The organism is Shewanella sp. UCD-KL12, assembly GCF_001957125.1.
GTDB lineage: Bacteria > Pseudomonadota > Gammaproteobacteria > Enterobacterales > Shewanellaceae > Shewanella.
This window is the reverse complement of the sequence record NZ_MPHJ01000017.1, coordinates 57,672-111,650: the sequence shown is the minus strand read 5'-3', so window position 1 is coordinate 111,650 and position 53,979 is coordinate 57,672. Positions and strand designations below refer to the sequence as shown.

Annotated in this window: 59 protein-coding genes and 1 pseudogene (1 of these 60 cut by a window edge); 39 read left to right on the top strand and 21 right to left on the bottom strand. The window is 43.7% G+C overall.

Going from position 1 to position 53,979, the window contains the following annotated elements:
* Positions 1–277 (top strand): annotated as a pseudogene (locus tag BM736_RS21215) (IS4 family transposase); the annotation flags it as partial.
* A 224-nt stretch (positions 278–501) separates the two neighbouring features.
* Positions 502–1,293 (top strand): molybdate ABC transporter substrate-binding protein, encoded by a 792-nt coding sequence (locus BM736_RS21210; protein WP_076415903.1) that lies wholly within the window; start codon positions 502–504, stop codon positions 1,291–1,293.
* Positions 1,294–1,368: 75 nt separating this feature from the next.
* Here the strand turns inward: BM736_RS21210 and BM736_RS21205 are convergent, their stop codons facing one another.
* The 13 genes from BM736_RS21205 to BM736_RS21145 form a co-directional block, all read right to left on the bottom strand.
* Positions 1,369–2,211 (bottom strand): hypothetical protein, encoded by an 843-nt coding sequence (locus tag BM736_RS21205; protein WP_076415902.1) that lies wholly within the window; start codon positions 2,209–2,211, stop codon positions 1,369–1,371.
* Positions 2,212–2,279: 68 nt separating this feature from the next.
* Complete coding sequence (gene mgtE, locus BM736_RS21200) at positions 2,280–3,641, bottom strand: magnesium transporter (RefSeq protein ID WP_076415900.1); 1,362 nt, start codon at positions 3,639–3,641, stop codon at positions 2,280–2,282.
* Between the two features lie 108 nt (positions 3,642–3,749).
* Positions 3,750–4,025 carry an HPr family phosphocarrier protein gene (locus BM736_RS21195; protein ID WP_076415898.1) on the bottom strand — a complete coding sequence of 92 codons (276 nt, stop codon included), beginning with the start codon at positions 4,023–4,025 and terminating at the stop codon, positions 3,750–3,752.
* Entirely contained in the window at positions 4,018–4,866 is an 849-nt protein-coding gene (gene rapZ, locus BM736_RS21190) for an RNase adapter RapZ (protein ID WP_076415895.1), read from the bottom strand. The genes BM736_RS21195 and rapZ overlap by 8 nt, the downstream gene beginning before the upstream one ends.
* On the bottom strand, positions 4,863–5,306 hold the full coding sequence (gene ptsN / locus BM736_RS21185; RefSeq protein WP_076415893.1) for a PTS IIA-like nitrogen regulatory protein PtsN: 444 nt from the start codon (positions 5,304–5,306) through the stop codon (positions 4,863–4,865). Before ptsN ends, rapZ begins: the two co-directional genes overlap by 4 nt.
* A gap of 2 nt (positions 5,307–5,308) precedes the next feature.
* Positions 5,309–5,596 carry a ribosome hibernation promoting factor gene (gene hpf / locus BM736_RS21180; protein WP_076415891.1) on the bottom strand — a complete coding sequence of 96 codons (288 nt, stop codon included), beginning with the start codon at positions 5,594–5,596 and terminating at the stop codon, positions 5,309–5,311.
* Positions 5,597–5,819: 223 nt separating this feature from the next.
* Positions 5,820–7,316 carry an RNA polymerase factor sigma-54 gene (locus BM736_RS21175; protein ID WP_076415889.1) on the bottom strand — a complete coding sequence of 499 codons (1,497 nt, stop codon included), beginning with the start codon at positions 7,314–7,316 and terminating at the stop codon, positions 5,820–5,822.
* Between the two features lie 155 nt (positions 7,317–7,471).
* Positions 7,472–8,203 carry an LPS export ABC transporter ATP-binding protein gene (lptB, locus tag BM736_RS21170; RefSeq protein WP_076415888.1) on the bottom strand — a complete coding sequence of 244 codons (732 nt, stop codon included), beginning with the start codon at positions 8,201–8,203 and terminating at the stop codon, positions 7,472–7,474.
* Complete coding sequence (gene lptA, locus BM736_RS21165) at positions 8,200–8,769, bottom strand: lipopolysaccharide transport periplasmic protein LptA (RefSeq protein ID WP_076415886.1); 570 nt, start codon at positions 8,767–8,769, stop codon at positions 8,200–8,202. The genes lptB and lptA overlap by 4 nt, the downstream gene beginning before the upstream one ends.
* Before the next feature lie 127 nt (positions 8,770–8,896).
* Positions 8,897–9,454, bottom strand: coding sequence for an LPS export ABC transporter periplasmic protein LptC (lptC, locus tag BM736_RS21160; RefSeq protein ID WP_076415884.1), 558 nt, complete (start codon positions 9,452–9,454; stop codon positions 8,897–8,899).
* On the bottom strand, positions 9,451–10,008 hold the full coding sequence (gene kdsC, locus BM736_RS21155; RefSeq protein ID WP_076415882.1) for a 3-deoxy-manno-octulosonate-8-phosphatase KdsC: 558 nt from the start codon (positions 10,006–10,008) through the stop codon (positions 9,451–9,453). Before kdsC ends, lptC begins: the two co-directional genes overlap by 4 nt.
* Before the next feature lies 1 nt (position 10,009).
* Entirely contained in the window at positions 10,010–10,987 is a 978-nt protein-coding gene (locus BM736_RS21150; RefSeq protein ID WP_076415880.1) for a KpsF/GutQ family sugar-phosphate isomerase, read from the bottom strand.
* Positions 10,988–11,024: 37 nt separating this feature from the next.
* Positions 11,025–11,984 carry a calcium/sodium antiporter gene (locus BM736_RS21145; protein WP_076415879.1) on the bottom strand — a complete coding sequence of 320 codons (960 nt, stop codon included), beginning with the start codon at positions 11,982–11,984 and terminating at the stop codon, positions 11,025–11,027.
* A gap of 218 nt (positions 11,985–12,202) precedes the next feature.
* Between BM736_RS21145 and BM736_RS21140 the strand changes: the two genes are divergently transcribed.
* The 12 genes from BM736_RS21140 (at position 12,203) to BM736_RS21085 (ending at position 22,512) form a co-directional block, all read left to right on the top strand.
* Positions 12,203–13,018 (top strand): ATP-binding cassette domain-containing protein, encoded by an 816-nt coding sequence (locus tag BM736_RS21140; RefSeq protein WP_076415877.1) that lies wholly within the window; start codon positions 12,203–12,205, stop codon positions 13,016–13,018.
* 64 nt (positions 13,019–13,082) lie between these two features.
* The gene (mlaE, locus tag BM736_RS21135) at positions 13,083–13,865 is read left to right on the top strand and encodes a lipid asymmetry maintenance ABC transporter permease subunit MlaE (RefSeq protein WP_076415875.1); all 783 of its coding nucleotides are present in this window, start codon (positions 13,083–13,085) and stop codon (positions 13,863–13,865) included.
* A gap of 53 nt (positions 13,866–13,918) precedes the next feature.
* Entirely contained in the window at positions 13,919–14,383 is a 465-nt protein-coding gene (gene mlaD, locus BM736_RS21130; protein WP_076415873.1) for an outer membrane lipid asymmetry maintenance protein MlaD, read from the top strand.
* Positions 14,384–14,473: 90 nt separating this feature from the next.
* Entirely contained in the window at positions 14,474–15,130 is a 657-nt protein-coding gene (locus BM736_RS21125) for a phospholipid-binding protein MlaC (RefSeq protein ID WP_076415917.1), read from the top strand.
* Positions 15,131–15,433, top strand: coding sequence for a lipid asymmetry maintenance protein MlaB (locus tag BM736_RS21120; RefSeq protein ID WP_076415871.1), 303 nt, complete (start codon positions 15,131–15,133; stop codon positions 15,431–15,433).
* Between the two features lie 4 nt (positions 15,434–15,437).
* Complete coding sequence (locus BM736_RS21115; protein ID WP_076415869.1) at positions 15,438–15,743, top strand: BolA family protein; 306 nt, start codon at positions 15,438–15,440, stop codon at positions 15,741–15,743.
* 13 nt (positions 15,744–15,756) lie between these two features.
* A complete protein-coding gene (gene murA, locus BM736_RS21110; RefSeq protein WP_076415868.1) occupies positions 15,757–17,016 on the top strand; it encodes a UDP-N-acetylglucosamine 1-carboxyvinyltransferase in 1,260 nt (419 codons plus the stop codon).
* Positions 17,017–17,190: 174 nt separating this feature from the next.
* Entirely contained in the window at positions 17,191–18,066 is an 876-nt protein-coding gene (locus BM736_RS21105) for a DMT family transporter (RefSeq protein WP_179079092.1), read from the top strand.
* A gap of 169 nt (positions 18,067–18,235) precedes the next feature.
* Positions 18,236–19,630, top strand: a complete 1,395-nt coding sequence (locus tag BM736_RS21100; RefSeq protein ID WP_076415865.1) for a sensor histidine kinase — start codon at positions 18,236–18,238, stop codon at positions 19,628–19,630.
* Positions 19,631–20,263 (top strand): response regulator, encoded by a 633-nt coding sequence (locus BM736_RS21095; RefSeq protein ID WP_076415862.1) that lies wholly within the window; start codon positions 19,631–19,633, stop codon positions 20,261–20,263.
* A 196-nt stretch (positions 20,264–20,459) separates the two neighbouring features.
* Positions 20,460–22,118 carry an Ig-like domain-containing protein gene (locus BM736_RS21090; protein WP_076415860.1) on the top strand — a complete coding sequence of 553 codons (1,659 nt, stop codon included), beginning with the start codon at positions 20,460–20,462 and terminating at the stop codon, positions 22,116–22,118.
* Between the two features lie 202 nt (positions 22,119–22,320).
* Positions 22,321–22,512: a hypothetical protein gene (locus BM736_RS21085; protein WP_076415858.1), complete on the top strand. Its 192-nt coding sequence runs from the start codon at positions 22,321–22,323 to the stop codon at positions 22,510–22,512.
* Positions 22,513–22,830: 318 nt separating this feature from the next.
* On the opposite strand, the gene degS is transcribed toward BM736_RS21085, so the two are convergent.
* From degS to BM736_RS21070, 3 genes are all read right to left on the bottom strand, one after another.
* Positions 22,831–23,913 carry an outer membrane-stress sensor serine endopeptidase DegS gene (gene degS / locus BM736_RS21080; protein ID WP_076415855.1) on the bottom strand — a complete coding sequence of 361 codons (1,083 nt, stop codon included), beginning with the start codon at positions 23,911–23,913 and terminating at the stop codon, positions 22,831–22,833.
* Positions 23,914–24,056: 143 nt separating this feature from the next.
* Positions 24,057–25,409: a Do family serine endopeptidase DegQ gene (gene degQ / locus BM736_RS21075; protein ID WP_076415852.1), complete on the bottom strand. Its 1,353-nt coding sequence runs from the start codon at positions 25,407–25,409 to the stop codon at positions 24,057–24,059.
* A gap of 159 nt (positions 25,410–25,568) precedes the next feature.
* Positions 25,569–25,946, bottom strand: a complete 378-nt coding sequence (locus tag BM736_RS21070) for a ZapG family protein (protein WP_076415850.1) — start codon at positions 25,944–25,946, stop codon at positions 25,569–25,571.
* A 109-nt stretch (positions 25,947–26,055) separates the two neighbouring features.
* Between BM736_RS21070 and zapE the strand changes: the two genes are divergently transcribed.
* The 9 genes from zapE (at position 26,056) to BM736_RS21020 (ending at position 35,108) form a co-directional block, all read left to right on the top strand.
* Positions 26,056–27,162: a cell division protein ZapE gene (gene zapE / locus BM736_RS21065; RefSeq protein WP_076415848.1), complete on the top strand. Its 1,107-nt coding sequence runs from the start codon at positions 26,056–26,058 to the stop codon at positions 27,160–27,162.
* 254 nt (positions 27,163–27,416) lie between these two features.
* Positions 27,417–27,848: a 50S ribosomal protein L13 gene (gene rplM, locus BM736_RS21060; RefSeq protein ID WP_076415913.1), complete on the top strand. Its 432-nt coding sequence runs from the start codon at positions 27,417–27,419 to the stop codon at positions 27,846–27,848.
* A gap of 14 nt (positions 27,849–27,862) precedes the next feature.
* Positions 27,863–28,255, top strand: a complete 393-nt coding sequence (gene rpsI / locus BM736_RS21055) for a 30S ribosomal protein S9 (RefSeq protein WP_076415846.1) — start codon at positions 27,863–27,865, stop codon at positions 28,253–28,255.
* Between the two features lie 157 nt (positions 28,256–28,412).
* Entirely contained in the window at positions 28,413–28,601 is a 189-nt protein-coding gene (locus tag BM736_RS21050) for a DUF2065 domain-containing protein (RefSeq protein WP_076415844.1), read from the top strand.
* A gap of 66 nt (positions 28,602–28,667) precedes the next feature.
* Positions 28,668–29,963: an adenylosuccinate synthase gene (locus BM736_RS21045; RefSeq protein WP_076415842.1), complete on the top strand. Its 1,296-nt coding sequence runs from the start codon at positions 28,668–28,670 to the stop codon at positions 29,961–29,963.
* A gap of 250 nt (positions 29,964–30,213) precedes the next feature.
* Positions 30,214–30,834 carry a tetratricopeptide repeat protein gene (locus BM736_RS21040; RefSeq protein WP_076415911.1) on the top strand — a complete coding sequence of 207 codons (621 nt, stop codon included), beginning with the start codon at positions 30,214–30,216 and terminating at the stop codon, positions 30,832–30,834.
* A gap of 68 nt (positions 30,835–30,902) precedes the next feature.
* Entirely contained in the window at positions 30,903–33,389 is a 2,487-nt protein-coding gene (rnr, locus tag BM736_RS21035; protein ID WP_076415839.1) for a ribonuclease R, read from the top strand.
* Positions 33,390–33,404: 15 nt separating this feature from the next.
* The gene (rlmB, locus tag BM736_RS21030) at positions 33,405–34,145 is read left to right on the top strand and encodes a 23S rRNA (guanosine(2251)-2'-O)-methyltransferase RlmB (RefSeq protein WP_076415836.1); all 741 of its coding nucleotides are present in this window, start codon (positions 33,405–33,407) and stop codon (positions 34,143–34,145) included.
* Positions 34,146–34,892: 747 nt separating this feature from the next.
* Positions 34,893–35,108, top strand: coding sequence for a hypothetical protein (locus BM736_RS21020; RefSeq protein WP_076415832.1), 216 nt, complete (start codon positions 34,893–34,895; stop codon positions 35,106–35,108).
* A gap of 574 nt (positions 35,109–35,682) precedes the next feature.
* Here the strand turns inward: BM736_RS21020 and BM736_RS21015 are convergent.
* The gene (locus BM736_RS21015; protein ID WP_076415830.1) at positions 35,683–36,444 is read right to left on the bottom strand and encodes a YdiY family protein; all 762 of its coding nucleotides are present in this window, start codon (positions 36,442–36,444) and stop codon (positions 35,683–35,685) included.
* Between the two features lie 219 nt (positions 36,445–36,663).
* On the opposite strand from BM736_RS21015, the gene rpsF reads away from it, so the two are divergent.
* Genes rpsF through rplI form a run of 4 tightly spaced genes read left to right on the top strand, consistent with a single transcriptional unit; the run spans position 36,664 to position 38,125 of the window.
* Positions 36,664–37,092 (top strand): 30S ribosomal protein S6, encoded by a 429-nt coding sequence (gene rpsF / locus BM736_RS21010; protein WP_076415828.1) that lies wholly within the window; start codon positions 36,664–36,666, stop codon positions 37,090–37,092.
* An 8-nt stretch (positions 37,093–37,100) separates the two neighbouring features.
* The gene (gene priB, locus BM736_RS21005) at positions 37,101–37,406 is read left to right on the top strand and encodes a primosomal replication protein N (RefSeq protein ID WP_076415825.1); all 306 of its coding nucleotides are present in this window, start codon (positions 37,101–37,103) and stop codon (positions 37,404–37,406) included.
* 11 nt (positions 37,407–37,417) lie between these two features.
* Positions 37,418–37,645 carry a 30S ribosomal protein S18 gene (gene rpsR / locus BM736_RS21000; RefSeq protein WP_076415822.1) on the top strand — a complete coding sequence of 76 codons (228 nt, stop codon included), beginning with the start codon at positions 37,418–37,420 and terminating at the stop codon, positions 37,643–37,645.
* Between the two features lie 27 nt (positions 37,646–37,672).
* Entirely contained in the window at positions 37,673–38,125 is a 453-nt protein-coding gene (rplI, locus tag BM736_RS20995) for a 50S ribosomal protein L9 (protein ID WP_076415820.1), read from the top strand.
* 239 nt (positions 38,126–38,364) lie between these two features.
* On the opposite strand, the gene BM736_RS20990 is transcribed toward rplI, so the two are convergent.
* Positions 38,365–40,584: a S46 family peptidase gene (locus BM736_RS20990; RefSeq protein WP_076415818.1), complete on the bottom strand. Its 2,220-nt coding sequence runs from the start codon at positions 40,582–40,584 to the stop codon at positions 38,365–38,367.
* Positions 40,585–40,695: 111 nt separating this feature from the next.
* Here BM736_RS20990 and dnaB point away from each other — a divergent pair, with 111 nt between their 5' ends.
* The 3 genes from dnaB to BM736_RS20975 all read left to right on the top strand — a co-directional run bounded on the left by dnaB (position 40,696) and on the right by BM736_RS20975 (position 44,779).
* Positions 40,696–42,102, top strand: coding sequence for a replicative DNA helicase (dnaB, locus tag BM736_RS20985; RefSeq protein ID WP_076415816.1), 1,407 nt, complete (start codon positions 40,696–40,698; stop codon positions 42,100–42,102).
* 186 nt (positions 42,103–42,288) lie between these two features.
* Positions 42,289–43,365: an alanine racemase gene (alr, locus tag BM736_RS20980; protein WP_076415814.1), complete on the top strand. Its 1,077-nt coding sequence runs from the start codon at positions 42,289–42,291 to the stop codon at positions 43,363–43,365.
* Positions 43,366–43,435: 70 nt separating this feature from the next.
* Positions 43,436–44,779, top strand: a complete 1,344-nt coding sequence (locus BM736_RS20975) for a hypothetical protein (RefSeq protein ID WP_076415812.1) — start codon at positions 43,436–43,438, stop codon at positions 44,777–44,779.
* A gap of 61 nt (positions 44,780–44,840) precedes the next feature.
* Here the strand turns inward: BM736_RS20975 and BM736_RS20970 are convergent, their stop codons facing one another.
* On the bottom strand, positions 44,841–45,305 hold the full coding sequence (locus BM736_RS20970; protein ID WP_076415908.1) for a chemotaxis protein CheX: 465 nt from the start codon (positions 45,303–45,305) through the stop codon (positions 44,841–44,843).
* 264 nt (positions 45,306–45,569) lie between these two features.
* Here BM736_RS20970 and dusA point away from each other — a divergent pair, with 264 nt between their 5' ends.
* The 4 genes from dusA (at position 45,570) to BM736_RS20950 (ending at position 47,893) form a co-directional block, all read left to right on the top strand.
* On the top strand, positions 45,570–46,571 hold the full coding sequence (gene dusA / locus BM736_RS20965) for a tRNA dihydrouridine(20/20a) synthase DusA (protein ID WP_076415810.1): 1,002 nt from the start codon (positions 45,570–45,572) through the stop codon (positions 46,569–46,571).
* Positions 46,572–46,844: 273 nt separating this feature from the next.
* The gene (locus BM736_RS20960) at positions 46,845–47,144 is read left to right on the top strand and encodes a hypothetical protein (protein ID WP_076415807.1); all 300 of its coding nucleotides are present in this window, start codon (positions 46,845–46,847) and stop codon (positions 47,142–47,144) included.
* A 144-nt stretch (positions 47,145–47,288) separates the two neighbouring features.
* Positions 47,289–47,507 (top strand): PspC domain-containing protein, encoded by a 219-nt coding sequence (locus BM736_RS20955; RefSeq protein WP_076415805.1) that lies wholly within the window; start codon positions 47,289–47,291, stop codon positions 47,505–47,507.
* The gene (locus BM736_RS20950; protein ID WP_083700420.1) at positions 47,504–47,893 is read left to right on the top strand and encodes a hypothetical protein; all 390 of its coding nucleotides are present in this window, start codon (positions 47,504–47,506) and stop codon (positions 47,891–47,893) included. The genes BM736_RS20955 and BM736_RS20950 overlap by 4 nt, the downstream gene beginning before the upstream one ends.
* A 62-nt stretch (positions 47,894–47,955) precedes the next feature.
* Here BM736_RS20950 and BM736_RS20945 read toward each other — a convergent pair whose 3' ends face one another.
* Positions 47,956–48,696, bottom strand: coding sequence for an enoyl-CoA hydratase-related protein (locus BM736_RS20945; protein ID WP_076415803.1), 741 nt, complete (start codon positions 48,694–48,696; stop codon positions 47,956–47,958).
* 33 nt (positions 48,697–48,729) lie between these two features.
* Between BM736_RS20945 and BM736_RS20940 the strand changes: the two genes are divergently transcribed.
* From BM736_RS20940 to BM736_RS20930, 3 genes are read left to right on the top strand one after another with little or no spacing between them, the layout of a single operon-like run.
* Positions 48,730–49,209: a copper chaperone PCu(A)C gene (locus BM736_RS20940; RefSeq protein WP_076415801.1), complete on the top strand. Its 480-nt coding sequence runs from the start codon at positions 48,730–48,732 to the stop codon at positions 49,207–49,209.
* 31 nt (positions 49,210–49,240) lie between these two features.
* Positions 49,241–50,212, top strand: a complete 972-nt coding sequence (locus tag BM736_RS20935; RefSeq protein ID WP_076415799.1) for a DUF2333 family protein — start codon at positions 49,241–49,243, stop codon at positions 50,210–50,212.
* 7 nt (positions 50,213–50,219) lie between these two features.
* Positions 50,220–50,969, top strand: a complete 750-nt coding sequence (locus tag BM736_RS20930; RefSeq protein ID WP_076415796.1) for a TIGR04219 family outer membrane beta-barrel protein — start codon at positions 50,220–50,222, stop codon at positions 50,967–50,969.
* A gap of 181 nt (positions 50,970–51,150) precedes the next feature.
* Here the strand turns inward: BM736_RS20930 and tolC are convergent, their stop codons facing one another.
* Positions 51,151–52,476, bottom strand: a complete 1,326-nt coding sequence (tolC, locus tag BM736_RS20925; RefSeq protein WP_076415794.1) for an outer membrane channel protein TolC — start codon at positions 52,474–52,476, stop codon at positions 51,151–51,153.
* Between the two features lie 336 nt (positions 52,477–52,812).
* Between tolC and nudF the strand changes: the two genes are divergently transcribed.
* Together nudF and BM736_RS20915 are read left to right on the top strand one after the other, a co-directional pair.
* Complete coding sequence (nudF, locus tag BM736_RS20920; protein ID WP_076415792.1) at positions 52,813–53,421, top strand: ADP-ribose diphosphatase; 609 nt, start codon at positions 52,813–52,815, stop codon at positions 53,419–53,421.
* Between the two features lie 393 nt (positions 53,422–53,814).
* A protein-coding gene (locus tag BM736_RS20915) for a DUF1249 domain-containing protein (RefSeq protein ID WP_076415791.1) crosses the window boundary here: on the top strand, positions 53,815–53,979 show its beginning. The gene runs 282 nt beyond the window's last position; the window shows 165 of its 447 coding nt (coding positions 1–165); it begins with the start codon at positions 53,815–53,817; its stop codon lies off the right edge, out of view.

The window sequence follows — 53,979 nt, the reverse complement described above, 5'->3', positions numbered from 1 at the left end:
GCTTATCGCTTATAATCTGGTTCGCTTAGAAATGGTAGCGATAGCAAAAGAAGCCAAAGTTGCACCCACCCGTATTAGCTTTACCGCAGCGATAAGCTTGATAGACACTCAATTAAGATGGCTTGCTTTATCACCTGATGGGAAGTTGCCAGCTAAGCTGAAGCAAATGCGGGCCGATATAAAACACTTTATCCTTCCAGATAAAAGAAAGCACCGAACATATCCACGTTCAGTGCTCTATATACCCAGCCGCTATCCACTTAAATATAAGCAGTAGTGCTTATCCGAATAGCATTACTTCCTTATGGAGGCCATTTTTTTACCTTTCATTTTGAGAATAACATTGAGACAAAATGTCTGCCTAGTGTCGATTGTCCGCGACTTTGATCCCATGAATACCAAGCAATTGCATAGTGCTATTGAGACTCATATTAGCTTGTGGCCTTATACGTTCCTATAGGTAATTTGTACCGATTACTCGTTCGTTATAGGAATAATAAGATGAAAAAGTGGGTTGCAGTTTTTGCGTTAGCTTTGCCTTTTATGGCGAGTGCATCGCCGTTAGAGTTTAGAGCAGCTGGTAGTTTGAAAGCAGCTATGGGTGAACTAGTGGCTGAATATCAGCAAGCGGGTTCGGCAGAGGTTCACGCAGATTTTGCTCCTTCAGGCTTACTGCGTAAGCGTATCGAGCAAGGCGAAAAAGTCGATGTTTATGCCTCTGCCAACATGAAGCATCCATTGAAGCTAGAGTCCGCAGGACTGAGCGGCTCAGTGGTTATGTTTGCACGTAATAAACTTTGTGCAATCGCGCAGCCTGAGGTTAAGGTTAGTAGTCAAACCTTATTAGAAACTATGTTAGATAGCGCTACTAAGGTGGGAATCTCGACGCCTAAAGCCGATCCTGCGGGAGATTATGCATGGGCACTTTTTGGTAAAGCGGATAAATTAAATCTGGGAGCGACTGAGCGACTTGAGCAAAAGGCACTACAACTGACAGGTGGCCCTCACAGTGAAAAAGCACCAAAAGGAAGAAATCCCTATGCCTGGGTTATGGACAATAAGCGTGCTGATATATTTCTAACTTATTGCACTAACGCTGTACTTGCTCAAAAAGAGCTGCCTAAGTTGCAGATTGTGCAAATTCCAGAGGCATTATCGGTAGGTGCAAACTATGGGTTGACTGTGCTTGATGGTGCTAAAGCAAATTCATCTGAACTTGCTATGTATATTCTCTCAACTGAGGGGCAAAAAATACTGGCATCATATGGTTTCGATGCTCCGTTATTGCCTTAGAGCCTATAAGGCTTAGCCTTTCTCTGCTAAGTTGAAGCCTGTATCACTATGCTGGCTTTGTTCGTCGTTTTGATGTCACTCTTTGATATAGGTTCGCCTAATGATACGAAGAGTGGCAAAAACAGATACTAAAATAATGAGGTAAAGCAGCCATCTAACCTTATGGTGATTATCAATTTTCTGCTCTATGATCTGCGCCAATGCAGGGATTATCTCTTCTAACTTATGTATGTTTGAGCGCATGGCGCCCATTGTGCCAGCTTCGTGAGAATACTGATGACTCTCGACAAACTGCTTGAGTATGCTTATCTGCTTTAGGTAGCTATCAAGCTCAATTTTCAGTTTACTGCTTATTCCTTCCCACTGATTCAGCTCGTATACATTTGTGCTCAGCAGCTCTAGGGAGATAGCTTGCTCAGAGGTGATATATTCAAACAGGTGTTGGCGTATCGCTAAGGTTTGAGCATAGATATTGGTATCTTCAATCTTAGTGGTTTTTTCTAGTACTTCCTGCTGGGACATTAAGTTATTGAGCATGCTTAATGACTGCTTATCTTCCTTATCAAGCTCGGAAACTAACACCATAAAGTTAGTTTGATAACCGTTTAATCTCTGCTCCCCTTCTGCAATCAAGTCTGCTGACTGAGTGCCTTCGTTAAAACATTGACTGACTGAGGAGAAGTTTTGTTTTAGTTGGCTTAAGCGCTGTCGCCATTGGCTTAGGTATTTCTGCTGCTTTCTGAAGAAATAATCTTTTTCATGGCGTCTTAAGCTGAGTTGGTTGATCGATAATTGAGTCGTTAAACTATGACATAGGTTTAGCTGATTATAGCGATATAGGTAAGCTTCATTTAAGCCCAAGCTTATAATGATACTTAGATATATAGGGATAAGTGCCAGCGGGGAAAGCGTTTTCAAGCTATAACCTTGAGTGTTTTACACAAGTATAGAAGAAAACGCTCGAAGCAGTTTTATACCAATTGTAATTAGAGTAAAAAGAAGGTGGCCAAGCCGAGAAACGCAAATAGGCCGATGACATCAGTCACTGTGGTTAACACCATACCGCCAGCAAGAGCTGGGTCAATATTCATCTTTTTAAGCAGTAATGGGATACTAGCACCAGCAAACCCTGCAACTGTCATATTGATAAGCATTGCTCCGCCAATGAGCCCACCTAAGGTAATATCATCTTTCCACAACCATACAGCCAGAAAGACCAACATCGACCATAAAATACCATTGAGGAAGCCAATGGCTAACTCTTTGCCTATCAGCCATCGGGAGTTACTTTGGCCTATCTGGCCAAGGGCAATACCACGGATGACGAGGGCTAAGGTTTGATTACCCGCCACGCCTCCCATACTTGGGACAATTGTCATCAAGATAGCAATGGTTGCAAATTGCTCTAGTGTGCCTTCAAACATATTACTGACAGAGGCTGCGAGTAGGGCGGCAAACAGATTGATGGTGAGCCATAAAGAGCGCTGGAATGTACTCTTTAAGACAGGGCCAAAGGTATCGGTATCATCATCCATACCCGCCATACCCATCATTGAGTGCTCTGCATCTTCACGGATAATATCAACGACATCATCAATGGTGATACGGCCTAAAAGCTGATTGTCTTCCCCGATAACAGGCGCTGATACCCAGTCATGGCGCTCAAACAGCTGAGCGACTTCACTGTCATTCATGCCAACCGGGATACCTTCAAGATCTGAAGCCATAATATCTCTGACTGAAGAATCTGGATTACAGGTCAGTAGATCTGAGATCCGGACACCGCCGAGTAGACTGTCTCGTTTATCGACGACATAAAGGGTATCAGTGGCTTCTGGAAGCTCGCCTCGTATGCGTAAGTAACGGAGTATCACGTCAATATTGACATCTGGGCGTAGGGTTACCGTATCGGTATTCATGATACTGCCAGCTGTATCATCTGGATAAGACAAAGCTTGTTCAACCCGAGCTCTGTCTTGGCTGCTCATGGACTGTAGCACTTGGTTGAAGACGCTATCTGGCAGGCTACGCAGTATGTACGCGAGATCATCGGTATCCATCCCCTCAGCAGCTTTAGCGACGCGTTGTGGCGTCATCTGCTTGATGAGGCTATCTTTTAGCTCTTCACCTAGCTCATCTAAGATTTCACCTGTGTGGTCAAGATCGATGAGTTGCCAAAGTACTTGTCGAGTGCGTGGTGGGGAGGATTCTAAAATAAAAGCAACGTCAGTCGCCGCCATATCATGGAGCATGTTTCTGACATGGACAAACATACCACTGCCAAGGGCTTGGGTAAGCTGATTGAGACGCTGATCTGTGGTTTCATTGTCTAACACTTCTATCGGCATCGCTGACCCTCCCTTAGATCTGAGATGATATGTAGCTTAAGATTAGATTTAACTGATTAATTTGTAAAAGAAAGGAAGAGTATACTCTGAATTTATTACAGCGCTAGGTTAACTTGCTTCATCAAATTTCGCTTCAACCAATGCACAAATAGCATCGAGAGCGGCATCTGCATCGGGACCTTCACCCAGTAAGGTGATTGTTTTCCCCATTCCCGTTTCAAGCATAAGCAGCCCTAACACACTGGCTGCTGAAGCTCTTCTTTCACCTTGGATAATGGTGACTTCTGCATCGAACTCTGAAGCGAGTATGGCCAGCTTAGTAGCCGCTCTTGCGTGCAGTCCAAGCTTATTGCAAATGGTGATTTGGCGTTCTAATTTAATCATTACTCATCTCTCGATGACGGGCGAGCACCTTATGCTTACTATTACTAAAGAGTTTAGCAAGTTGATCGGTGACGTATACCGATCTGTGCTGTCCACCCGTACAGCCAATAGCAATAGTGAGGTAGCTACGGTTATTTCTTTCTAAGTGAGGCAACCAAGTTTCAAGTAAGTTTTCTATCTGCCAGATAAACTTGTTCACCATTGGCTGCTGGCTTAAAAAGAGTTGAACTGGTTCATCTAAGCCTGTCATTGGTCTGAGCTCAGGCTCCCAATGGGGGTTAGGCAGAAAGCGAACATCAAACATAAAATCAGCTTCAGCAGGCATGCCGTATTTAAAGCCGAAGGACTCGAAGTTAATGACTAACTCTTTATCGACACTGCCGAGCAATATTTCACGGATCTGGTTACTGAGATCATAGATATTGAGTTCAGAGGTATCTATGTAATGGTCGACTAATTTTGAAACGGGTTCAAGCAACAATCTCTCGTGCTCAACAGCTTCTTTTAGGGAGCTTTTGGTACGAGACAATGGATGTAAGCGGCGAGTCTCACTGTAACGCTTTAGCAAGACTTCATCTGAAGAGTTTAAAAAGAAACTGAGTAGTTCAGTTCCTTCAGGTAAGTTAGCTAATTGTTTCTCTAGCTCTTTATCTTGCTCCGGCATGTTACGAACATCAACGCTAATTGCGACCTGCTCGGTACTACCTTTTAGCTGTTCCAGTAGGGTATCCATCATAGGGAGTGGAAGGTTGTCGACACAATAGTAGCCCAGATCTTCTAAGACCCTAAGTACGACAGATTTTCCTGAACCGGAACGACCGGATACCATCACCAGTTTCATTGCGTTATCACCTGATAAAGTTCGGACTCATCTTGAGTTTTTCGTAACTGCTTTACTATGTGCTTATTGTTGAGCTTTTCTGCCATAGAGGACAAGGTACTCAAGTGTTGTTCACATTGTTCTGCAGGAACTAAGAGTGCAAAAAGAATATCAACCGGTTGCTTATCAATTGAGTCGAAGGAGATAGGTTCCTCACACTTAATTAAAACCGCGACGGGTTGACTTATATTGGTCAGCCTTCCATGAGGAATTGCAATACCATTACCTATACCTGTGCTTCCCATTTTCTCTCTCGCCAGAAGACTTTCAAAAATCTCTTGTGAGGATAGGGTTGGGTATTGGACAGCGGCAAGATCGCTGATAAGTTCCAATACCTTTTTCTTACTGCCCGGAGTGGCGCAAGTAGTACACTCCGGCTGCAGGATGGTGCTTAATTCCATCGTTAATGTTTTGTTAGCTTCTCTTTATGTTTAATTACCTGACGGTCTAGCTTGTCTATCAGGGAGTCGATTGCGGCATACATGTCTGCATTTTGCGACGTTGCAAAGACTTCACCACCTGCTAAGTGGAGTTTGGCCTCGGCTTTTTGCTGCATTTTCTGAACATTTAAAATAACGTGCACATTATTGATCTGATCGAAATGTCGTTCAAGCTTAGTAAACTTCTCTTCAACATAATGTCTCAACGATGTTGTGATCTCAATATGGTGTCCAGTTAGGTTTATTTGCATAGAAATACTCCTCCAGTTCGCTGTTGTTTAACAATTAGGTTAATTCGAGTTAAGCCATTTAGCTTATTTCTCAACCATTTTCCCTGTCTACCAGAGTTAGGCCCTAAAATTTCGACTACAGACCTGTGCTGGTTATAGATCTCATTATGAGAACTTTTTAAGCCTTAAGTAAAATAGCTTTACGTTCTAAGCTTACAATTTCAACTCAAGGCTTCAATTGAATCTACAAACTTTTGCGCTGATTCGAAGGTGGAATCAACATGGCTTCACGGTATTTAGCTATGGTACGCCTCGCAACCTTAATGCCTTGCTCTGCCAATAAAAGTGCCATTTTACTATCACTAAGTGGTTTCTTTTGGTTTTCTGCGGCAACTAGCTTCTTAATAAAGGCTCGGATTGCCGTTGAAGAGCACTCGCCGCCATCGTCTGTACCGACATGGCTAGAGAAGAAATATTTAAGCTCGAAAATACCTCTCGGGGTGTGCATATATTTTTGCGTCGTGACCCGTGAGATCGTTGATTCGTGCATCTCAACGGCTTCTGCAATATCGTTAAGTACCATAGGTTTCATCGCTTCTTCACCGTACTCAAAGAAGCCTTGTTGAAACTTGACGATACAGTTAGCGACTTTTAACAAGGTGTCGTTACGACTTTCTAAACTCTTAATAAACCATTTAGCTTCTTGCAAGTGTCCACGTATAAACTGGCCATCAGCTTGACTCTTAGTACTCTTGGCCATTGAAGCATAATGCTGATTTACATTGATTTTTGGCATGTAATCTGGATTTAGCTCGACAACCCAGCGACCCTTTTTCTTGGTCACTGTGACATCGGGGATCACATACTCATCACGGCCAGGCGTGATGGCGAGACCTGGACGTGGGTTTAGCGTCTGTATTAATTCAATCGCTTCTCTTAGCTCGTCTTCTTTAAGCTTAGTTTTGCGCATTAAGAGGCGGAAGTCTCGCCCTGCGATCAGACTAAGGTGTTCAGCTATCAGGATGCGAGCATTATCGATATGTGGGGTGCTATCAGCGTATTGCGCGAGTTGAATCATTAAACATTCACTGAGATCTCTGGCCGCAATACCAATCGGGTCGAAATGTTGAACACGCTTTAGTACTGCTTCAACTTCATCAAGCTCTATCTCAGGGTCACCCATGGCCTCGAGAATATCCTCAACACTTTGGGTGAGGTAGCCACGCTCATCGATGGCATCAATAATCGCCGTAGCAATGGCGAGATCATTATCAGAAAAAGGCGTTAAGTTTTTTTGCCACTCAAGATGCTCGTACAAACCTTCACTGGTTTCGCCTTGAAAAGGCATATCGTCATCACGCATTGCACCAGAACTTGAATTCGGGGTCGCTGTATATACCTCGTCCCAAGTGGTATCCATCGGCAACTCTTCAGGCATTGAATCCTGTGTTAAGGCGTCTGATGTTTCTACTGCTGAGTTATCAAGTTGACCTTCAGTATCTGTATCAGAGTCTGCCTTGGCGCTATATTCAGACTCGGCATTTTCAATGGTTTTGTCTTCACCATTGTCTGTAGTGTCAACTTGCTCTTCATCAAGTTCGAGAAGGGGGTTGGAGTCTAAGGCTTGTTGGATTTCTTGTTGCAGTTCCAGCGACGATAGCTGCAATAGACGTATTGCCTGTTGCAGTTGTGGTGTCATGGTTAACTGCTGACCCATTTTAAGCTGGAGTGACGCTTTCATTTACCGCTATTCCCTTCATTGTAAGTATAAAATGAGAAAGCTTGCTTTAACTAGTTGTGGGGTTTCTCTGAGCCCCTAGACCCACTGATTGTTCAGTGAGTTGAAATGGACATATCATCAGTTATTTGAATTAGAAGACTGAGTCCTTTGATTAACTATAGCTTGAATTGTTCACCTAAGTACACTGCTCGCACTTGCTGATTGTCCAAGATTTCAGCAGGTGTACCTTCTGCTATTAAGTTTCCGTGACTTACTATGTATGCACGCTCACAAACATCTAAGGTTTCACGAACATTATGGTCTGTAATTAGCACACCTAGGCCGCGACTCTTTAATTGTTCAATGATCTTTTTGATGTCGATCACGGAAATAGGATCGACACCGGCAAATGGCTCATCGAGTAAAATAAATTTAGGATTAGCGGCTAATGCTCTGGCTATTTCTACTCGTCGGCGTTCACCGCCCGAAAGTGCCATGCCTTGGCTGTCACGAATATGAGTGATATGAAACTCTTCAAGTAAGCTCTCGAGGTGCTCATCGCGACCATTGCTATCGAGATCAGAGCGAGTTTGCAGTACAGCCATGATGTTATCTCTAACCGATAACTTTCTAAAAATGCTGGCTTCCTGTGGTAGGTAACCGATCCCTTTTCTGGCTCTTAGATGCATAGGATCTAACGTGAGATCATCATCGTCAATTAAGATCCGACCCTTGTCACTCTGAACTAATCCCACAACCATATAGAATGTCGTAGTTTTACCGGCACCATTAGGGCCAAGCAATCCGACAATCTGTCCTGTTTTTACAGTAATACTGACATCTTGTACAACGGCTCTGCTTTTGTAGCTCTTGGCAAGGTTAACCGCCTTCAGTGTCATTTGGCTCATTGGTTTTTTTGCTCTAATTCAGGTAATTGGGTAGGAATAGGCGCTTGCTCTTTTGGCGGTTGAACCTTGTCTTCCTCTTGATAGTTTTCAGGCTGAATAATAGTAATGACTCTATCATTGCCCTTACTTTCTGCTATCAACTGCTGCTGTTCGATATTGTAGCGGATCATATTACCTGTTACTTGGCTACCATCTTGCTCTAAGCTTGCATTGCCCACTAACGTCAATGTTCGATTTGAAAGCTCGTAGCGGATCTCTTGAGCACTTGCCGTTGCCGGGCGGCCATCTTCCATTATCTGGGTGTAGGTTGCGGGATCACCTACAGCGATTAGGATCTTTCCGCCTCCATCCTCTTTTGAAGATGCTCTTAGTTCATCGGCTAAAATTTTAATTGAGCCTTGCGTGACTTCAACGGGTCCATTGAAGATCATCTGATTATTCTTAATATCAGCTTCCTGGCTCGCCGCTGAGATCTTAACCTCTTGCATGAGGTCATCTTGCTTCGCTACACCACTAAAACTTGTGATGCACAGCAGGGCTGCGATGATTAAGTTATGTCTGTTCATATTGTCCTTCAAATGGCGTAGCGAGTGTTAATCACAAGGTTAATATACGCTGGAATTTTAAATCAATTTACTGTGCTAATTTTGGCTTTAGCTAATATATCTTAATATTATACGGGTCAAATGCTTATCAATTTGTCGCATAGGTGCCGCGCACCTTACTGATAAGCTCTACTTTTTGAGCGTTAAGATCGCCGAAAAGTCCTAAACCTTCAATGATAAAGTCATTGCCAGTAATATAAATTTCACGATCGGAAGTCATGATCATGGTATTAAGGTCTAGCTCTAGATAACTGGTTTTTATCGTTTGAATGGGCTCTTCTGGGCTGATGGCATCAATAATAACATTGTTCTCGAGAATGACTTTGCCTGATTTTTTATTGAGCGTCCCCATGGTGGATTGCAGCCGCCATTGCGCCTGACCTTCATCTGGATAGACTAAGTATATGGGCTGAGTGAAGTAAGTCATATTTGCTTCGTCAAAGTGCTCCATATGAGTCGCAGTCACGCGGCTGTTAACCAGCCCTTGCTCGTTGTAATCGACACTCCGTAAATTATCGGCAATGTAATCAGGTTTTAAACTGGCATCAATCGCGATCTCCTCATTGCCACGCTTAGATTGTACTTGCCAGTACAAGATTAGCGCAGTGCCGAAAAAAGCGGTAATAGCCAGCGTCACTCTATTCATATACTCATTCCATGAGCGGTATCGAATTTATCTTGAGCAAGGAGTAATAGGTCTGTTAATTCACGCAGGGCACCATGGCCGCCTCTGATAGTCGTGACAAAGTCAGCATGCTGTTTTACATAGGGGTGCCCATCAGCCACACATACCGCTAAGCCAACCTCTTTCATTACTGGTAAGTCGACAATATCGTCACCTATGTAAGCCACCTCTTCTGGAGTGACGTTATAAAGCTTAAGTAATTCTTGGTAAGGCACTAGCTTATTATCAACACCCTGATAGATATGGGTGATCCCAAGTGCCGTCATGCGATCTTCGACAATTTGAGACTTTCGTCCTGTGATAATAGCAACGGGTAGATCACTGGTGAGTAGCGAGCGAACCCCATAGCCATCTCTAGTATGGAAAGTTTTTAACTCTTCACCGGCATTGCTCATATAGACAAGGCCATCAGAAAAAACACCATCAACGTCGCAGATGAGTAACTTTATCTGCTTGGCTTTTTGCCATACGGTATCTGCAACTGGGCCATAAAAGCTTTGATGTGTAGTACTCATATTAGATCACTCCTGCCTTGACCATATCAAGCATATTCAGTGCGCCAATCGGCGAGTTGTTTTCATCAATGACAATGAGTCCATTGATATCTTTTTCATCCATTACTTTTAATGCTTCTGCCGCCAAAACGCCATCAGAGATAGTGACACAGCCTTTTGACATGACATCGGCTATCGGCGTTTTACTTAAGTCTACTTGGGCATCGATGACTCTTCGTAAGTCGCCATCGGTGAAGATACCAACTAAGGTGGCCTTATCATCGATAACGGCTGTCATGCCCAAGCCTTTTTTGGAGATTTCATAAAGGGCATCTGTGATACAGATATTATGGCTGACTAAAGGTAATTCACTGCCTTTATGCATAACATCACTGACTTTTAATAGTAATTTACGCCCTAAACTACCACCTGGGTGTGACAAGGCAAAATCATCCTTGGTAAAGCCTCTCGCTTGTAACAGCGCAACGGCTAGCGCATCTCCCATCACAAGTGTTGCCGTGGTACTTGAAGTCGGTGCTAACCCTAATGGGCAGGCTTCTTCTGGGACTTCAATACAAAGATGAACCACTGAGTGCTTCGCCATTGTAGACTCAGGCTTACCTGTGACAGCGATAATAGGTAGCCCCATACGCTTTATCACTGGCATTAAGGTTAAAATTTCGCCAGCTTCTCCAGAGTTAGAGATAGCAAGAATGATATCGTTCTCGCTGAGTACACCAAGGTCGCCATGGCTAGCTTCACCAGGGTGAACGAAGAATGCCGGTGTGCCGGTACTAGCTAACGTTGCAGAGATTTTATTACCAATATGGCCTGACTTTCCCATGCCCATAACAATGACCTTGCCTGTACATTCAAGGATCAAGTTACAAGCCGATGCAAACTCACTTGAGTCGACATATTGATATAGGTTATCGAGTGCGTTGCGCTCTACATCGATAACGTTTGTGCCCCACTGACGTAATTTTTTTTCATCTACCATCTTGAACTCTCTGTCTATTCAGGTCGGTCTAGTGCAGTTATGCAAGAAAAAGGAATGCTTGGTACGCAATAAAAGTGAACAATAACACGACACCATGCCAAGGCTTTAGTGCTCTTGCACGGCCACTTAGTAAAATGAACACAGCTAATGCGCTACTTGTTGCCAGAACCATATAAAAATCACGTGTGCTGGCTGCTGCATCTACTTCACCAGGCGCAATAATGCCTGGTAGCGCTAGAACAGCAAGAATATTGAACAAGTTGGACCCTACAATATTACCGATTGCGAGGTCATCTTCTTTTTTCAGTACACCAGCAACACAAGCTGCAAGCTCTGGCAAGCTAGTGCCAATGGCGATAATGGTTAAACCTATGACCAGATCAGACAAGTGATAAGCTTTTGCGATACCTACCGCGCCTTGCACCATCCAGTCTGCAGAAAGAGGCAATAGTACAATGCCGACCACCAACCACATAATTGCTTTGCTGGTAGGTACACCTGTTGGTATCTCTTCATCGGACTCATCAGCTAATGGGTCCTGCTTTTTATTCGTTAAACCATGCCAAATGAGATAGCCCATGAGCATAAAAAACAGTCCCATAAGCATAAAGCCTTCCATGCGGCTCAGGAAACCATCATGGAGAAAGTAACCTGCGATTGCAGTTGCTGCCAGCATTAAAGGTATTTCGCGTAGTAAGGTTTGTGAGCTTACTGCAATAGCACCAAGTAAGGCAGTTAAGCCTAAGATTAATGTGATGTTGGCAATATTTGAGCCTAATACATTACCAATGGCGGTATCTGTCATCCCATCCATGGATGCTGTTGCTGCAACAAACATCTCTGGTGCTGAGCTACCCATTGCGACTATGGTTAAGCCGATTAGCATAGGAGGAAGACCTAGGTTTCTGGCAAAAGCGGCTGCACCATAAACAAATTTATCGGCACTCCATACCAAGGCACCTAATCCAGCAATGAGTAAAAAAATATTAAATAACATCAAATTCATTTCAAAAGTTAGTCTGCCGCGCATTTTCGCTGGAATTGAGCAAAATTGAAAGTATTGAGATGAGATAGTGTTGATTCTGTTGTACCTATTTGCCCAATTACGTACAATTTGCCTCCTTTCTGTGGCTTAACTTTCTTCTCCAGGAGAGCAAAGGGGGCTGACGGGACAACTTACCCTTGATAATCTTTCTATTATTGAATGGATGCGATATGAAGCCCAAAGAGTCATACATGACAGAGTCACTGGTCGAGATCCATAACCTGGGTTTTAGCCGAGGTGAGCATCTGATTTTTGATGATATAACACTCTCTATTCCTAAGGGGAAAGTCACCGCGATTATGGGGCCAAGTGGAATAGGAAAAACCACGCTACTGAAATTAATCGGTGGCCAGTTAACACCTGACAGTGGCAAAGTGTTATTTGATGGTCATGATATGCACCGATGTAATAGGGAGCAGTTATTTAGCCTGCGTAAACGCATGAGCATGCTATTTCAAAGCGGTGCGCTTTTTACTGACATGAATGTATTCGATAATGTGGCATTTGCGCTTCGTGAGCATTCAGGTCTAGCAGAGGAGCTCATCAAGCGTATCGTATTGATGAAGCTTGAGGCGGTTGGGCTACGCGGCACTGCTAAGATGATGCCCAGTGAGTTAAGTGGTGGTATGCAGCGCAGAGTTGCGCTTGCTAGGGCAATAGCCCTTGAACCTGACATGGTGATGTATGATGAGCCATTTGCTGGCCAAGACCCTATATCAATGGGGGTGCTGGTTAAACTCATCAGAGAGTTATCTGACGCGCTACAACTTACCTCTGTTGTGATCTCTCATGATGTTCAAGAGGTGCTAGGCATTGCAGATTATGTGTATGTGATGGCGGATAAACGTGTGATAGCTCAAGGCACTCCAGAGGAGCTCAAGCTGTCGAGTAACGAGCAATTAAAACAGTTTATGCTGGGCAATCCAGATGGCCCAGTGCCATTTCATTACCCTGCTAATGATTACCGCATGGAGCTGCTCGATTAGTGATTAATTTTGAAAATATATCCTCACAGTTTTCCAGTTGCTGCAGTTGCTTTGGGGTGACAGTATGAGCATTTTGAACTCAGTTGCAGCGCTAGGGCGTAGTGGTATTGAGCTGATCATAGGGTTAGGTCGAGCAGGCTTAATGCTTTGGGGGGCTATCGTACAAAAACCTCAAAAGAAAGGTTTTCCGCTGTTTGTTAAGCAACTCTATGTCATAGGTGTGCAGTCAATGCTGCTCATTATGGTATCGGGCCTGTTTATTGGCATGGTATTAGCGTTGCAAGGGTACAATATTCTTGTGGGCTTCGGTACTGAAGAGAGCTTAGGCCCTATGGTTGCTCTCAGTTTATTGAGAGAGCTTGGGCCTGTAGTGACTGCGCTGCTGTTCGCTGGTCGAGCGGGTTCAGCTTTGACTGCTGAAATAGGCCTGATGAAAAGTACTGAACAACTTTCTAGCCTTGAGATGATGGCAATCGACCCTCTTAGACAGATAATCGCCCCTCGCTTTTGGGCGGGAGTGGTGAGCTTACCGCTCCTTGCCTTGATGTTTACTGCTATCGGTATTTATGGTGGTCACTTGGTAGGTGTTGAGTGGAAAGGGATAGATAGCGGCAGTTTTTGGTCGATCTTACAGGCATCGGTTGAGTGGCGTCAGGACATAGTAAACTGTTTAATTAAGAGTGTTGTCTTTGCCGTTGTGGTGACCTGGATTGCTTTGTACCGAGGTTACCAAGTTATTCCGAACCCAGAAGGGATCAGTAAGGCAACGACACAGACAGTCGTTCAGTCGAGCCTTGCTGTGTTGGCGTTAGACTTTTTACTTACAGCGCTGATGTTTGGTAGCTAAAAAATGTTGGGCAAGCTTCATTGCTGCTTACTAAGTTGAATGGAAATCTGAGTATGTTGACACGTAAAATAGAAGTATTGGTCGGTTTTTTTATCTTGTCAGGACTCGCTGCATTTTTAGTGCTGGTCTTTAATGTGGCAAACGTTGAAGTTAAATCAGGCGCAAGTAGCTACACCTTGTATGCTAAATTTAGCAATATAGGGGGTCTGAAGGTTCGCTCTCCAGTGAAGGTTGGAGGTGTTGTAGTGGGCCGTGTTAGTGCAATCACACTCGACCCAGTAGAGCTAGTCCCCCTTGTTGAACTGTCGATGGAGAAGCAGTTTAACCAGTTCCCTGAGACCAGTAGTTTGTCTATCTTGACCTCTGGTTTATTAGGTGAGCAATTTTTAGGGCTTACACCAGGGTTTATGGATGATGATATTGCCATGCTAGTCGATGGTGACAGAATTGATGACACCCATTCAGCACTGGTGCTCGAAGAGTTAATTGGTCAGTTTCTTTATAGTGTGAAGGATTAAGCTTTGTTTAATTTTGCTTACCAGCAGTAGAGAAGTTTGTCACAGTTACAGTTATAGATATATTTGATGCCTCAAGGATTATAGATGAGCATGTTTAATCGAATTAGCCAGTTTACCGCCTACGTTATGCTGGTCTTAGCCAGTACAACCGCTCATAGTGAAGCGTCTGAAGTGAACACCATGGATCCCTATGCTATGGTCGAGACTGTTGCAAATAACACTTTTGCCAGATTTCATCATGATATTGACATAATTAAGGCCGATCCAGACCACCTTAAGGTGATAGTCTCAGACGAGTTGATGCCTTATATCGATTATAAGTATGCTTCATACAAAGTGATGGGCAAACACCTTAAGTCGACGAGTAAAGAGCAGAGAGAGCGCTTTGTTAATGCGTTTCAAGGATACTTAATCTCTACTTATGCCCAGGCGTTTACTGAGTATACTGACCAAAAGGTGCAATTTGCCCCTGCTAGAGACTTTAGCGGTGAGAAGATGGTTAACGTCAATGTTGAAATCATTGAAGCTGGGCGTCCAGCAATTAAATTAATATTCAAAGTTCGTCGTCTGAAAGATGATAGTTGGAAAGCGTTTGATCTTGTCGCTGAAGGCGTTAGTCTACTGGCCTCGAAAAGTTCTGAGATTTCTAATTTAATCCGCCAGAAGGGGATCGATTCAGTTATTTTAGAGTTAGAGCAGCGTACCAAGGGCCATATTAGCCAGAAGCCTACAGGGACTAAGCTTTAAGTGATAGATTTTATCTGTGATGGCATGGAGTGCCGAATTACTGGCCACCTCTCTCAAGATGAGGTTGTTAGGCTTTGGGAGCAGAGACAGACGCTGCTTCCTGATAATGTTAACGTGATTAACTTATCTGAACTTATTTATAGTGATAGTGCTGGCATTGCCTTTATTTTAGCGCTGATATCACAAGCGAAACGCGATAACAGAGAATTAGTCGTCACTTCGCCTTCGGCTCAGCTATCTAAGCTGATCGCTTTATACGATTTAGAACTCTTCTTCGGTGAAGAAACCACACAAGGTAAATAGATCCATGGAAACCAACGAAACAGAACAAGTAAACCCAGCGGCTAATGCGGAAGATGCTGCAAAGTTAAAAGAGATTGAGCAGCTGCTTCTTGATGCATTGTCACTTGATGAAGTGACAGTTACCCAAGCGGGAACACATTATAAGATAGTTGCAGTCGGTGAGTGCTTCGAAGGCATGGGGCGTGTGAAGCAGCAGCAAACCATTTACGGCCCGTTAATGGACCGTATTACGAGTGGTGAGTTGCATGCGCTAACCATCAATGCCTTCACGCCGACACAGTGGAAGCGTGAAAAAGTTTTTAACATGTAAGCAGAGATCTAAATTGGATAAATTAAAAATTCAGGCGAGCAAAGCGCTTGCCGGTGAAGTTGTGATCTCTGGTGCTAAAAATGCGGCACTGCCAATTTTAATGGCGGGCGTATTAGCTGAAACAGATTTTGTTGTTAGCAATGTACCGAACTTAAGAGATGTAAATACAAGTTGCGAACTGCTGCGTTGTCTTGGGGCTGAAGTGACGCGTAGCGATAACAGTGAAGTGCGCATTTCAACCGCATCACTGGATCATTTTTGTGCGCCATATGACTTAGTGAAAACTATGCGCGCCTCGATCTTAATATTAGGGCCATTACTCGCACGTTTCGGTACTGCCGATGTGTCACTGCCGGGTGGCTGTGCTATTGGCGCGCGTCCTGTCAACCTTCACCTTCATGGTTTAGAGCAGATGGGCGCAAAAATTGAGGTTGAAGAGGGTTACATTAAGGCTAGAGTTGATGGTCGTCTTAAGGGCGCTCATATCTTTATGGATATGGTGAGTGTTGGTGCTACCGAAAACTTATTAATGGCAGCTTCGCTTGCTGATGGCGAGACTGTGATTGAGAACGCCGCGCGTGAGCCTGAGGTGATCGATCTTGCTAATTGCTTGATTGCCATGGGTGCCCAAATTGAGGGTGCTGGTACTGATTCAATACGCATTCAGGGGGTTGAGTCACTTAAGGGCTGTAACTACCGTGTGATGCCAGATCGAATCGAAACGGGGAGCTTTTTGGTTGCTGCAGCAGTCACTCGCGGTAAGATCCGTTGTGTCGATGCCGATCCATCTACGCTTGAGGCCGTTCTTGCTAAGCTAGAAGATGCCGGCGCTAATGTGACCACAGGTAATGATTGGATTGAGCTTGATATGCAGGGGCAACGTCCAAAGGCGGTTAACATTAAGACTGTGCCATACCCAGGCTTTCCAACGGATATGCAAGCGCAGTTTTGTTTGTTAAACGTATTAGCTGAAGGCACTTCAACCATTACAGAAACGATTTTTGAAAATCGCTTTATGCATGTGCCTGAGCTTATTCGTATGGGCGCTAACATGGAGCTTGAAGGCAATACCTGTATTATCCAAGGTATCGAGCGACTCAATGGTGCTCAGGTGATGGCGACGGACTTAAGAGCCTCAGCCAGTTTAGTTATCGCAGGCTTAGTGGCCGATGGTACAACAATTGTCGATCGCATCTACCATCTAGATCGTGGTTATGAACATATCGAAGATAAGTTCAAAGGACTAGGCGGTCAGGTTGTTCGCGTAAGCTAGCCAAGCCAAGCTTATCGACCAAGTTCGACTCTCATTACTGAAAACCACTTCCGAAAAACTCAGAAGTGGTTTTTTGTTACGTGAGATATTCATCAGGCTAAACTTCAATATAGTGACCTTAAACAGACTGGTTTGAGGTATGATTGCCCTCCTTTTATTTGCCAAGTCCTGTTAATGAACCCAGCTATCTTCTCTAAAGTCCCTTTGAGTGTCCGTTTTATGCTGCTGTCGGCGCTGGCTTTCTCTTTAATGTCTGCTTGTGTCAAGCTCGTGAGCGCTCATGGTATTCCTGTATTAGAGATTATTGCTGCAAGGGCGTTGATCTCATTGGCGCTTAGCTACGTCGATGTTAAGCGCAAAGGGATCTCTATGTGGGGCAAAAATAGAAAGCTACTTTTGGCTCGAGGCGCTGTTGGGACGTTAGCACTATTTTGTGTTTACTACTCTGTGATCACTCTGCCTTTAGCTGAGGCAACCTTGCTGCAGTATCTCCATCCAATGTTTACTGCGGTATTAGCACTTATTTTTCTGGGGGAGCGGGTGCTTCACTCAACTAAGGTCTGTATTGCACTCAGTATTTTAGGGCTGTTAGTGATGGTGATGCCAGGGCTAGGCGTTGATCAACAAGCTGCACTTCCCTGGCTAAGTATCGGCATCGCTTTACTCGGAGCCTTAGGCAGCTCTATCGCCTATGTCATTGTGCGTAGACTGAGTAATGAAGAAGATACCTCGGTCATTATTCTCTACTTTCCACTCATCGCCTTGCCTTTGTCAGTTTTTCTGTTGGGCAGTAACTTTGTGATGCCAAATTTTGAAGGCTTATTATTACTGGTGTTTGTGGGCGTGTTTACTCAGATAGGCCAGGTGGGGCTGACTAAAGCTATGCAGTCTGAGTCTGCAGGGAAAGCAGCTGGGTATGCCTATGTGCAGGTGATTTTTGCTATGTTGCTTGGTTGGTTAATATTCAGTGAACTTCCCTCAATATGGAGCTGGATAGGTGGCAGTATTATCATCTTAGGTGCACTAGTTAATGTGCTGTGGAAGCGCTAGAACGTGCTGAAAAAAATAGCCTGGATGAGCTAAGCTGCAAGGATAACGCCAGCATCAGTCGACAACGAGTGAATGATAATTTTTATATCTGTGACATATGCATTTCATCAGTAACTCATATGTTGTCTAGATCAATAAGCGATTAACTCAAAAGTGGTAGTTTTCGCTCATGCCGACTTTTATCACATTTAATATTTACCTCTTTTACGGCCTCGTTTTTTTCTCGATTGGCTGTGTCGTGGTATTTCGTAATTTTAAATACAGTCAGCTATCAATATCCCCAACATTATGGGCCTTAGCGCTTTTTGGCTTTTCACATGCATTTCATGAATGGTCAGAGCTATATGTCATCTTATTTAATGATGAGATCTACTCAGGCTATGAAACCATTATTGAATGGCTAAGGTTGATCAAGTTATCACTTTCCTTTGCTGGGTTAACAGTTTTCGCTTGGCTACTTTTTGGTATTAGCGACAGGCTCAGTGCGAAATTCGGACAATTAGCGATCGCCGTGATAGTCGCTAGTTACACCTTGGGGATGTTCTTTTTCTCCAGTGGATATTACCTTCCTGCAGACACCTTCGGTGAGGCCGCTATGTATACACGTTGGTTATTGGGGTTTGGAAGCGCCTCTTTGGCAGGCATTGGTATAGCGCTTTACGGCTATGAGTTGAAACAAGGAAATCATAACTATGGGCATTACTTTATCGCGACTGGCTTAGGCTTGTTTATCTATGGTGTGCTAGCAGGACTAGTACCAACTGATTTTCACCATAGTGTGCCTGTATTAAGAACCTTAGCTGGCGGATTAATCTTAATTACCCTCTATAGGGCATTGAAAATTTTTGATATCGAAAAAGAGTTAGCGACTGAAGCAAAATTAAAGCGGGCTATTGAAGCGGATAAGTATAAGGCGATTGGTCACTTAGCCATGGGGGTTGCCCACGAGATTAATAACCCTTTGGCATCATCAACACTTGCACTGGATCTACTTGAGAGGCAATTAACTTTGCCCCATGGACAGCAGGAGGAGTACTTATCAAGAGCGCGTTTAGGCATAGGACGTGCATCCATTATTAGTAAAGAGCTACTTGCGTATGCTAGACCCGATTCAGGCCTGTTTGAGTTCGTTGATGGCAAGGAGCTAGTGAGTGGTGCTATGCAGCTTCTTAGTCATAAGGCTCACCAATATCAAGTAAAGATAAGCTGTGAGTCTGGGCTAAAGATATATGGTCAGAAAGTTAAGCTCGAAGAGCTACTAATTAACTTACTCAATAATGCGATGGATGCAAGTGAGCAGGGGGGGCTAATCGAACTCACACTCAGGAGTGATGAGGACAAGGTATACCTTCAGGTGGAAGATAGCGGTGAGGGGATGGATAAGCAGACCTTAGGGCGTGCTACTGAGCTGTTCTACTCGACAAAGCCGATTGGAAAGGGAACTGGACTCGGTTTAGCCATTTGTGAACAAATATTGAGTGCTCACCATGGAGAGATGGTGATTGATAGCAATAAAGGTAGTGGTACTCGCGTTTCAATAATAATTAGAAAAGAGGTGAGTTAAATGGTTAAGGTGCTTATTGCTGAGGACGATAACGATCTGCGGCAAAATATGGTGGATATCCTGCAGTTGGAGGGATATGAGGTGATCGGTGTCGTAAGCGCTGAGGATGCTATCTCAGCTTGTGAAAAGCAGACTTTCGACATTGCATTGTTAGATTTGGTTATGCCTGGGATGACAGGGGTTGAAGCCATATCTAACCTGAGGCAGTTAAATCCATTTTTGGCTATCATCATAGTGACTGCTTATGCCACTGTGGAGACTGCGGTAGATGCGATGAAGAAGGGCGCCGATAGCGTTATCACTAAGCCTTTTAATAGTGGCGAGCTTATCGTGAACCTCAGACGGACCCTACAGGAGAAGGAGTTACTGAAATCCAGTGGCGATATTGACCCTGATAGCGTTTATTCCGCCTTAGCAAATTCACTGAGAAGGGAAACGCTTAAACAACTCGGCAGTCATAAGAAGCTTAAGTTTATGGACCTCTGCCGCCTTGTCGGTGTTGAAGACCATACAAAGTTTAACTTCCATCTGCGACAGCTTAAAAAAGCAGGACTTGTAATGCAGAATGAGAGCAAGATCTACATTCTGACAAATACAGGTCAATTTGTTTTACAAAACCACAACCTGTCTTAGTAGTGTAAATTTAAGTAAATTAAAGGGTTAATAATATTTTGATAATAATAGTTCACAGTTTTTGACTAGCTGTGAAATCTACTTATCTATATCTTTAGAGGTAACAAGCGAATACTAAGTTCATGTCCAAAGAGACATATCAATCGCCTCCTTGCAAAGTTTGGTGATTGGAATAGCCACGATGAGGATGAACTTAATGAACGTACAAATTCCAGCTAAAAAACTACTACTCGCCAGTATGATCACTATGCTTGTCGCATGTGGTAGCGACAACGATAATGATGTTACTCCCCCACCTGCAGAAAATACGCCCCCAGTTGCTAACCCAACTGATGCAGAAGTAAAAATGGGTGGCTCGATATTAATTGATGCTCTAGCCAATGACACTGATGCAGATGGCGATACGTTATCAATTACTGAGGCAACACTTGTTAGCGGAAGTGGCACAGTATCTATTGAAGACAATAAAGTACTGTTTGAACCTACTGAGGTTGGCAATTCGATAATAAACTACGCTATCTCAGACGGAAACGGCGGGGAAGCAAGCTCAACTATCACAGTTATAGTACTTAGCAATGAGCTTGCTTATGTAGGCACTCAGACCTGCCTTGGCTGTCACAGCAATAAAGAGTCATTCCTAAAAACAGGTCACAACTTTAAGATCCAAAAAATTAATAATGGTGAGCAGCCAAGCTTCCCATATACACCTGAAGAAACGATTACGGGATCTATTGACCTACTTCAGTTTGCAGGACCCGATGGTGACGGTACGACCAATAACACTTTAGGGGCACCGACAACCTATGATGATGTAACTTATGTGGTAGGTGGTTACCATTGGAAGATGCGTTGGTTGGATGCCGATGGCTACATAGTGACTGGCACTAATGTGCAGTACAACATTCGAAATAGTGATGGTGAGCTAAATATTCCCGACAATCACCTTAACGATCCTGATGTGATGGGTAACTATAAAACGGGGGATTTTGATTACCAGTACAAGTGCGGAAATTGCCATACTACTGGCTGGAAACGTACAACGACAGATGAGGGAGATGATCGAAATCTAGATCGCCAAGATGATTTAGCGGGTATGGGCGGTACATTTGTAGCTGGTGGTGTTCAATGTGAGGCGTGTCATGGCGCTGGTAGTCAGCATGTAGAGACAATGTCTGCCGGTGATATCACCAAAGTTGCATCAGCGAGAGTGACTGAGGATTTTCTTGCCGATAACATGGGGTTCGGTAAGGCTGTGACTTGTGCTGAATGCCATACTCGTGATGGTGAGAAAGACTATCCGACTTATGTCAGTGCTTATAATCTTGCTTTCCCTGCCGGTAGCAAAGTGGGTGGACGTATTATATCCAGTGGCGGTTTATCTAAGCATCACCAAACTGGTGATGAGATCTTAGGTGTTGTCCCTGAAGATCACGGAAGCTATAAAGCTGGTGATGAAATTGGTCCTAAGAAAAATATGAGTTGTACCACCTGCCATGACTCCCACAAGTCGACCAAAAATGTTGATAGTGCCGATGGTCTACATACTGGCGCCGTGAAGGAGTGTTCTACTTGTCACGACAAAGGGTTTGAGGCTCCAGTACATGAGTTTATGGCAGAATGTACCGATTGTCATATGCCTAAACTTGCTAAAAGTGCAGTGACAAAAGAGAAAAATGGTGTGGTGTTTGGTGATGTGAAATCCCACCTGTTTACCATTGACCTCTCTGCCGATGCTAAGCAGTTCAGTGAAGATGGTAAGTTCCAAATGCCATGGTCAACAGCACAATTCTCGTGTGGTTCATGCCACAGTGATTATACAGAGAGGGCTGCTGCAATTAGCAAAATTCATAATTAATACAATCTCTCATTAACATCTCCGCTCGCCGCCCTGTTTCATCGTCAGGGCGGCTTTTTTATTATGGTTACTCCATCCCACTAGCCATACCCCTAGGTTAAAATAGTGAACGATAATTCATCTCTCTAACCAAGACATAAACAATTAGCTCTGTTAGTTTCGGTATCAGTAGGTGAGAGCTTTATGAGGTGTAGGGATACAGATGAAACGTTTAGGGTTAATGCTATTTTTTATGGCTGCAGCGATCGCTTGTTATGCTCAGGGCGCGGCAACGGGGATCGCAGTTTTTATCGGGCTTGGCGTGGTGCTAGAGCTGGGGTTTTGGTTCGGGCTTTATGATTATACCAATCAGTATAAGAAATTGATCTACTCAGAGCTATTTTGGGTAAACTAATTCAAGGCGAATAAGTGATGTAATGGTGATCCCTTATGAGGTTATTCAACGAAGAAGTAGGCAGCCCAAAAAGCTCCTATAAGGCGAGTTTTAGCGCTTCTGAATGCTGCGTTAACGAGCTTAAACGTAGAATAACTATGCTCTTTACTCGTTGCCTTGCCTCAGAAGCGCTAAACTCTCGCTGAGCGATCAAGTCTTTATACTGATTGGTATTATATGCCCAAGACAGATAAGAGAAGTAAATGACTTTTCAGCTGCAGAAAGCTGAATAAAGTCGATATAAAAAAGCCAGCGAATGCTGGCTTTTTTAATTATGTTTTACTCTTGGTTATTACTATTCTCACCAATTATGACAGGGACATCATAAGGTGTGCCCTTGCGGATAATCCGCATGCTTACCTGTTTGCCTGGAGGTGTTTCAGCGATTCTATCCATTAGCATCTCGACACCTGGAATATCTTCACCTTCATACTGAGTGATGACATCTCTTGGTTGAAGTTGAGCTTGCGCTGCAGGGCCATTAGGGTCTACATCGGTTATCACAACACCAGTAAGATCCGGCAGGTTTAATATTTGTGCCATGACAGGGCTGATAGGTTCGCCACTGATCCCGAGTGCACCACGAATGACTCGTCCATCTTTAATCAACTTACTCATAATGCTATGGGCAAGTTTGATGGGAATAGCGAAGTTTATGCCGTGGCCGCCGCCTTCACCGCCAACCTGAAATGCAGCTGTGTTTATGCCGATGAGTTGGCCACTGGTATCAATCAGTGCGCCACCAGAGTTACCAGCATTAATTGCTGCATCGGTTTGTAAGAAATCAAGATATCCAGAACTCAGCCCATTACGACCGGTTGCACTAATAATGCCTTGAGTGATGGTTTGGCCCAAGTTATAAGGATTACCAATGGCTAAGACAACATCACCAACTTGTGCTGGTACGCCTAAATTAATCGGTACGATCGGAAGGCCGTCACCTTCAATTTTCAATACGGCGAGATCGGTAACTGGATCTGAGCCTACGACTTCTGAGGTGAACTTTCTACCATCTTGCAGAGCTACCACAATCTCATCGGCTTTCTTTATCACATGGTAGTTTGTCAGGATATAGCCTTCACTACTCATGATAACCCCAGAACCAAGACCCTGGAGGGAGCCTGAGTTTAGCGGTTGATTGCGATTGACACTTAAACTGTAGATATTGACGACTGCTGGCGCTGCTCGCCTTACCGCTTTAGAAAACGACAATTCAAAGCCATTATCCCCACGTTTTTGAAAGAAGAGATCACCGTTAGTGTTATTGGTGAAAAATGGCGTAACCACCAAAAAGACGGCGGCCATGATCAGGCCAAACGTAATAGCCTTGCCGAGATATATAAATGTGTCTTTTAGTGCCATGTCAAAGAATATAAATAGAAAAGTTACGTTAGATTAACATGATTTAGTGTGAATAATCTTACAACTCACAAAGAAGAGAGAAAAACCATGAAAGTCGTTAAGGCTTTCATGGCTTCGTAATTAAAAGATGTGTGATATTCTCGTTATCTTAAGACGAGGTAAAGGCTGCTTTTACCGCGCTTGATTTTTAATGCAACAGCGCCTTGCTGATCTTCAAGTGTCAATTTTAGTGATTTAAGATCGTTTATCGAAGTGCGGTTCACGCCAACAATCAGATCGTCTTTTTGCAAACCACTGGCTGCAGCAGGAGAGTTCTGCGCGATATCGCTAATCTCAACGCCGCCTTTTTTATTCTCCAAGGCAGCGCCTGCAAGCATAGGGTGAATAGCACCCGCAGCTGTTTCAGTCGTTTGACTTGCTTCACCAAGTACTGCTGTGACTGTCTCTTTGTCGCCATCTCGGATTAAGCCAAACTCAACCTTAGCCCCAGCGCCCATCGTTGCAACTTTGGCCCGTAACTCTTGGAAGCTCTTAATACTGCGGCCATTAACGCTTGTGATGATATCGCCTGCCTGAATACCTGCTTTATCTGCTGCACTGTCAGCCATTACTTGATCGACAAAACCACCATGCTGAGTATCTAAGCCAAAGCCTTGGGCCAGTTCATTGGTAAGGTCTCGGCCTGATACACCGAGAACGCCGCGTCGAACTTCACCATGCTCGATAATCTGATCAACAAGATTGTTAACCATATTTGCAGGAATAGCGAAACCAATGCCAACATTGCCGCCGCCAGGAGCGACAATTGCAGTATTGATACCGATGAGATCGCCATTGAGGTTAACCAAGGCGCCACCTGAGTTACCGCTGTTGATGGCGGCGTCAGTCTGAATAAAGTTTTCTAGCATCTCAATGCCTAGACCACTACGGCCCATGGCACTGACAATACCTGAGGTTACTGTTTGGCCTAGGCCGAATGGGTTACCGATAGCAACAGCAAAGTCACCGACTCTTAACTCATCTGAGTCTGCACGCTTGACGGCCACAAGTTTGTCGGCTTTTATCTGCAGTAGGGCGATATCTGACTCGGCATCGGTACCAATTAGCTTAGCTTCAACTTCTCGACCATCGTGCAAGCCAATCAGAATTTCATCTGCACCATCAATCACATGGTTATTGGTGACGATATAGCCCTCATCAGCATCAATAATAACGCCCGAACCTAAGCCTCTAAAAGGGCGCTCCTGGACCTGCTCTTGTGGAGCATTGGGGCCAAAGAAGTAACGAAAGGCATCGGGTAATTTCTGTTTTGATACATGCGTACCTGAAACCGCTACGGCGACAACTGCGGGTGTTGTGCGCTCAAGCATAGGTGCAAGGCTTGGCACAGATTGTCCATCAACAGCAATAGGTATCGCTGCATGTGACAGATTCGGTGCCAAGGATAGTGAAGCTGTAAGTAGGGCTGCAGAAAGTAGGCTTAATTTGGTTTTCATCTATTTAACGCTCCAAAATCGGATTCATTGGGACCACTAACTAGATATAGGGATATATTCGTCTATATCAAGGCTATCACCAATAGGTATAGCAAGTGAGCTTTTGTTATTGAATCCGACAAGGCGCTAAAGATGAAAGTTCATCTTTATTAACAAAGGTTAATTCTTTTGGTCAACAATGATGACACTTTCACTCTCGAGGGTATCAATTGCAATAGAAGGGGTAACCTCTGTATCAGTGTCAGAAGCATTTAGTGTCGCTAGCGGCTTAACTTTACTTTTTGGGGCGAGTGTAGATGCTGCATCATTCCACTGCTTATTCATCTTGCTGAGCTGCTCAGTGACCTCGGTAAGTTGCTTATGGTGAACTTCAAAATGATCGGTCACCTCCTGCTTGTGCTGGCTTAGCTCAAGTTTTGTCTGCTCAAGCGCTTTCCCTTTGTGAGAAGCATCTTGATTTCGAGAGATAACAGTTCTCCCCACATAGCCTAAAACAATACCTAGAATAAACGTCGCAAAAACTAACGGCCATCCCATAAAAACTCCTTAAACCTCGAAAACGTAAAAAATAGAACAAAGATTCATAGCTGATCTTCGGCATGATACCATCAAGCTGTGATTTTAAGGATAAAAGAGATAATTTTACGTGTCCCAGCTAACACCATGGCAGCATTATCAGCAAGATTTGACTCGAGATGAGTTTTCACATGACCCAGCCCAAGAGCAAGCTGTAAAAAGTTTACAGCGGGTATTTGACGAAATTCAGCTTATAAATAGTAACCCAAGTACCATCAAGAAGTTGTTTTCTTTGTTAGGCGCAAAGCAGCAGTCGGTACAGGGCTTATACCTGTGGGGAGGAGTCGGTCGTGGAAAAACCTATCTTATGGATACCTTCTATGATGCCCTGCCAGGTGATAAGAAGCTTAGAGCTCACTTTCACCGTTTTATGCATCAGGTGCACCTCGACCTTGATAAGCTAAAAGGCCAAAGGGATCCATTAGAGATCATTGCTAAACAGATGGCTGAAAAGTACCAAGTGATCTGCTTTGATGAGTTCTTTGTTTCTGATATTACCGATGCGATGCTGTTAGGCACTCTATTCCAATCTCTATTTAAAGAGGGGGTAGCGCTGGTTGCGACTTCAAATATCATTCCCGATGAACTGTATCGGAATGGTTTACAGCGTGCGCGTTTTTTACCTGCAATTGCCCTTATAAATAAGCACTGTCAGATTTTGAATGTTGATTCAGGCATCGATTACCGCCTACGAACTCTTGAGCAAGCTGAGATTTATCACTTTCCTCTCGATGCCCAAGCCGACACGAATTTACTCAGCTATTTTGATAAGTTGGCCCCTGAGTCAGAAGTCAGCACTGGTGCAATAGACATAGATGGGCGAGACATTGATATCAGAAAGCAGGCACAAGGTGTCTTGCTCGTGGATTTTCTGGCCCTATGCGACGGCCCAAGAAGCCAACGGGACTATATGGAGTTAGCTTGCTTGTACCACACTGTATTACTCAGTGGTGTGAAGCAGATGGGCGACAGTCAAACCGGTGATGATATTGCGAGGCGCTTTTTGGCCATGGTTGACGAATTTTATGAGCGCAATGTCAAACTGATTATTTCGGCAGAAGTATCCCTTGAAGATATCTATACCCAAGGGCTACTTAGTTTTGAGTTTAGACGTTGCCGCTCAAGGCTTACAGAGATGCAGTCTCATGATTATTTAGCCCTAGAGCACTTGCCATAGTCAGTGCGATAAAGCGGATTATAGCTACGGATAGTGAGATAATTGAAAACTCTCTTTATTTAGATCAAAAATTAGGTGATTTTTAGCTCAGCTTTGTCTATAATCCGCCACCTGCCCTCGTTACTCCATCAATTAGATGGAAGTTGTAAAGCCTAATTCTTTGCTCGAAGGGGCGGGGAACGGCACTATTTGTGTTTTTACCAATAATGGTAATGACATGTGAGACAGAATTTTTAACATTGGGTTTTTGTAAAATGAAGACTACTTTTACTGCTACACCAGAGACAGTCACTCGCGAGTGGTTTGTCGTCGATGCCGAAGGTAAAACTTTGGGTCGTATCGCTACTGAAATTGCTTCACGTCTACGTGGTAAGCACAAGCCAGAGTATACGCCTCATGTCGATACTGGCGACTACATCATCGTTATCAACGCTGAGAAAGTTGCTGTGACTGGTAATAAAGCAAAAGGCAAAGTGTACTACTCGCATTCGGGTTTCATCGGTGGCATCAAGCAGATCACCTTTGAAAAGCTGCAAGATCATAAGCCTGAAATGATTATCGAGAAAGCAGTTAAGGGAATGTTACCTAAAGGACCTTTAGGTCGTGCCATGTTCCGTAAGCTTAAAGTTTACGCTGGTACAGAACATAACCACGCTGCACAACAACCTCAAGTTCTTGATATCTAAACGGGATTAAGCTAATGGCTGCAACTCAGTACTACGGCACAGGCCGTCGAAAAACATCTACTGCACGCGTATTCGCGAAAGCAGGATCTGGCAACATCGTTGTTAATCAACTTCCACTAGATCAGTATTTTGGTCGTGAAACTGCTCGTATGGTTGTTCGTCAACCTCTAGAGCTAGTTGAAATGACTGAAAAACTAGACATCTATGTAACTGTAAAGGGCGGTGGTATCACTGGCCAAGCAGGTGCAATCCGTCACGGTATTACCCGTGCACTGATGGAGCTTGATGAAGCTCTACGTCCATCTCTACGTGCTGCTGGTTTCGTTACCCGTGATGCTCGTAAAGTTGAGCGTAAGAAAGTTGGTCTACGTAAAGCACGTCGTAAGCCACAATTCTCAAAGCGTTAATTTTTCGCTTCCGAGAGTTCAAAAAACCCAGCTTTTGCTGGGTTTTTTATTGCCTAAAATTCATGTCAACATTGAGAAGTTACCCATCGAAGCTGCTATTTGTTAATCTAAACTTAATCGCTGGCGCTTCACTGTACGTTATTCGGAATTCTAAATTATGTCTCTACAGCTAATCATGCTTGCCTTGGGAATAGTGCTCATTATTGAAGGAATTGGTCCACTTTTATTTCCTAATCGTTGGAGAGCATACTTAAAAGAAATTTCGAATCAAAATCAGCAACTTCTGCAACGTTTAGGTGGTGCTTTAGTAACCGCTGGCATCGTTTTATTGATTATTTTTTCATAAAATACTTGCCTAAAGCCCCTATAGATCTGCTAAAATCCCGTTTTAACCACTACCGTGCAGCAAATAATGGGCAAAAACGTCGTAGTTCTCGGCACCCAATGGGGTGACGAAGGAAAGGGTAAGATAGTCGATCTACTTACCGAACAGGCAAAATATGTCGTTCGATATCAAGGTGGCCACAATGCGGGTCATACTTTAGTTATCGATGGTGACAAAACCGTTCTTCATCTTATTCCATCAGGGATCTTACGTGATAATGTAAAATGCATTATCGGTAATGGCGTGGTGCTAGCACCTGACGCTCTGATGACTGAGATCAACATGCTTAAAGAGCGTGGAGTTCCTGTAGAGGAGCGTCTACTTATCTCTGAAGCGTGTCCACTCATCCTACCATTCCATTGTGCTCTAGATGTTGCCCGTGAAAAAGCGCGCGGTAATAATGCTATCGGTACGACGGGTCGTGGTATTGGTCCAGCGTATGAAGACAAGGTTTCGCGCCGTGGTCTTCGTGTTGGTGACCTGTTTGATGCAGAGCTATTCGCAGAGAAGCTTAAAGAAGTGATGGCTTATCACAACTTTATGCTAACTGAGTATTACAAGTGTGAAGCAGTGTCTTATGAAGAGACATTGAAAGATGCACTTGCAATCGCTGACTACCTAAAGAGCATGTGTACTGATGTTACTGAGATGCTTGATGCAGCTCGTAAAGCTGGTGAGCCTATTCTGTTTGAAGGTGCTCAGGGTACATTGCTTGATATTGACCATGGTACTTATCCATTCGTAACTTCGTCTAACACTACTGCAGGTGGTGTTGCTACGGGTTCTGGATTTGGTCCTCGTCATCTTGACTATGTGTTAGGAATTATGAAGGCGTACACGACTCGTGTAGGAGCTGGACCATTCCCAACTGAACTGAACGATGAAATTGGTGACTACTTAGGTACTAAAGGTCATGAATTTGGAGCGACTACTGGTCGTAAACGTCGTCCAGGTTGGTTAGACGTAGTTGCAATGAAGCGTGCAGTTCAGATTAACAGCGTAAGCGGTTTCTGCCTGACTAAGCTAGATGTACTAGATGGTCTTAAAGAAGTTAAGATCTGTGTTGGTTACGAGTACCCTGATGGGTCTGTAGCGACAGTAACGCCACTTGCAGCTGAAGGCTACGAGCAAGTTACACCAGTACTAGAAACTATGCCTGGTTGGAGCGAAAACACCTTCGGCGCAACTTCTGTAGACCAGCTGCCACAAGCAGCGTTAAACTACATTAAGCGTCTTGAAGAGTTGTTAGAAACGCCAATTGATATTATCTCTACGGGTCCCGATAGAAACGAGACCATGATTCTAGTGAATCCGTTTAGCTAATAAAAAGAGGCCGCTTCAAGCGGCCTTTTTATTGGCCACTTAATGAATATGGATGGCTTAATCGCTAATTCAGGCAGCACTCAAGAAATACGTTATACTGCCGATGACCTATTATGTAGGTAAATAGGCAAGTAATGATGAGACAGGGCATTTAAAGTATGAAGTGCCCTCTCTGATCACTACTTATATAAATGAATTTTTCGTGAGAGAGCTCATGTTACAAGAAGTGTTAATAAATCCATCAAAAATCATGTCACGTTATCTTTTACTCATTTCACTAATGGTGACACCAGCAGTGAGTTGGGCAAATACTCAAGCGGTTGATATATATAGTCAAGAGCAACTCGTAGAGTTGATTAGGACTAAACAGTATTTAACGCGAGTAATAGGTGACGATTGTCAGTTGGTGCAAGATATTGAAGCGAGGGCTGAGGTGCTCAAGCAACCTCTTTATCAATATTTATGGGCCGAGATGCTTAATCATGGTATTTGTGTAAAAGCCAACCCGCCAAGAGGGATCTCCATGTTACGAGATGCCGCTGAGCAGGGGAGCGCTGAAGCAATGCTAAGAATGGCCGAATATTATCACGATGGTCAATTTGTGATGCAAGATCGCGAAAGAGCGATTCATTACGTGATGCCTGCGGCGGCAAATGGTGATCTGCCAGCACGGCTAATGTTAGTAAGACTATTTGGTGAAGGTTATGGTAGTCCAAGAGATTTTGAGATGGGCTATCACTGGTTATATAACGATGTATTTAGTGATGAGGCTACCAAAGAGAAAGCCTTAGAATTATTGAAGGTGCTAGAGCAAAAGATGCCGCCCAGCGCAGTTGCTAGGGCAAAACAGGAGCACCTGAGATCCCGATAAACACTACCAGCTATAAATAACTAATTGGTATGTTCCAGAATGTTCTGGACCAAAATTTGAGATATTGAATGATCAAAGATCCGCATTTAAAGCGTGAACAACAAAATTATGAAAACCCTATTCCAAGCCGTGAGTTTATTCTAGAATACTTACGATCCGAAAAATCCCCACTCAACCGTGAACGTATTGCGACAGCATTAAAGCTGGAGAGTGAGGAGCAGCTTGAAGCATTAAGACGCCGTTTACGCGCCATGGAGCGTGATGGACAGCTAGTGTTTACCCGTGGGCAGGCTTACGGCTTACCTGAGCGTATGGACTTGTTAACCGGTACCGTTATCGGTCACAGAGATGGCTTTGGCTTCTTAAAGCTGGAAGAGGGTGGCGATGACCTCTTTATCAACAACCGTGATATGCAGATGTATTTTCATGGTGATAAGGTGCTGGCTCAAAAAGCTGGCGTTGACCGTAAAGGTCGTCGTGAAGCCAGAATCGTTCGTTTAGTCGAGCAGAGAACGGCAGCACTTGTCGGCCGTTTTCACTTAGATTCAGGTATGGCCTTTGTCATTGCCGATGATAGAAGAATTACTCAAGAGATCTTGATCCCTGACGAGGACCGTAACGGTGCTCGCCAAGGTGATATCGTCGTCTTAGAGTTAACTCGTCGTCCTGGCCGCTATGTTAAAGCTGCTGGTAAAGTGACAGAAGTGTTAGGTAAGCAATTAGCACCAGGTATGGAGATTGAAATTGCCCTGCGTAATTATGATCTACCGCATACTTGGTCAAGCTTGATAGAGAAGAAGCTCAGAGCTATTCCCGATGAAGTTACTGAAGCAGATAAAGAGGGGCGAGTCGATCTACGTCACTTACCTTTAGTTACCATAGATGGTGAAGATGCCCGTGATTTCGATGATGCAGTATATGCAGAAACGAAAAAGAGTGGCGGCTGGCGCTTATGGGTAGCCATTGCCGATGTGAGTCATTATGTGCGTACTGAATCTGCATTAGATAAAGAAGCGCGTAGCCGAGGAAACTCAGTTTACTTCCCGTCGCAAGTGATCCCTATGCTGCCAGAGAAGATCTCTAACGGCCTATGTTCTTTGATGCCTGAGGTCGATCGCTTATGTATGGTTGCCGAGATGACAATCTCAGCTGCAGGTAAGCTCTCTGGATATAAGTTCTACCCTGCCGTTATGCATTCCCATGCCCGTCTAACATATACCCAAGTTGCGGATATGCTCGAAGGCGGTGAGGTAAGTGATAAGCTTAAACCTATATTCCCTCATCTACAGACATTACAGTCTTTGTACTTAACATTAGATGAGACCCGCGCTGAGCGTGGTGCTATCGCATTTGAAACGACAGAAACTCAGTTTGTTTTTAATGATGATAGAAAGATCGATAGCATAGTGCCGCGTAATCGCAATCAAGCACATAAGATCATTGAAGAGTGTATGATTTTAGCTAACGTGGCATCGGCCAAGTTTGTTAAGAAGCATAAAGGCGAAGTCCTTTATCGCGTACATGAAGCACCTTCAGAGCAGAAACTGACGAACTTTAAGGACTTCCTTAAGGAGCGCGGTTTAACCATTGAGGGTGGGCTTGAGCCAACTCCTAAAGATTATCAGGCTGTGATGGAGCAGATTGCCGATAGGCCTGATGCTGAACTGATTCAGGTGATGTTGCTGCGTTCAATGCGCCAGGCAACCTATACACCAGATAACGAAGGTCACTTTGGTTTAGCGTTAGAGGCATACTCTCACTTTACCTCACCTATTCGACGCTACCCTGATTTGATCTTGCATCGCGTGATTCGTTACTTGCTTGCCAAAGAGCGTGGAGAAGCAAAAGATAAGTGGACACCGGATGGTGGTTATCACTACTCAATTGAAGACCTAGATCTACTTGGCGAGGAGTGCTCAACCACTGAGCGACGTGCTGATGAAGCGACGCGTGATGTGAGTGACTGGCTTAAGTGTGAGTTTATGCAGGACCACGTGGGCGATACCTTTGAGGCCGTCATTGCGTCGGTGACACATTTTGGTATGTTCGTGCGGTTAGATAAGCTATTTATTGATGGCTTAGTGCATATTTCTAGCTTAGGTAACGACTATTACCAGTACGATAATATGCGTCAGCGCTTAGTCGGTGAGGCCTCTGGTCAAACTTACCAGCTGGGCGATGCCGTAACGGTAAAAGTGGCAGGTGTTAACTTAGACGATCGTCAAATTGATTTGATGATGGAAGGTGATGCAGGCCGTAAGCCTAGCTCTCGTCGCGGTAAAAAACCGATGACAGCTCGCGAAAGAGTCAATATCGAGGGAGCAAAACTCGACAGTAATGGTGAAAAGCCTAAAGGCAAGCGACGCAGCTCAGATAAAGATAGTAAAGCGGGCTCAAAGACTAGAGGTAAATCTAGTTCAGCTAAGAAAAAGTCGAGTGGAAAAAGCTCAGCAAAGAAAGCGGCAGTCAAGAAGGGCTCTGTAAAGAAAACAGGTCCGAAATCCACTGCAAAAAAGAAGAGCCCAGCTAAACGCAAAGCTAAAGCAAGCAAGTAATAGAGAATGTAATTGATGAAAAAACAAGATATCACTTTTGGTATTCACGCTGTAGAAGCAGTATTAAAGCACAGCCCAGAGCGTGTCATTGAGCTTTGGATACTTCAAGGGCGTGACGATCAGCGTTTAACGCCAATCCTTGAAGCCGCTGCTGAGTACGGGGTATCTGTACAGCAAGCGTCTCGAAAAGTATTAGACGATAAGTCTGGTAGTGGGCAGCATCAAGGTGTGATCGCACGCGTTAAAGCTGTGAAGCAGTTGAACGATAATGACCTTGCAACGCTGGTTGAGAAGACTGAAACGCCATTCTTGCTTATTCTTGATGGTGTCACTGACCCGCATAATTTAGGTGCTTGTTTACGTAATGCAGATGCGGCTGGCGTGCACGGTGTTATCGTGCCTCGTGATAACTCAGTGGGTCTGACTCCTACAGTGAGTAAGGTGGCTTGTGGCGCAGCTGAAGTTGTACCGCTATTTCAGGTGACAAATCTGGCGCGTACCATGAAGAGCTTGCAAGAAAAGGGTGTTTGGATTGTTGGTGCTGCAGGTGAAGCCGATAGCGATCTTTACAAAACCGATCTTAAAGGCTCACTGGCTATCGCCATGGGCGCTGAAGATAAAGGCCTACGTCGCCTAACTCGTGAGAGTTGTGATTCGATTGCTTCGATCCCTATGTCGGGATCTGTTTCAAGCCTGAACGTCTCTGTTGCCAGTGGGATCTGCTTGTTTGAGGCTGTACGCCAGAGATTGAGTTAAGTTTCTGAAAACTTAACTATGGTCATTTTGGGGCTTGTACCCCATAGTGAGCTTAATGCCGATGTGGTTTAGACCTCATCGGCATTTTTGTTTTTGGCCTCGATGGCCGGCGGTTACTCCCATATTTTAAGTGTTTCTTAGGAGTTAACCTTTGGGTTATGAATAGCCTGCGGCTCGCTAATGTGCAGATGCTTCTGCGAGACGCCGTGAATCCCTCCTTGGAGGCTCTACCAAAACATCCATGTTTTGGAAGCCCGCAGCCGCATCTACACTGGACTATTTTCTTTCTTCGATTTCAGGCTACTAATGAATCAATAGCTTTGTTAGAGTGAGACCTAGATAATGGATTATTAAATTTGTATGTGCGTCTTGCTAAATATGTGCACATGCGTCAAAAATGTCATAACTCACCAAGCTGCAAAGTGTAAGGATGCACAAATGGACATAAACGTAACAGTTGCAGGTCAAATCATATTTATTCATTTCTTAGTTATGTTGTATTTAACTTTGAAATTTGCCAAAGGGAAATCTGGCAATTTACCGCTTGTAGGGTTTTATACTTTCCTCTTAAGTTATCTTTTCTTTCCTGCTAGTTGGTTATACTGCTGGTACTGGTCAAACAAGAAGCCTGAAGTGACAGGTTAGTCATAACAAGCTAATAAATTAGGATCATATGTAGTTGGCTGTTTTCGTTTCTCAACATTTTAGCCAACAATTTTTTGCCCATGATTAGGGTATTAGGACAATATGTCACCTAAGAATCAGATGATCTTGAAGGCCGCAATTAGCAATACAGCTATTTTTATGGTGGTTTGGTTGGGAGTTTTGATGGAAGCTTGGTTAGATATTGAAGATGAAGTGACTCTGAAAGGTGCACTATTATCACTTTTATTACTTCAAACATTAGCTCTAATTCTAACTTTAAGGGTTAAGTGTAAATTAGATCGAAATCCTATTCAGTAGTTTAAACACAAAACAAGTTGTTTCACCTGAATAAGAGACAGTCGGCAATGTTCACTCAATTTTTTAACTAACTGATATGTGCCATTACCGAAGGCGTTACAGTACTTGCGGCAGCCATCTCTTTTCAAATTGAAATCTCAGTAATAACACCAAATCTAGCCCATCCAGTCCAGAACTGAGATAGTTTGAAAGCTCTACCAAAAGTCAAATTCGAAGAGATAAACTTTCAGGTGTAAACGCGGCAGTGACCTTCGACAGCAGGGATGCTGTCGTAGAGGCTATACGGATATACTCGCGCCGTGTCACTGAAGTGTTTGCACTTAAGCCCACGGCAGGTGATAGATAACAATGAAGTCATGCTTAACAGGTCGCAGCCAGATAACAACACCAGTCAAAAGAACCAATGAAAGATATTTCAGCAACTTGTTATCTAACAAGGTAGGTAGGGATGCTGAAACAAGTTCAGCATGACGGGTTTATTCGCCATGACGGATTTATTTAGCATGGCGGTTTAATATAGAGACTGGAACTTTGCTGTAGCTAGATGCTCTAGTCGTGAGCGACCTAGCACCTTCTACTGAAACGTATACAGCAAGTTGAATGTAGTGATGGTATCTGTCTGCTTTGTACCCTCAGGAACGACGTCTGTGTACTTAACGTTGACGCCAATCTTGAATGCCCAGTCTTGGAAGAGAGTATTTTTATAGTTCATATCCAGAGTCAGTGTGCTGTTGTCTTCACCAACTTCTGCAGTAAGGTCGGCATTGAGGCTAGTGTATTCTTGTAGTTTTTGCTCAAACTTAGCCGCAGTACGGATAATGATATCTTTATTGGGGTCTGGGTTAGGCTCGCTTTCAGTTTCGATAGGCATGTTGTAACGGTAACCAGGACCAATCTCTAAGCTGAGTTTAGTCTCGTGGTCAGAGATGGCATCGAAACCATAACCGGTCGATATCGTCGATATTTGAGTGTAACTACCAAAGCGATCTAAGGTGAAATCACCACGACCGAAAATATATCCACCACCCAATAGTGAGACATCACCGTCTAACTTATAGCTCGACTGCAACTGTACATCGTACTTCTCGGCAGTGGTTTTCTCATCGTCCGCAGCATAATAGAGTTTAAACGTCCCCTCTTGCCTAGCTTTATCCGTATCGTAAACAAGTTTGGTGCGGCCGTTAAAACTACTCGATTCAGTGTTACCTGTATTGAGCTGAAGTCCTGCTTCAATCTCGGCGGTAAAGTCACTGGGTGGCTCTTGGTAATCTGGGGGAACTAAGGCCCAGGCTGAGAAAGGGAGCGACAAAAATAGGAGTGATATAGCTCTAAACATTATTTTATTCTTACTATTATTTTAATGTGGCACGGATCTATTTTAACGAGCCAACATCATACCTATTCTGAGCTGTATCGGCAAAGCGAATATTACTTGAATTATGCTTTGCTTTTGTGTAATATTCCGCGGCTTAAATCAGTCACTTTAATTAGTTCCTTGCCTCTATTTGGTTTGACTGAGCCAACAACGAGGCTAGATAACCGTAAGGAGCAAAAAATGCGTCATTATGAAATCGTATTTTTGGTTCACCCTGATCAGAGTGAACAAGTACCTGGTATGATTGAGCGTTACACGGGTATTCTTACCCAAGCTGGCGGTCAAATTCATCGTCTAGAAGATTGGGGCCGTCGTCAACTGGCTTACCCAATTATCGAACTGCATAAAGCTCACTATGTTCTTATGAACGTAGAAGCTACTGCTGAGTCGGTTGAAGAACTTGAGACAGCTTTCCGTTTCAACGATGCTGTACTGCGTAACATGATTATGCGTACTAAAGCTGCTATCACTGAAGCATCTCCAATGGCTAAAGCTAAAGACGAGCGTGATTCACGTCGTTCAGGCGAAGGCGAGCGTCGTAGTGCGCCTGCTGAAGCTACTGAAGCACCTGCTGAAGTTAAAGAAGCCGCTGAAAAAGCAGCTGAGTAAGTTTTTCTGTGGCCACAAACCACTTGGTGTTATCGGGAACCATTACGCGTTCCAGAAGCTTTAAAAGCCCAGCGGGTATCGCACATTGTGTGGTAATGCTGGAACACAAGTCGCAGTGTTATGAAGCAGAAATGCTGAGAAACGTATACTGTCAGATGCAAGTGATATTCAGTGGCGAACGCTTTGAAAGCGTAACAGATAAGCTGAAAATTGGTGTGGAAATAGAGGTGCAAGGCTTTATCGCTCTCCAGCAGAGTCGAAATGGCCAAAATCGTCTAGTTATTCACGCTGAAAATGTCGAATTGAAAACTTAGGAGACTGTCACATGGCACGTTATTTCCGTCGTCGCAAGTTCTGCCGTTTTACTGCAGAAGGTGTAACTGAGATTGATTACAAAGATATCGTTACTTTGAAGAATTATGTCACTGAAAGTGGCAAGATTGTTCCTAGCCGTATCACTGGTACAAATGCTAAATATCAACGTCAACTAGCTCGCGCTATTAAGCGTGCTCGTTATCTTTCTCTACTGCCTTACACTGATTTACATCAGTAATAGCGCAACCATTTAGAGGAATTAATAATGAACGTTATTTTACTTGATAAGATTGCTAACCTAGGAAATCTAGGTGACCAAGTTGCAGTTAAAGCTGGTTACGCACGTAACTACCTTCTGCCACAAGGTAAAGCTGTTGTTGCTAACGCTGCTAACACTGAAGTTTTTGAAGCACGTCGTGCTGAATTAGAAGCTAAGTTAGCTGCTGGCCTTTCTGCTGCAAACGAGCGCGCTGAGAAAATCAACGCACTTGAGTCTGTTGTTATCGCTTCTAAAGCTGGTGACGAAGGCAAGCTGTTCGGTTCAATTGGTAACCGTGACATCGCTGATGCAGTTACAGCTGCTGGTGTTGAACTTGCTAAGAGCGAAGTTCGTCTTCCACTAGGCGCATTGCGTACTACTGGTGAGTTCGAAGTTGAAGTTCAGGTTCACACTGAAGTTAAAGCTATTGTTAAGCTTTCTGTTGTTGCAGAAGACTAATACAGTAGTTTAAAGCGAATGGTTTAATGCTTAGGTATTGAGTTTAACGCTTTAAAAGAAAACACCGCACTAATCTGATTAGGCGGTGTTTTTTTATGCCTGAAATATACTGGCGAGCTACGAGCTTGAACTCGATACTCGTGGCTTTCTTTACTTTGTCTTAAGCTCGCTGCTGTTGCTAGTAACAAAAAACCACCCGTAGGTGGTTTTATCAATTCCTTGGTACTGCATTCTTAGTACTAGTTACGTACTAGCTCTAACTCTTTAAGTAAGTTATCAGCATGGTCGACTTCATCCATCATCCAGAGGATGTAGCGAAAATCTACATGTACAGCGCGTGTAATGGTCGGGTTAAAGAACCAATCTTTAGTGATAGCTTCATAGGTAGAGTCGAAGTTAAGACCGACTAGCTCACCTTTGCCATTAAATACTGGCGAGCCAGAGTTACCGCCAGTGGTATCGACGCTGGAGAGGAAGTTAACGGGGACAGAGCCAAAGCTTTCAGGCTTATCTAGACAGGAGAATAAGCGGCATAACCAAGATGCGGGATCTTGGTATACGGTTTCAACTTTATGAGTCCCATACTGCTTAGCTTCAATTGCATCTAAAAGCTTCTGCGGTGCATTAAAAGGTTCAATGCCAGTATGCTTAGCCGTTATCCCTTCGAGTCGTGTGAATGGCTGTTTGTAGAGTGCATCTCGTGACTGATAACCATCGACCATGCCATAGCTGATGCGTAGTGTGCCATTGGCATCAGGGTAAACAGGCCAGTTATTCGCTTTATAGTAGGCGATAACAGCTTTCATATAGTCAGGGCGGGCTTGAGAAAGCTGCCCAGCTAGTGTCTTCTTGTCCTTTTCCTGCACCATATTAGTGTCATAGAGTGCAACGGCCAGACGGATGAAAGGATCGGCACTGGTTTCAAATGCATTAACATCGGCATCCATCCAGGCTAATCGCTTTTCAGGCTCGATCAGCGAGGTCAATGAATAAAGACCATCGAGCTTTTCAGATAAAGAGACCTTGTTATTATCGAGCAATATAGCGTCGAGTGCGGCCACTCTATTATCTTGTGCCTTATACGCCTTTAGATCTTGAAGCCATAAGGTTTTATCCACTGTGATATCAAAGCTAGAGTCGATGCGCTTGAGACGAGCTTTAAACATCTTCATATCTCGCTCTTGATAACCCTCTTCACGCTCAGCATCCGGCTTAGCTTTCTCTTTGGCTAAACGATAAAGCTTGTTAGCTGCTGCAAGTAATGCACTACTTTGTGCATTTTCGAAGTAGTAACGTGTCTGACTATCAATACGTTTCTGTGCCAGTAAGCTTTCTAACGTATCGAATTGAGTCTGGTATGACTGGTAGGTCTTATCTGTTGCCAGCCATTGCTTAAAGCCATCTTCACGACTTTGTTTGATGGCGGTGATATCGGTAGCCTTAAAGCCATCGAGGAGACCATTGTACTTTTTCATGCGGTTAGCCATGCCTGCTAGTGAGCCTGCATATTTAATTTTTACCTCTTTATCTGCCGCACTCATGGTCTCAATTGTGTCTATGCGTAGCTGGTAACGTTCAGCTAATGTAGGGTAGAGCCAGTCACTGGCAAATTTAAGCTCGCTTGTTAAGCGATAACGACTCGTTGATCCTGGGTAGCCTGCGACAAATACACCGTCACCCGATTTTACACCATCAGCGTTTATCTTTAGGTAGCTCTTTGGCTGGTATGGGACATTGTCTTTACTGAACTGTGCGGGCTTACCATCTTTGCCAACATAGGCACGTAGAAAGGTAAAGTCCGCTGAATGACGAGGGTATTCGTAGTTATCGATATCGCCGCCAAATGCGCCAGCACTTTCTGGTGGTGCATATACGAGACGCACATCTCGAATAATCAACTGCTTAATTAGGTAATACTCTAAGCCATTATGGAAGCTTCTTACTGAGCAGCGGTAGTTATCATCACTCTCACAGCTTTTGATGAGTGACTTTCTGTTTGACTGTATCTCTTCATAGCGGACTAAAGGATCTTGGCTTAACGCTTTAGTTACTTGCTCTGTGACATCACTGACATCCTCAGTAATGTATAATCTTTCATTAGGCCCAGCAGTCGGCTCATCGATTTTGCTTGTTGCCAAGAAGCCATCGGCAATATAATTGTGCTGTTTTTTGCTGTTGTATTGAATGGCTCGGTACGCACAGTGATGGTTTGTGACAACTAACCCTTGGGGCGAGACGAAACTGGCAGTACAATAGCCGAGTCCGACAACAGCATTCATCGGATATTGGGTTAGATCGGCCAATTGCTCGGCTGGGATCGCTATCCCTCTTTCGCTAAGCTTGTCTGCAATCGATGGCATTTGATAAGGCTGCCATTGCCCTTCATCTGCAAGTACCTGGCTCGATGCCAATACGACACCAGATGACAGCATCACTGCTGAGATCAATGCATTGCGCATAGTGATTCCTTGTTTTATTTGTTGTTTGGATAGGAAGTTGTGTATTTCCTGTTTTTATTGAGCCAGTTTTATATCATATTTTTGTGTAATCGTTGGAAGTTTGGAGATTAAATGTCACAGCAAGGTCCGTTTAAGGCGAAACAAAAGCCTAAAGATATCCAGATGGATGCACTCAAGATGCCGCCGCATTCTTTAGAAGCTGAGCAATCTGTGCTTGGTGGATTGATGTTGGATTCAGATGCTTGGGATAGGGTGGCTGAAGCGGTTGTGGCTGAAGATTTCTATTCACGCTCCCATAAGATGATCTTTACTGCAATGGCAACCTTAACTGGTGATGGCCATCCGATTGATTTAATCACTGTATCAGAGCAGCTTGAAGTAGAAGACCAGCTAGAAGATGCTGGCGGCTTTGCGTACCTCGGTGAAATAGCTAAAAACACACCGAGTGCGGGTAACATTCTCTCTTATGCTGGAATTGTGCGTGAACGTGCTGTGGTACGCGACATGATTAAGGTTGCCAATGAGATTGCTGATGCTGGTTTCAACCCTGAGGGACGTAACTCCAGTGAACTACTCGATCTTGCTGAAACCAAAGTATTTAAGATTGCAGAATCTCGCGCCAATGCCAACGAAGGTCCTGAAGGGATAAAAGCTATCCTAGAGAAAACAGTCGATAAGATTGAGGAGCTTTACAATAACCCTACAGGCGGTGTTACTGGGGTATCAAGCGGTTTTGGTGATTTAGATAAAATGACTGCAGGCTTTCAGTCTGGTGATTTGATTATTGTTGCAGCTCGTCCATCTATGGGTAAGACAACCTTTGCGATGAACTTGTGCGAAGCGGCAGCGCTCAACGAAGATAAACCTGTGCTTATTTTTAGCTTGGAGATGCCCTCTGAGCAGATCATGATGCGTATGTTGGCCTCATTGGGCCGAGTCGATCAAACTAAGATCCGTACTGGTCAGCTTGATGACGATGATTGGGCTCGTGTTTCTTCAACTATGGGGATCATGCTCGAGCAGGGGAAGATGTACATTGATGATGGCTCAGGTCTGACTCCGACCGATGTTCGAAGCCGGGCAAGGCGAATCGCACGTGAATATGGTGGATTATCCATGATCATGATCGATTACCTGCAGTTGATGCAAGTACCCGCATTAAAAGATAACCGTACATTGGAGATCTCAGAGATATCTCGCTCACTCAAGGCGCTAGCTAAAGAGTTAGAAATACCCGTTGTAGCTCTGTCTCAGCTAAACCGCTCATTGGAGCAACGTGCCGATAAGCGACCCGTTAACTCAGATTTGCGTGAATCAGGTGCGATTGAGCAAGATGCGGATTTAATTATGTTCATCTATCGTGACGAAGTTTATAACGATGACTCTGAGCATAAAGGCGTTGCTGAGATTATTATCGGTAAGCAACGTAACGGCCCTATTGGGCGTGTACCTTTAACCTTCCAAGGTCAATTCTCTCGATTCGACAATTATGCAGGTCCTCAGTTCGAAGAAGATTAATGACTCTATGGTTGCTTTAGTGTTTGGGTGAGTGCACTGCGCTTACCCTAAACCAAGATTAAACTTGATTCATATAGAGGGCTGTCAATTGATCATTGGCTGAACTCTAGATAGATTTGTTGCCCATATTTTTTACTAATTTAAAGTGCTGACTGTTTCTGTTGCTTTAAACAATAAGGTTATTCATTGAAGCCATTTCCACGTGCAGAGATCAGCTGTGAAGCACTCAAGAACAATTTAGCACGTCTGCGTCAAATCGCGCCTGAAAGTAAAGTCATGGCGGTTGTTAAAGCTAATGGTTACGGTCATGGCTTGTTAAATGTAGCCCAATGTATGGAAGATGCCGATGGATTTGGCCTAGCCAGATTAGAGGAAGCCCTCGCACTACGTGACGGTGGTATAAATGCCAAGCTAATTCTTCTTGAAGGCTTTTTCAGGAGTGTCGATCTACAGACTCTCGTGGAACACAATATTGAGACGGTTATTCACAATGAAGTGCAACTCGACATGCTTGAGAAAGCAGAGCTCGCGGCACCTGTTGCAGTATGGCTAAAAGTTGACACAGGTATGCACAGGTTAGGCTTTACGCCCGAACAGTTTGATGAGGTCTATGCTCGTTTAGAAGCGATGCCACAAGTTGCTAAGCCTATAAAATTAATGTCTCATTTTGCTTGTGCCGATGAACCAGATAATCCCTGCACCAGCAAACAGATGACAATCTTCAAACAATTGACAAATAATTCACCAGGTGACTATACACTTGCTAACTCGGCTGGCACTCTTTATTGGCCTAAAAGCCATGGTGATTGGATAAGGCCTGGTATTGCGCTCTATGGAGTTTCTCCAGTGATTGGCGATTTAGGCGTAAACCATGGCTTAATACCTGCGATGAAACTCGTGTCACAGCTGATTGCTGTACGTGATCATAAAGCGGGTGAGCCAGTTGGTTATGGCAGCTTTTGGAAAGCTAAGTCAGATACCGTATTAGGGGTCGTTGCTATCGGTTATGGCGATGGCTACCCAAGAAATGCGCCTGAAGGTACGCCAGTATGGGTTAATGGTCGATTAGTCCCCATTGTTGGGCGAGTTTCTATGGATATGCTGACGGTAGATTTAGGGTTCGACTCTGTCGATGCGATAGGTGATGAAGCGGTATTATGGGGCAGAGCACTACCTGTTGAATTAGTCGCTGAACATATTGGCACTATTGCCTATGAGTTGGTGACTAAACTTACCCCTCGTGTTGCTGTGTGCATGGAATAGCATGTAGCAATAATTTCTGAGTAGTATCGGTTTTTGAGCTGGATGTTCTAAACCGAATTGAGAATACCTTTTGCAATATCAAACAAGATCAGTTTTTCTTTTCTTCTTTCTATATGTCTCGGTTATAGCGTTAGCGAAGGCCGAGGTATCTCCGAGTGTCGGGGTTAATCTAGAGGCTAATAGTGGTAACACTGTCGAGCCTGAGATTAGCGGTGAAGCTAATGACAAAAACAGCAAGTCAAAGTATGAGCCAGAATTTGTTGCTGTTCCTTTTATTTTTTCTACGGAGACGCTAAGTACGACAGTTGGTGGTGCAGGCGTGATTAAGCATGCAGGCCAACCTCAAGCTTCTGTTCTTGGCATTGGACTCTATAGTAAAAATGATAGTTGGGTCAGCTATCTGGGGGTGAATAGTTATCAGCTACCAAAGCTGGATCAATGGTTATTTTCGGGAGAGTTTTATCGGGCCAATTATAAGCAAGGTATCTACTTCGTTCCCGATAGCGCTGCGGGTGAAGTTAGCTCATTGGAGCCTATTTCTACCGAGCGTGTGACCACCGTTGGTGATGAAAGCTATTCAAAGTTACATTTTAAATATGTCGTACCTTGGGGGAAGGGCGCTAATGGTGCGGCAAGAAGTATGATGCCATCACGTAATAACGACAACCACAGCTGGGATCCGCGTCACTCTGGGGTGACCAGTATCGAGTTAACGCCATTCGTAAAAACCCAAGAACTTGTAGGCTATGATTTTTTACCGAGTAAAGCTCAAGGCTTAGAGTTAAAGCTTGATTGGGACAATCGTGATAATGGTAAAAACAGTACTCGTGGCGGTCAAACAAGCTTAACGGTGAGCCGTGATTTTGGTTCGAGCTCAAGTGATCCTACAGATAACCGCGAAAGCTGGACAACATGGGAATTTGAGCAGAGTGCTTTTTTCTCACTAGGAGGAAGTGACTGGTTTCCTCAGCAGACCTTGGCATTAAATTTTTATCTTGCCGATACCCCTACTTGGAATGATTATGATGAGGGGAGTGGGCAGTATCAGCGACCGCCTTCATTTGCTGGGGTGAGCTTAGGTGGATTTGATCATCTAAGGGGTTATTCAAGCAAGCAGTTTGTTGGTCGTAGTGCCGTTCTCTATTCTGCTGAGTATCGTGTTCAGCCTGAGTGGCAGCCATTGCAGACACTTCCAGTGTTTAACCTCTATGATCTACCTTGGTGGCAGTGGGTGGTATTTGCTGAGGCTGGACAAGTTGCAGAAAACTTCAGCGCCAGTGAGCTGCATGATGATATGAAGTGGACTGTGGGTTTAGGCGCAAGGTTTGAGGTTGAGAGCGTCGTTGTACGAGCTGAGGTTGCCTATGGTGAAGACTCTAACCAGTTTTGGGTTATGGTTAATCAGCCGTTCTAATGCTCACTTACATTTACCTAAACAGCCAAAAGAGGCTATTTAGGTAAGTAGACCAAGATTGTTATGTTTCGAAGCAGATCTCTATATATGCAGAGCCATGAGGACTGGTGAAGGGCATGATGATTTTTTTACCATCAGCTTTATGTGAGATGCGATGACCTAGCCCAGCTACAACAACAGGGGTTGCCATCTCAAAGTCATAACCTTTATCCCCTAATATATTCTTTGCGCCCCCAGTGACCATATTGGTTATCTCACCCACTAGGTCGGTTATTTCATCATTTATCTCACCTGGGTTCTCACCAAGCATATTTTGCATGATCTCTAAAATTAAACCTTGCTCGAAAGTGATTGAGAGGGAGCCTTTAGTTTGAGGACCAACCATACCGATCAGGCCTGAAACATCACCTTTAGCTAAATTGTCTGTTTTTATTTTTGGCTTACCAGGAGTGAGCTGCATATTTGCCATGGTTGAGATGACGTTTAGCAAAGACTCCAGGAAAGGGTTAATGAAATTTACGTTCATAAAAAGTTCCGTTGTTGGCGCTTTAAGGGCTAATAACATGCGGTTAAGACTATCGCATATACACCTTCATAAAGCTTAGGCTATTTTTGTTTTAGCTTCATTTTTTTATCTGCCTAGTAAAAACAAGATTGCGCTTTAGACTAAATTTGTTTCATGGTCTGACTCGGTGTAAAATGCGCGCCCGGCTCCATGAAGCAAACTCGTCCTCATTAGGTATTACTCGAGTTGAGTCTAAAAAGTTAGTCAACCAGGTTAAAGAAAATTATGTCATCTAGCTCTAAATCAAGTGCTGCACATTTGTCACAAATCAATCGCACCTTCTCCATTGCCCCCATGTTGGATTGGACTGATAGACATTACCGTTACTTGGCTCGACTAATGTCTGCTGAGCTACTGCTTTATACCGAAATGGTTACTACTGGGGCGATTATTCACGGTAAGGGCGATTACCTTGCTTATAACAGCGAAGAGCACCCACTGGCACTGCAGTTAGGTGGTTCAAACCCTCAAGACTTAGCTACATGCGCTAAGTTAGCGTTAGAGCGTGGTTATGATGAGATAAACCTAAACGTAGGCTGTCCTTCAGATCGTGTTCAAAACGGGCGCTTTGGTGCCTGCTTAATGGCTGAACCTAAGTTAGTCGCTGAGTGTGTCACTGCAATGAAGCAAGTTGTAGATATTCCTGTTACGGTCAAAACGCGTATCGGGATCGACGATCAAGATAGCTACGAATTCCTTACTGAATTTGTTGAAACGGTTAGTGATGTTGGTTGTGATACGTTTATAGTGCATGCACGTAAGGCCTGGTTACAGGGACTGAGTCCGAAACAAAATCGAGAGATCCCACCATTAGATTACGATCGTGCCTATCGGCTTAAGCAAGATTACCCGCACTTGAGTATCTCTATCAATGGTGGGGTTAAAACCCTTGAGGAGTGCCGTGAACATTTGCAGCACCTTGATGGTGTTATGGTTGGCCGTGAAGCCTATCAAAATCCCTATATGTTAGCTGAAGTCGATCAGCAGCTTTGTGGTATAGATAAACCTGTGTTGAGTCGTGATGCTGTTTTAGAGAAATTTATTCCCTATATAGAGAAACATCTGCAGATGGGCGGGCGCCTCAATCACATTAGTCGCCATATGACTGGAATGTTTCAAGGAGAGCCAGGTTCACGCTCATGGAGGCGTTATATTAGTGAAAATGCTCATAAGCCAGGTGCGGGCATTGAAGTCATTGAACAGGCAAGAAAAAGCATGAGTTTATAGCTTGGGATTTCCATAAATAAACCGCCATTTGGCGGTTTTTTATTACCTAAAATAATGCGATCTTTATTAATGTAGTAATTTTCACCAGCCCATGGTGAAAATTACTAATATCTTATTTACCTTCCTATCTCATCTTCCCTTTCTTTGAATAGTAAACTCCTCAAGTTGTTGTTATTTAGTGATTTTAATACTTTATTTAAAGTTGGCACGCTGCTCGCATTACCTAATATGTAGATAACCTTAATCGCAAGACAAAATGAAAAGGAAGACACCATGTTTAATTTATCAGTAAGTAAAATCGCTAAAACATCTTTATTAGTTGCTGTGATGATGGGAGCAAGTATGAGTGCTAATGCTGACACGCTTATTCCTGCAGACTTAACTAGTAACCTTGAAAAAAATATCTCTGCTCAGATGCAAGATATGATGCAAGTAGCTCAAAGAGAGTTAAGCCTATCTCTTCAAACTCAACTTTCTGAAGCTATGTTCGAAGTCGAGGAAAATGATGTAGAGAGTCAATTAGCGCAAGAGACATCAGAAAAGGCAATCACTAGTGCAATGGTTAAGGAGTAACTATGTGGTTTGTTTCAGGTATAGCCACATTACTCTTGATGCCCGTTGTTAGTTTTGCACTTTGTGCTCTATGTGTTTGTACTTTTCGTTGGCATAAGGTGCAAGATTAAATAATTTGCAAACTATTGGTTTTACGGGATATATATGAATAGCTTTAACTCGACAGATAGATATATACGCAGAATGAAACGACCGAGAAGTTTGGTGTGTGGTGTTGCTGCAATGATGGCTGATAAATTTGATTGGTCATGCTTATGGACTCGCGTGGTTTGGGCGATAGCAGTAATAATGAATCCAGCTTTGGGTCTCTTAGCTTACTTTGTTTTAGCGCTAATTTTGCCTAAGTGGGAAGCTAAGGTTTGAAAAAACAGATAGAGCAGCAGCGCCAGAGTCGACTTTCTCGAACCTTAAACACCTTTATCGCATTTAGTGTTTTCGCGTTAATTTTGGCATTGACTGTTACAGCGTTTCAAACATGGGGAAAACCGCATTTTTTTACTGAAGCAATGCTCAGTTTAGAGCCCGCTTTGTGGATAGATATTGGTTTATGGGCGTTAGCTGTCACCTCCATCATTCTTTTGATTATTTTGCTTTGGTTAACCTTAGCTTTTAGTGTTATTGCCTTGGTTGTGGCGCTAAGTATAGGTGCGGCACTGATTATGATTTTCTCTGGTGCATCGCTATTATGGCCTATTTTATTATTGATTTTAGCAGCGTGGGGAATAGGCCAAGCAAGTCAGTTTGATTAGATAAAAGGTTTAATTCCTTCAGCTAAAACAGGCCGACTCGCCCAGTTATCATTAGCCTTATATTATCCTTTGGCTAGAAAAGCTTGAAAACGCGCTTTTGCCTCTTCACTTTGTAACCTTACCGCAAACTGCGCTAACTCTTTTTCCATCTGCTGACGAATAGATTCTTTATCTCCACGGATAAGTGAGCGGCTAGCTTGCAAAGCTTGTGGAGGCTGTTTAGCCAACTTGACTGCTTGCGCTAGTGCAAACTCAAAAATGGTATCTGATGGTATAACATCATTGATAATATTCAGTGTTTTTGCTGTTTCTGCATTAAAGCTCTCACCAAGTAACAGAAGTTCTGAGGCTTTTTGTGGTCCAACGAGTCGTGGAAGTAAAAGGCTAGCTCCGGCTTCAGGTACTAAGGCTAAGTTAACAAATGGTAATTGAAACTTTGCAGTCGTATCGGCATAAACAAGGTCACAATGCAGTAGTAGTGTCGTACCAATACCTACTGCAGCACCTGTAACTGCAGCAACCAGTGGTTTTTTCAAATCCAGCAAGTTGAATAGAAAGTTAAAGGCAGGGTGATCACTGTCTAAGTTACTATTTTTTAAAAAGTCTGCTACATCATTGCCTGAGGTAAAACAATCCTGCTGACCTTTAATTAAAAAGGAGTGAATTGCGTTGTCTGTCTCACCTTGGATAAGGTATTCTGTGAGGCTAGTATACATCTCAAGGCTGAGAGCATTACGCTTTTCAGGGCGATTAATAGTGATAATTCTTACGCCTTGCTCATCCTTAACCTGAATTGTACTCATTGCGTTTTTCCTCTAAGACGAATGGGAGTTAAAATGGAGTTTAAGACATTGAAGCAAATATTCAAACACATGTTTAACTTTGTTCTACTATGTAGTGCATCATTTTCGGTTATGGCGAATGTTGTGCTTGTTGATGGGCAAGTTAGAGCTATGCCTCCGAGTGTGCCAAACACCGCTGCTTACTTAACTCTGGAAAACCATGGACCAGCAATTAACTTGATTGCTGTTGATGCTGATTTTGTTAAAGATGCTCAATTGCATACCGTCATCGAAGAGGATGGCATGGTTAAGATGCGAGAAGTGGAAAGTTTTCCTATCCCGCAGCATGGCAGGCTAACTCTGAGTGAGTCTGGTCAGCACATTATGTTGCTTGGTCTTAAGCAGCCTCTAGTTTCTGGTAAACCTGTTCAGTTAACGCTTAAGTTCGATGATGGCTCACAGCTGCCTGTTAGCCTAATGGTTAGCAAGCAAGCGATGACAAAAACTGACGACCATCATCACCATCACCACTAATTTCTTGAATAGAGTCAAAGGAGTGTATTAGATGCAAATGACATGGAAAAAATGGGCTGGGATAGCTGCGGTTATCTTGCTGGTTGGGTATTTAGTGAGTGTATGGTGGAGTATTGAGCCTGATGTCATTGAACCTCAGCAGCTTAGTAATGAGTCAGGAACGCAAGTTGTGGGTTATGCGACCACAACCTCTCTGATCGCCACTATGGAGGCCTTGCTCAATAAGAGTGGTGGTTGGTTATCTAATGATGTCACCCCACCATCAGTATTCATGGATAATATGCCTGCCTTTGAGTTTGGCGCACTAGAGCAAGCGCGAGACTTAGCGCTGATAATGCGTAAAGAGTTTAGTCGTTCACAATCGCAATCTACCGCAGACAAAGATCTACTTGCAGCTCACTCTAAGCTCAATATTGAGCACACAAGTTGGTTAGTGCCGAGTGCAGAGGGTGAGTACAAAGATGCTATTAAGTTGTTGAAAGTGTATCGGGCAAAGATAGCTGATACCAATAATCAACAGGCACAGTTTTATGCGCGGGCTGATAACCTCAATGAATGGCTTAAAGAGGTACAAAAACGTCTTGGTAGTATGTCGCAGCGTTTATCGGCTAGCGTTGGGCAAGAGCGCTTAAATACAGATTTAGCAGGCGATAGTGAGGCGAGTCAGTCGACCCCTAACCTAGCGAGTCAACAGATCAAGACGAGCTGGTGGAAAATCGATGATGTTTTTTATGAAACTCGTGGCGCTACTTGGGCATTACTAAACTTCATGAAAGCTATTGAAGTTGATTTTGCTGATGTTTTGCGTAAAAAGAATGCCGAAGTCAGTTTGCAACAGATTATTCGCGAACTGGAAGAGACACAACAATCTGTCTGGAGTCCGATAATACTTAATGGTTCGGGTTTCGGCGTAGTCGCTAATCACTCTTTGGTGATGGCAAATTATATCTCCCGCGCAAACGCTGCGGTGATAGACCTTACAAATTTATTGACTAAAGGTTAATTTTAAAATGAAAAAAACACTTCTTGCATGTGCGCTATTAGGATCGCTCGTTGGGACTTCTGCACAAGCAGCATCATTGATCGGTTTTAAAGTCGGTGGCGATTACTGGAAGGCGGATACCAGCGGAACATTTGCTGAGAGTGGTCAGCCTCAGCAAGACTTTAACTATAGCTCCTCTTCACAAGGTAGCATCTGGGTTGCGGTAGAGCACGGTATTCCAATTATTCCAAACTTTAAAATTAGAGAAAATCGTTTAGAGGCATCAGGAAGTGCTGTTGCTGATGATTTTAAATTTGGTGGTCAAACATTTAATGGTGATATCAAGAGTTCTAGTGACTTAAGTAATACTGATTTCGTGCTTTACTATGAACTACTAGACAATGATATGGTTGCGCTGGATCTTGGTGCGGCATACAAGAAGATGCATGGCTCATTCCGTGTGAATGATACTGTGACTAATGGACGCATTAACGCTGAGAAAGAGCTAGATAGCGGCATTGTAATGGCATATGCCGATGCACAGGTTGGTATTCCAGGTCTAGGCTTATACGGTTTTGCTGATGTTATGATTGGTGTCGATGAAACGAGTGTATATGATTACTCTGTCGGTCTAGGTTGGCAGTTTGATGGTACAGCCGTAGATACTAAAGTACGTGTTGGTTACCGTGACTTCAACTTTGATGTAAATGATTTTAATGGTGTAACAACCAATACCCAGTTTAAAGGTTACTTTGCGGGTGTTGAGCTCTCGTTCTAACTTAACTCGTCACTGAGTCAGTTAAACCGCCGCAAGGCGGTTTTTTATTTTCAGCCCAAAACTACCGACTATCAGTAGGTGGGCTCAATAATACGCAAGCCGAGTGTTGGCGTTCACATATAAAAAAACCGTCAAGCCTAAGCGTGACGGTTTTTTAAGACTAGCTTGCCAATGTATTAAATTACGGCGCCACAGTCTCAGCGATTAAGCCATTGTTGATGGCGATAACATCATCTTCATTCAGAGTACCTGCAGCCTGTTTTAGCGCTAGGATTGAGTTGATGTAGCCATAACGTGCATCTGAAAGCTGACGTTTAGAGTCATAAAGGTCACGAGTACGGTTTAGTACATCTACAATGGTACGCGTACCGACTTCAAAACCAGCTTGAGTCGCTTTTAGTGCACTCTCTGAAGAGACAACTGATTGCTCATATGCTCGAATTGAGCTAATCGATGCACCAACGTTGTTGAAGTTATTTCGAACGTCTTTAACCACCTTGCGGTAGGTTTGTTCCATCTTCTCGCTAGCTTCAACATACTGGTATTGTGCTTGATTGACTTTCGAGGTGACTTTAAATCCTTCGAAAAGCGGTACACTTAAGGTGAGTGCGACGTTTGCATTGTCGTAGTCACTTAAGTTTTCAGTTTGATTCTTTTGCTCAAGATTCGTGGTGTAACCTGCATTTAAGTTAAGCGACGGCATATGGCCGGCTTTATAAAGGCTAATGGTTTCTTGTGCGATATCTTTACCGATTCGAGTCGTCATTAAATCAACGCTGTTCGTTTCAGCCATCTTTAACCAATCGTTAGGCATTGCTGGTGATGGTGTCACAGCACTGAAGCGGTTAGTGTCTAAGATATTGATCTGCTTATGGTCGATTCCAGTGATCTCACGAAGTGCTTCGTAACTGTTGATCAACTGGTTTTCAGCCAAAATCTCTGATGCGCGAGCTAAATCGAACTGAGCCTGAGCTTCATGTACGTCAGTGATAGCGGTTAAACCAACTGCGAAACGTTGCTTAGTCTGTTCAAGCTGACGCTCAATAGCGCGTTTCTCTGAGCCCTTAAATTCGAAATTATCTTTTGCTGATAACACATCGAAGTAAGCGCTAGTGACGCGGATAATCAGTGTCTGTAGCGAAGATGCGTAAGCGGCATCCGCTTGAGAAGCTGCAAGCTCAGCTAAGCTTAATCCAACCCAAGCGCTATGATCATAGATAACCTGGTTCAATGTAACACCAGCATTTAGGCCGCTGCTGTATTCACTGTCAGAAACATTTTGCCAGCTTTTTCCGTAACCGACACTGGCACTGATTGTTGGTAGTAATGGTGCACGGTTTTCTTCAATTTGCTCGTACAGAGCATCACGCTGAGCTTGTGCCTGTAGCGCGATAGGGTCACTGGTCAATGCTTGTTGATATATCTGCAATAGATCGTCGGCCTGAACAGCTGAAGTTGTAGCTGCAAGTGTGAGTGCTGCACATATCGTTCGGATCTTGAATTTCATTGGTTGTCCTTTTAGACAAAATCCTCCAGTGGAGGAGCGGTTTAACTTATTGAGTTAAGTAGTACCTCACACTAGCTGTGAGGCGGTTTGCGCTTCCCGACGCTTCCCGATACATCAAAACTTAAAGGCCTAAGCCTGCTAGCCAAAATATCTAGATAGCTATTAAGACATAGATTTTAAGAAATTACCTGTTTTTAAGTCAACTTGGAAGTGTAACAGTTTTTGATCTTTATTATGCGATTTACATCGAAATCGGCTTCACAGTCTTTTAGACTACTTTTTTACACAAATTTAAGTACGATTTGATACCGGATTGAGCATAGGCGGAGAACAGTTATGAAGCGGAAGTTTGGTCAGCAAGATGTAGACATGATAGCTAAAGAGAGAATATTTAAAGGATTCTTTTCCATAGACCTATATCGATTCAAACATAAACTGTTTAAAGGTGGTTGGAGCGAAGAAGTTGAAAGGGAAGTTTTTGAGCGCGGTGATGCTGTTGTGGTTCTGCCCTATGACCCAATAACCGATGAAGTGGTGCTAATAGAGCAGATCCGTATTCCCTCCCATGGAAAATCTACGACGCCTTGGATGTTTGAGCTAGTCGCTGGGATGATTGAGAAAGGCGAAACCTCTGAGCAAGTTGCGCGTAGAGAGTTGTTTGAGGAGGCTGGTGTAGAAGCCGATGAGATCGCGAGAATTTCTAGTTATTTTGCCAGCCCAGGCGGAACGAGTGAGCAGTTTGATTTTTTCTGGGCTAAAGTTGACGCTAGTAAAGCTAAAGGGATACATGGCTTAGATGAGGAGGATGAAGATATACAAGTTCATGTATTCAGTCGAGAGCAAGCCTATAAATTAGTAATTGATGGTACAATTAATAATGCGTCAACAGTAATAGGTCTTCAGTGGTTAGAGCTGAATCACCAGAGGTTACGTGAAGACAAGTGACAAGTGACAAGTGTAATTGATGGACGTATCAATTTAATAATGCGTCAACAGTAATAGGCCTTCAATGGTTAGAGCTGAACTATCGGAGTCTGCGTAAAGTTGAGTGAGAAATGTAATTGATGGATGTATCAATTAAATAATGCGTCAACAGTAATTGGTCTTCAGTGGTAGAGCTGAATCACCATAGATTACGTGAAAATAACTGATAAGTGATAAGTGTAATTGATGGATGTACCGATTTAATAATGCTAGAACCTAGAACCTAGAACCTAGAACCTAGAACCTAGAACCTAGAACCTAGAACCTAGAACCTTTTAACACCCAGGCCTAGAACCTTCTAACATCCAGGCCTAGAACCAAGCAACTTAAGTTAACTAAGAGGAATAATGGCTCGTGAGCAGTGCATCTAGTTTAAACCCAAAACGCTATCAGCCTAATATAAATAGGTTTCTAGCGCTTTGTGGTCGAAATTATTATCATATCCTTCGATGGCTACCTAATGGCTCGAAACAGGGAGCACATTGGCAAGTTGAGGGAGAATATGGCTGTTTAAATGTA

What these genes read in the sequence shown, in the direction of transcription:
- BM736_RS20935 (WP_076415799.1), top strand. Translation starts at nt 49,241, where the DNA reads ATGCAAATGACATGGAAAAAATGGGCTGGGATAGCTGCGGTTATCTTG.
- hpf (WP_076415891.1), bottom strand. Translation starts at nt 5,596, where the DNA reads ATGCAAATAAACCTAACTGGACACCATATTGAGATCACAACATCGTTG.
- BM736_RS21085 (WP_076415858.1), top strand. Translation starts at nt 22,321, where the DNA reads ATGAAACGTTTAGGGTTAATGCTATTTTTTATGGCTGCAGCGATCGCT.
- BM736_RS20955 (WP_076415805.1), top strand. Translation starts at nt 47,289, where the DNA reads ATGAATAGCTTTAACTCGACAGATAGATATATACGCAGAATGAAACGA.
- dusA (WP_076415810.1), top strand. Translation starts at nt 45,570, where the DNA reads ATGTCATCTAGCTCTAAATCAAGTGCTGCACATTTGTCACAAATCAAT.
- BM736_RS21150 (WP_076415880.1), bottom strand. Translation starts at nt 10,987, where the DNA reads ATGGTAGATGAAAAAAAATTACGTCAGTGGGGCACAAACGTTATCGAT.
- BM736_RS21145 (WP_076415879.1), bottom strand. Translation starts at nt 11,984, where the DNA reads ATGTTATTTAATATTTTTTTACTCATTGCTGGATTAGGTGCCTTGGTA.
- BM736_RS21070 (WP_076415850.1), bottom strand. Translation starts at nt 25,946, where the DNA reads ATGGGATGGCCGTTAGTTTTTGCGACGTTTATTCTAGGTATTGTTTTA.
- BM736_RS20940 (WP_076415801.1), top strand. Translation starts at nt 48,730, where the DNA reads ATGGAGTTTAAGACATTGAAGCAAATATTCAAACACATGTTTAACTTT.
- lptC (WP_076415884.1), bottom strand. Translation starts at nt 9,454, where the DNA reads ATGAATAGAGTGACGCTGGCTATTACCGCTTTTTTCGGCACTGCGCTA.
- dnaB (WP_076415816.1), top strand. Translation starts at nt 40,696, where the DNA reads ATGTCACAGCAAGGTCCGTTTAAGGCGAAACAAAAGCCTAAAGATATC.
- BM736_RS20970 (WP_076415908.1), bottom strand. Translation starts at nt 45,305, where the DNA reads ATGAACGTAAATTTCATTAACCCTTTCCTGGAGTCTTTGCTAAACGTC.
- rplI (WP_076415820.1), top strand. Translation starts at nt 37,673, where the DNA reads ATGAACGTTATTTTACTTGATAAGATTGCTAACCTAGGAAATCTAGGT.
- BM736_RS21115 (WP_076415869.1), top strand. Translation starts at nt 15,438, where the DNA reads ATGGAAACCAACGAAACAGAACAAGTAAACCCAGCGGCTAATGCGGAA.
- BM736_RS21090 (WP_076415860.1), top strand. Translation starts at nt 20,460, where the DNA reads ATGAACGTACAAATTCCAGCTAAAAAACTACTACTCGCCAGTATGATC.
- rlmB (WP_076415836.1), top strand. Translation starts at nt 33,405, where the DNA reads ATGAAAAAACAAGATATCACTTTTGGTATTCACGCTGTAGAAGCAGTA.
- mlaE (WP_076415875.1), top strand. Translation starts at nt 13,083, where the DNA reads ATGAGCATTTTGAACTCAGTTGCAGCGCTAGGGCGTAGTGGTATTGAG.
- lptA (WP_076415886.1), bottom strand. Translation starts at nt 8,769, where the DNA reads ATGAACAGACATAACTTAATCATCGCAGCCCTGCTGTGCATCACAAGT.
- BM736_RS21195 (WP_076415898.1), bottom strand. Translation starts at nt 4,025, where the DNA reads ATGATTAAATTAGAACGCCAAATCACCATTTGCAATAAGCTTGGACTG.
- rapZ (WP_076415895.1), bottom strand. Translation starts at nt 4,866, where the DNA reads ATGAAACTGGTGATGGTATCCGGTCGTTCCGGTTCAGGAAAATCTGTC.
- rnr (WP_076415839.1), top strand. Translation starts at nt 30,903, where the DNA reads ATGATCAAAGATCCGCATTTAAAGCGTGAACAACAAAATTATGAAAAC.
- lptB (WP_076415888.1), bottom strand. Translation starts at nt 8,203, where the DNA reads ATGAGCCAAATGACACTGAAGGCGGTTAACCTTGCCAAGAGCTACAAA.
- tolC (WP_076415794.1), bottom strand. Translation starts at nt 52,476, where the DNA reads ATGAAATTCAAGATCCGAACGATATGTGCAGCACTCACACTTGCAGCT.
- degS (WP_076415855.1), bottom strand. Translation starts at nt 23,913, where the DNA reads ATGGCACTAAAAGACACATTTATATATCTCGGCAAGGCTATTACGTTT.
- BM736_RS21050 (WP_076415844.1), top strand. Translation starts at nt 28,413, where the DNA reads ATGTCTCTACAGCTAATCATGCTTGCCTTGGGAATAGTGCTCATTATT.
- kdsC (WP_076415882.1), bottom strand. Translation starts at nt 10,008, where the DNA reads ATGAGTACTACACATCAAAGCTTTTATGGCCCAGTTGCAGATACCGTA.
- rpsF (WP_076415828.1), top strand. Translation starts at nt 36,664, where the DNA reads ATGCGTCATTATGAAATCGTATTTTTGGTTCACCCTGATCAGAGTGAA.
- nudF (WP_076415792.1), top strand. Translation starts at nt 52,813, where the DNA reads ATGAAGCGGAAGTTTGGTCAGCAAGATGTAGACATGATAGCTAAAGAG.
- BM736_RS21015 (WP_076415830.1), bottom strand. Translation starts at nt 36,444, where the DNA reads ATGTTTAGAGCTATATCACTCCTATTTTTGTCGCTCCCTTTCTCAGCC.
- BM736_RS21175 (WP_076415889.1), bottom strand. Translation starts at nt 7,316, where the DNA reads ATGAAAGCGTCACTCCAGCTTAAAATGGGTCAGCAGTTAACCATGACA.
- mgtE (WP_076415900.1), bottom strand. Translation starts at nt 3,641, where the DNA reads ATGCCGATAGAAGTGTTAGACAATGAAACCACAGATCAGCGTCTCAAT.
- BM736_RS21125 (WP_076415917.1), top strand. Translation starts at nt 14,474, where the DNA reads ATGTTTAATCGAATTAGCCAGTTTACCGCCTACGTTATGCTGGTCTTA.
- degQ (WP_076415852.1), bottom strand. Translation starts at nt 25,409, where the DNA reads ATGAAAACCAAATTAAGCCTACTTTCTGCAGCCCTACTTACAGCTTCA.
- BM736_RS20945 (WP_076415803.1), bottom strand. Translation starts at nt 48,696, where the DNA reads ATGAGTACAATTCAGGTTAAGGATGAGCAAGGCGTAAGAATTATCACT.
- BM736_RS21210 (WP_076415903.1), top strand. Translation starts at nt 502, where the DNA reads ATGAAAAAGTGGGTTGCAGTTTTTGCGTTAGCTTTGCCTTTTATGGCG.
- BM736_RS21040 (WP_076415911.1), top strand. Translation starts at nt 30,214, where the DNA reads ATGTCACGTTATCTTTTACTCATTTCACTAATGGTGACACCAGCAGTG.
- BM736_RS21045 (WP_076415842.1), top strand. Translation starts at nt 28,668, where the DNA reads ATGGGCAAAAACGTCGTAGTTCTCGGCACCCAATGGGGTGACGAAGGA.
- BM736_RS20990 (WP_076415818.1), bottom strand. Translation starts at nt 40,584, where the DNA reads ATGCGCAATGCATTGATCTCAGCAGTGATGCTGTCATCTGGTGTCGTA.
- BM736_RS21105 (WP_179079092.1), top strand. Translation starts at nt 17,191, where the DNA reads ATGAACCCAGCTATCTTCTCTAAAGTCCCTTTGAGTGTCCGTTTTATG.
- BM736_RS20930 (WP_076415796.1), top strand. Translation starts at nt 50,220, where the DNA reads ATGAAAAAAACACTTCTTGCATGTGCGCTATTAGGATCGCTCGTTGGG.
- rpsR (WP_076415822.1), top strand. Translation starts at nt 37,418, where the DNA reads ATGGCACGTTATTTCCGTCGTCGCAAGTTCTGCCGTTTTACTGCAGAA.
- BM736_RS20960 (WP_076415807.1), top strand. Translation starts at nt 46,845, where the DNA reads ATGTTTAATTTATCAGTAAGTAAAATCGCTAAAACATCTTTATTAGTT.
- mlaD (WP_076415873.1), top strand. Translation starts at nt 13,919, where the DNA reads ATGTTGACACGTAAAATAGAAGTATTGGTCGGTTTTTTTATCTTGTCA.
- rpsI (WP_076415846.1), top strand. Translation starts at nt 27,863, where the DNA reads ATGGCTGCAACTCAGTACTACGGCACAGGCCGTCGAAAAACATCTACT.
- BM736_RS21095 (WP_076415862.1), top strand. Translation starts at nt 19,631, where the DNA reads ATGGTTAAGGTGCTTATTGCTGAGGACGATAACGATCTGCGGCAAAAT.
- ptsN (WP_076415893.1), bottom strand. Translation starts at nt 5,306, where the DNA reads ATGGAATTAAGCACCATCCTGCAGCCGGAGTGTACTACTTGCGCCACT.
- BM736_RS21020 (WP_076415832.1), top strand. Translation starts at nt 34,893, where the DNA reads ATGTCACCTAAGAATCAGATGATCTTGAAGGCCGCAATTAGCAATACA.
- BM736_RS21140 (WP_076415877.1), top strand. Translation starts at nt 12,203, where the DNA reads ATGAAGCCCAAAGAGTCATACATGACAGAGTCACTGGTCGAGATCCAT.
- rplM (WP_076415913.1), top strand. Translation starts at nt 27,417, where the DNA reads ATGAAGACTACTTTTACTGCTACACCAGAGACAGTCACTCGCGAGTGG.
- BM736_RS21100 (WP_076415865.1), top strand. Translation starts at nt 18,236, where the DNA reads ATGCCGACTTTTATCACATTTAATATTTACCTCTTTTACGGCCTCGTT.